This window comes from Anaerococcus ihuae, assembly GCF_928368155.1.
GTDB lineage: Bacteria > Bacillota > Clostridia > Tissierellales > Peptoniphilaceae > Anaerococcus > Anaerococcus ihuae.
In genome coordinates, this window is sequence record NZ_CAKMRU010000002.1 from 1 (window position 1) to 57,671 (window position 57,671).

General features: G+C 29.4%; 59 protein-coding genes and 1 pseudogene (1 of these 60 running past the window's edge). 18 read left to right on the top strand and 42 right to left on the bottom strand.

Annotated features, from left to right (window positions below; genetic code table 11):
- Positions 1–218: 218 nt before the first annotated feature.
- From L6653_RS08815 to L6653_RS05360, 14 genes and pseudogenes are all read right to left on the bottom strand, one after another.
- Positions 219–841 (bottom strand): annotated as a pseudogene (locus L6653_RS08815) (fumarylacetoacetate hydrolase family protein).
- 337 nt (positions 842–1,178) lie between these two features.
- Positions 1,179–2,558, bottom strand: a complete 1,380-nt coding sequence (locus L6653_RS05300) for a GntP family permease (RefSeq protein WP_236785838.1) — start codon at positions 2,556–2,558, stop codon at positions 1,179–1,181.
- A 10-nt stretch (positions 2,559–2,568) separates the two neighbouring features.
- On the bottom strand, positions 2,569–3,561 hold the full coding sequence (gene pdxA / locus L6653_RS05305) for a 4-hydroxythreonine-4-phosphate dehydrogenase PdxA (protein WP_236785839.1): 993 nt from the start codon (positions 3,559–3,561) through the stop codon (positions 2,569–2,571).
- 2 nt (positions 3,562–3,563) lie between these two features.
- Positions 3,564–4,844, bottom strand: coding sequence for a four-carbon acid sugar kinase family protein (locus L6653_RS05310; protein WP_049690019.1), 1,281 nt, complete (start codon positions 4,842–4,844; stop codon positions 3,564–3,566).
- 18 nt (positions 4,845–4,862) lie between these two features.
- Positions 4,863–5,591 (bottom strand): DeoR/GlpR family DNA-binding transcription regulator, encoded by a 729-nt coding sequence (locus L6653_RS05315; RefSeq protein WP_162489897.1) that lies wholly within the window; start codon positions 5,589–5,591, stop codon positions 4,863–4,865.
- A 95-nt stretch (positions 5,592–5,686) separates the two neighbouring features.
- Positions 5,687–6,544 carry a DegV family protein gene (locus L6653_RS05320; protein ID WP_236785840.1) on the bottom strand — a complete coding sequence of 286 codons (858 nt, stop codon included), beginning with the start codon at positions 6,542–6,544 and terminating at the stop codon, positions 5,687–5,689.
- A 73-nt stretch (positions 6,545–6,617) separates the two neighbouring features.
- Entirely contained in the window at positions 6,618–7,307 is a 690-nt protein-coding gene (gpmA, locus tag L6653_RS05325) for a 2,3-diphosphoglycerate-dependent phosphoglycerate mutase (RefSeq protein ID WP_236785841.1), read from the bottom strand.
- On the bottom strand, positions 7,307–8,356 hold the full coding sequence (locus L6653_RS05330; protein WP_236785842.1) for a rod shape-determining protein: 1,050 nt from the start codon (positions 8,354–8,356) through the stop codon (positions 7,307–7,309). The genes gpmA and L6653_RS05330 overlap by 1 nt, the downstream gene beginning before the upstream one ends.
- Positions 8,357–8,364: 8 nt before the next feature.
- Positions 8,365–9,534, bottom strand: coding sequence for a methionine adenosyltransferase (gene metK, locus L6653_RS05335; protein WP_060802732.1), 1,170 nt, complete (start codon positions 9,532–9,534; stop codon positions 8,365–8,367).
- Between the two features lie 40 nt (positions 9,535–9,574).
- Positions 9,575–10,051, bottom strand: a complete 477-nt coding sequence (ispF, locus tag L6653_RS05340; RefSeq protein WP_236785843.1) for a 2-C-methyl-D-erythritol 2,4-cyclodiphosphate synthase — start codon at positions 10,049–10,051, stop codon at positions 9,575–9,577.
- Position 10,052: 1 nt separating this feature from the next.
- Complete coding sequence (gene ispD / locus L6653_RS05345; protein WP_236785844.1) at positions 10,053–10,742, bottom strand: 2-C-methyl-D-erythritol 4-phosphate cytidylyltransferase; 690 nt, start codon at positions 10,740–10,742, stop codon at positions 10,053–10,055.
- 1 nt (position 10,743) lies between these two features.
- Positions 10,744–11,844 (bottom strand): PIN/TRAM domain-containing protein, encoded by a 1,101-nt coding sequence (locus L6653_RS05350; RefSeq protein WP_236785845.1) that lies wholly within the window; start codon positions 11,842–11,844, stop codon positions 10,744–10,746.
- Between the two features lie 15 nt (positions 11,845–11,859).
- Positions 11,860–12,339 (bottom strand): CarD family transcriptional regulator, encoded by a 480-nt coding sequence (locus L6653_RS05355; RefSeq protein WP_060802728.1) that lies wholly within the window; start codon positions 12,337–12,339, stop codon positions 11,860–11,862.
- A gap of 94 nt (positions 12,340–12,433) precedes the next feature.
- Positions 12,434–13,360, bottom strand: coding sequence for a diacylglycerol/lipid kinase family protein (locus L6653_RS05360; protein WP_236785846.1), 927 nt, complete (start codon positions 13,358–13,360; stop codon positions 12,434–12,436).
- Positions 13,361–13,527: 167 nt separating this feature from the next.
- On the opposite strand from L6653_RS05360, the gene L6653_RS05365 reads away from it, so the two are divergent.
- Positions 13,528–14,076, top strand: a complete 549-nt coding sequence (locus tag L6653_RS05365; RefSeq protein ID WP_236785847.1) for an energy-coupled thiamine transporter ThiT — start codon at positions 13,528–13,530, stop codon at positions 14,074–14,076.
- Positions 14,077–14,253: 177 nt separating this feature from the next.
- On the opposite strand, the gene L6653_RS05370 is transcribed toward L6653_RS05365, so the two are convergent.
- The 11 genes from L6653_RS05370 to L6653_RS05420 all read right to left on the bottom strand — a co-directional run bounded on the left by L6653_RS05370 (position 14,254) and on the right by L6653_RS05420 (position 24,162).
- Positions 14,254–15,180, bottom strand: a complete 927-nt coding sequence (locus L6653_RS05370; RefSeq protein WP_236785848.1) for a type I phosphomannose isomerase catalytic subunit — start codon at positions 15,178–15,180, stop codon at positions 14,254–14,256.
- Positions 15,181–15,529: 349 nt separating this feature from the next.
- Entirely contained in the window at positions 15,530–16,699 is a 1,170-nt protein-coding gene (locus tag L6653_RS05375; protein ID WP_236785121.1) for an IS110 family RNA-guided transposase, read from the bottom strand.
- 371 nt (positions 16,700–17,070) lie between these two features.
- Positions 17,071–17,883, bottom strand: a complete 813-nt coding sequence (locus tag L6653_RS05380) for a hypothetical protein (RefSeq protein ID WP_236785849.1) — start codon at positions 17,881–17,883, stop codon at positions 17,071–17,073.
- Complete coding sequence (locus L6653_RS05385; protein ID WP_236785850.1) at positions 17,876–18,565, bottom strand: ABC transporter ATP-binding protein; 690 nt, start codon at positions 18,563–18,565, stop codon at positions 17,876–17,878. The genes L6653_RS05380 and L6653_RS05385 overlap by 8 nt, the downstream gene beginning before the upstream one ends.
- Positions 18,565–18,924, bottom strand: coding sequence for a GntR family transcriptional regulator (locus L6653_RS05390; protein ID WP_236785851.1), 360 nt, complete (start codon positions 18,922–18,924; stop codon positions 18,565–18,567). The genes L6653_RS05385 and L6653_RS05390 overlap by 1 nt, the downstream gene beginning before the upstream one ends.
- Complete coding sequence (locus tag L6653_RS05395; protein ID WP_236785852.1) at positions 18,925–19,188, bottom strand: glycine zipper domain-containing protein; 264 nt, start codon at positions 19,186–19,188, stop codon at positions 18,925–18,927.
- Positions 19,189–19,698: 510 nt separating this feature from the next.
- A complete protein-coding gene (locus L6653_RS05400; protein ID WP_236785853.1) occupies positions 19,699–20,772 on the bottom strand; it encodes a DUF4097 family beta strand repeat-containing protein in 1,074 nt (357 codons plus the stop codon).
- Complete coding sequence (locus tag L6653_RS05405; protein ID WP_236785854.1) at positions 20,765–21,121, bottom strand: DUF2089 domain-containing protein; 357 nt, start codon at positions 21,119–21,121, stop codon at positions 20,765–20,767. The genes L6653_RS05400 and L6653_RS05405 overlap by 8 nt, the downstream gene beginning before the upstream one ends.
- Before the next feature lie 200 nt (positions 21,122–21,321).
- Positions 21,322–22,014 carry a hypothetical protein gene (locus tag L6653_RS05410; RefSeq protein ID WP_236785855.1) on the bottom strand — a complete coding sequence of 231 codons (693 nt, stop codon included), beginning with the start codon at positions 22,012–22,014 and terminating at the stop codon, positions 21,322–21,324.
- Complete coding sequence (locus tag L6653_RS05415; RefSeq protein WP_236785856.1) at positions 22,011–23,018, bottom strand: LTA glycolipid anchor biosynthesis glycosyltransferase, IagA/BgsA family; 1,008 nt, start codon at positions 23,016–23,018, stop codon at positions 22,011–22,013. Before L6653_RS05415 ends, L6653_RS05410 begins: the two co-directional genes overlap by 4 nt.
- Positions 22,999–24,162 (bottom strand): glycosyltransferase, encoded by a 1,164-nt coding sequence (locus L6653_RS05420; protein ID WP_236785857.1) that lies wholly within the window; start codon positions 24,160–24,162, stop codon positions 22,999–23,001. Before L6653_RS05420 ends, L6653_RS05415 begins: the two co-directional genes overlap by 20 nt.
- Positions 24,163–24,305: 143 nt before the next feature.
- Between L6653_RS05420 and L6653_RS05425 the strand changes: the two genes are divergently transcribed.
- Positions 24,306–24,677 carry an SdpI family protein gene (locus L6653_RS05425; RefSeq protein ID WP_236785858.1) on the top strand — a complete coding sequence of 124 codons (372 nt, stop codon included), beginning with the start codon at positions 24,306–24,308 and terminating at the stop codon, positions 24,675–24,677.
- 43 nt (positions 24,678–24,720) lie between these two features.
- Here L6653_RS05425 and sdaAA read toward each other — a convergent pair whose 3' ends face one another.
- Genes sdaAA through L6653_RS05440 form a run of 3 tightly spaced genes read right to left on the bottom strand, consistent with a single transcriptional unit; the run spans position 24,721 to position 26,909 of the window.
- Entirely contained in the window at positions 24,721–25,602 is an 882-nt protein-coding gene (gene sdaAA / locus L6653_RS05430; protein WP_236785859.1) for an L-serine ammonia-lyase, iron-sulfur-dependent, subunit alpha, read from the bottom strand.
- A gap of 3 nt (positions 25,603–25,605) precedes the next feature.
- A complete protein-coding gene (sdaAB, locus tag L6653_RS05435) occupies positions 25,606–26,262 on the bottom strand; it encodes an L-serine ammonia-lyase, iron-sulfur-dependent subunit beta (RefSeq protein WP_236785860.1) in 657 nt (218 codons plus the stop codon).
- A complete protein-coding gene (locus tag L6653_RS05440) occupies positions 26,262–26,909 on the bottom strand; it encodes an HAD family hydrolase (protein ID WP_236785861.1) in 648 nt (215 codons plus the stop codon). The genes sdaAB and L6653_RS05440 overlap by 1 nt, the downstream gene beginning before the upstream one ends.
- A gap of 108 nt (positions 26,910–27,017) precedes the next feature.
- Between L6653_RS05440 and L6653_RS05445 the strand changes: the two genes are divergently transcribed.
- Positions 27,018–28,460 (top strand): nicotinate phosphoribosyltransferase, encoded by a 1,443-nt coding sequence (locus tag L6653_RS05445; RefSeq protein ID WP_236785862.1) that lies wholly within the window; start codon positions 27,018–27,020, stop codon positions 28,458–28,460.
- The gene (locus tag L6653_RS05450; protein ID WP_236785863.1) at positions 28,460–29,203 is read left to right on the top strand and encodes an SDR family NAD(P)-dependent oxidoreductase; all 744 of its coding nucleotides are present in this window, start codon (positions 28,460–28,462) and stop codon (positions 29,201–29,203) included. The genes L6653_RS05445 and L6653_RS05450 overlap by 1 nt, the downstream gene beginning before the upstream one ends.
- Before the next feature lie 228 nt (positions 29,204–29,431).
- Here the strand turns inward: L6653_RS05450 and radA are convergent, their stop codons facing one another.
- Both radA and L6653_RS05460 read right to left on the bottom strand, forming a co-directional pair.
- On the bottom strand, positions 29,432–30,805 hold the full coding sequence (gene radA / locus L6653_RS05455; protein WP_236785864.1) for a DNA repair protein RadA: 1,374 nt from the start codon (positions 30,803–30,805) through the stop codon (positions 29,432–29,434).
- Positions 30,792–32,108 (bottom strand): glutamate-cysteine ligase family protein, encoded by a 1,317-nt coding sequence (locus L6653_RS05460; protein WP_236785865.1) that lies wholly within the window; start codon positions 32,106–32,108, stop codon positions 30,792–30,794. The genes radA and L6653_RS05460 overlap by 14 nt, the downstream gene beginning before the upstream one ends.
- A 146-nt stretch (positions 32,109–32,254) precedes the next feature.
- On the opposite strand from L6653_RS05460, the gene L6653_RS05465 reads away from it, so the two are divergent.
- From L6653_RS05465 to L6653_RS05480, 4 genes are all read left to right on the top strand, one after another.
- Positions 32,255–32,896 (top strand): hypothetical protein, encoded by a 642-nt coding sequence (locus tag L6653_RS05465; protein ID WP_236785866.1) that lies wholly within the window; start codon positions 32,255–32,257, stop codon positions 32,894–32,896.
- 8 nt (positions 32,897–32,904) lie between these two features.
- Positions 32,905–33,633: a hypothetical protein gene (locus tag L6653_RS05470; RefSeq protein WP_236785867.1), complete on the top strand. Its 729-nt coding sequence runs from the start codon at positions 32,905–32,907 to the stop codon at positions 33,631–33,633.
- A gap of 168 nt (positions 33,634–33,801) precedes the next feature.
- Complete coding sequence (locus L6653_RS05475) at positions 33,802–34,755, top strand: hypothetical protein (RefSeq protein ID WP_236785868.1); 954 nt, start codon at positions 33,802–33,804, stop codon at positions 34,753–34,755.
- On the top strand, positions 34,755–35,198 hold the full coding sequence (locus L6653_RS05480) for a methylated-DNA--[protein]-cysteine S-methyltransferase (RefSeq protein WP_236785869.1): 444 nt from the start codon (positions 34,755–34,757) through the stop codon (positions 35,196–35,198). Before L6653_RS05475 ends, L6653_RS05480 begins: the two co-directional genes overlap by 1 nt.
- Here L6653_RS05480 and L6653_RS05485 read toward each other — a convergent pair.
- Together L6653_RS05485 and L6653_RS05490 are read right to left on the bottom strand one after the other, a co-directional pair.
- On the bottom strand, positions 35,195–36,208 hold the full coding sequence (locus L6653_RS05485; protein WP_236785870.1) for a Gfo/Idh/MocA family protein: 1,014 nt from the start codon (positions 36,206–36,208) through the stop codon (positions 35,195–35,197). The two genes, L6653_RS05480 and L6653_RS05485, sit on opposite strands and share 4 nt — an antisense overlap.
- A complete protein-coding gene (locus L6653_RS05490) occupies positions 36,201–36,827 on the bottom strand; it encodes a hypothetical protein (RefSeq protein WP_236785871.1) in 627 nt (208 codons plus the stop codon). The genes L6653_RS05485 and L6653_RS05490 overlap by 8 nt, the downstream gene beginning before the upstream one ends.
- Before the next feature lie 57 nt (positions 36,828–36,884).
- On the opposite strand from L6653_RS05490, the gene L6653_RS05495 reads away from it, so the two are divergent.
- The 8 genes from L6653_RS05495 (at position 36,885) to L6653_RS05530 (ending at position 44,567) form a co-directional block, all read left to right on the top strand.
- Positions 36,885–37,331 (top strand): hypothetical protein, encoded by a 447-nt coding sequence (locus L6653_RS05495; RefSeq protein WP_236785872.1) that lies wholly within the window; start codon positions 36,885–36,887, stop codon positions 37,329–37,331.
- 909 nt (positions 37,332–38,240) lie between these two features.
- A complete protein-coding gene (locus L6653_RS05500; RefSeq protein WP_236785873.1) occupies positions 38,241–38,927 on the top strand; it encodes a ZinT/AdcA family metal-binding protein in 687 nt (228 codons plus the stop codon).
- A 45-nt stretch (positions 38,928–38,972) separates the two neighbouring features.
- Entirely contained in the window at positions 38,973–40,310 is a 1,338-nt protein-coding gene (locus tag L6653_RS05505) for a metal ABC transporter solute-binding protein, Zn/Mn family (RefSeq protein ID WP_236785874.1), read from the top strand.
- Entirely contained in the window at positions 40,291–40,962 is a 672-nt protein-coding gene (locus L6653_RS05510; RefSeq protein WP_236785875.1) for a metal ABC transporter ATP-binding protein, read from the top strand. Before L6653_RS05505 ends, L6653_RS05510 begins: the two co-directional genes overlap by 20 nt.
- Positions 40,956–41,747, top strand: coding sequence for a metal ABC transporter permease (locus tag L6653_RS05515; RefSeq protein WP_236785876.1), 792 nt, complete (start codon positions 40,956–40,958; stop codon positions 41,745–41,747). The genes L6653_RS05510 and L6653_RS05515 overlap by 7 nt, the downstream gene beginning before the upstream one ends.
- Positions 41,748–42,066: 319 nt before the next feature.
- Positions 42,067–43,032, top strand: coding sequence for a hypothetical protein (locus L6653_RS05520; RefSeq protein ID WP_236785877.1), 966 nt, complete (start codon positions 42,067–42,069; stop codon positions 43,030–43,032).
- Between the two features lie 23 nt (positions 43,033–43,055).
- Positions 43,056–43,841, top strand: a complete 786-nt coding sequence (locus tag L6653_RS05525; RefSeq protein ID WP_236785878.1) for a hypothetical protein — start codon at positions 43,056–43,058, stop codon at positions 43,839–43,841.
- Between the two features lie 9 nt (positions 43,842–43,850).
- Positions 43,851–44,567, top strand: coding sequence for a hypothetical protein (locus tag L6653_RS05530; RefSeq protein WP_236785879.1), 717 nt, complete (start codon positions 43,851–43,853; stop codon positions 44,565–44,567).
- Positions 44,568–44,932: 365 nt separating this feature from the next.
- Here the strand turns inward: L6653_RS05530 and arsA are convergent, their stop codons facing one another.
- The 10 genes from arsA to L6653_RS05580 all read right to left on the bottom strand — a co-directional run bounded on the left by arsA (position 44,933) and on the right by L6653_RS05580 (position 55,492).
- Positions 44,933–46,675, bottom strand: a complete 1,743-nt coding sequence (arsA, locus tag L6653_RS05535) for an arsenical pump-driving ATPase (protein ID WP_236785880.1) — start codon at positions 46,673–46,675, stop codon at positions 44,933–44,935.
- Positions 46,676–46,693: 18 nt separating this feature from the next.
- On the bottom strand, positions 46,694–47,062 hold the full coding sequence (gene arsD / locus L6653_RS05540; protein WP_236785881.1) for an arsenite efflux transporter metallochaperone ArsD: 369 nt from the start codon (positions 47,060–47,062) through the stop codon (positions 46,694–46,696).
- A gap of 86 nt (positions 47,063–47,148) precedes the next feature.
- Positions 47,149–47,451, bottom strand: coding sequence for an ArsR/SmtB family transcription factor (locus tag L6653_RS05545; protein WP_070641445.1), 303 nt, complete (start codon positions 47,449–47,451; stop codon positions 47,149–47,151).
- Between the two features lie 109 nt (positions 47,452–47,560).
- Complete coding sequence (locus L6653_RS05550; RefSeq protein ID WP_236785882.1) at positions 47,561–49,972, bottom strand: ATP-dependent Clp protease ATP-binding subunit; 2,412 nt, start codon at positions 49,970–49,972, stop codon at positions 47,561–47,563.
- On the bottom strand, positions 49,972–50,940 hold the full coding sequence (locus L6653_RS05555) for an ATP--guanido phosphotransferase (RefSeq protein WP_236785883.1): 969 nt from the start codon (positions 50,938–50,940) through the stop codon (positions 49,972–49,974). Before L6653_RS05555 ends, L6653_RS05550 begins: the two co-directional genes overlap by 1 nt.
- Positions 50,937–51,533, bottom strand: a complete 597-nt coding sequence (locus L6653_RS05560; RefSeq protein ID WP_236785884.1) for a UvrB/UvrC motif-containing protein — start codon at positions 51,531–51,533, stop codon at positions 50,937–50,939. The genes L6653_RS05555 and L6653_RS05560 overlap by 4 nt, the downstream gene beginning before the upstream one ends.
- 2 nt (positions 51,534–51,535) lie before the next feature.
- Positions 51,536–52,000 carry a CtsR family transcriptional regulator gene (locus L6653_RS05565; RefSeq protein WP_058989674.1) on the bottom strand — a complete coding sequence of 155 codons (465 nt, stop codon included), beginning with the start codon at positions 51,998–52,000 and terminating at the stop codon, positions 51,536–51,538.
- A gap of 176 nt (positions 52,001–52,176) precedes the next feature.
- Complete coding sequence (locus L6653_RS05570) at positions 52,177–52,863, bottom strand: zinc metallopeptidase (RefSeq protein ID WP_236785885.1); 687 nt, start codon at positions 52,861–52,863, stop codon at positions 52,177–52,179.
- Between the two features lie 586 nt (positions 52,864–53,449).
- Positions 53,450–54,115 carry a potassium channel family protein gene (locus L6653_RS05575; RefSeq protein ID WP_236785886.1) on the bottom strand — a complete coding sequence of 222 codons (666 nt, stop codon included), beginning with the start codon at positions 54,113–54,115 and terminating at the stop codon, positions 53,450–53,452.
- 9 nt (positions 54,116–54,124) lie between these two features.
- A complete protein-coding gene (locus tag L6653_RS05580; protein ID WP_236785887.1) occupies positions 54,125–55,492 on the bottom strand; it encodes a TrkH family potassium uptake protein in 1,368 nt (455 codons plus the stop codon).
- A gap of 169 nt (positions 55,493–55,661) precedes the next feature.
- Between L6653_RS05580 and L6653_RS05585 the strand changes: the two genes are divergently transcribed.
- Both L6653_RS05585 and L6653_RS05590 read left to right on the top strand, forming a co-directional pair.
- The gene (locus tag L6653_RS05585; protein WP_236785888.1) at positions 55,662–56,159 is read left to right on the top strand and encodes an LURP-one-related/scramblase family protein; all 498 of its coding nucleotides are present in this window, start codon (positions 55,662–55,664) and stop codon (positions 56,157–56,159) included.
- A gap of 183 nt (positions 56,160–56,342) precedes the next feature.
- Positions 56,343–57,671: the 5' end (the start) of a cation-translocating P-type ATPase gene (locus L6653_RS05590; RefSeq protein ID WP_236785889.1), read on the top strand. 1,347 nt of this gene lie beyond the right edge of the window; 1,329 of the gene's 2,676 nt are visible here — the first part of the coding sequence; its start codon is at positions 56,343–56,345; its stop codon lies off the right edge, out of view.

Here is a 57,671-nt window from a genome sequence, read left to right on the forward strand (position 1 = left end):
TGTAGTCTCCATGAAATAGTCAAAGCTATAGAGATATCAAACATTCCACAACACTATGTTTAGTGTATAATATTCTATTGTAAATTTCCATAGAATGACTACAACTATATGATACAAGAGATCTCACTAGATTTCTCCACTCACTACGTTCGGTCGAAATGGGCATATTTTTAGTTTGTCAACAACCTGAAGCAAGAAGTATCTTGCTTTTTTATATCTTATCCTACTTTATTTTTTAAAACACCAATTTTTTCAATTTCCATTTCAGTTTCATCATATTTTTTCAAAAATCTAGGAGGATCAAAGGCCATTCCAACTCCAGATGGAGTACCTGTTGCTATGATAGTGCCTTTTTTTAAGGTCATAGCTTCCGACAAATTTTCAATCATTTTATCCACAGATAAAATCATATTTTTTGTAGAATTTTCTTGCCTTATTTCTCCATTTATTTTTGTTCTAAGCCTTAAATTATTATAATCAAAACTTCCATCATTTAACAAAATACAAGGCCCATTACAGACGAACCATCAAAACTTTTTCCATAGTACCATTGTTTGTATTTAGTTTGAAGTTCTCTTGCTGAAAGGTCATTAAAAATTGTAAAACCAAATATATAATTTTTAGCCTCATTCGCCTTTACATTTTTACAATCTTTTCCAATAATCACTCCAAGTTCGATTTCATAATCAAGACAATCGGTTATTTTTTCATTTAAAAGAATCTTTTCTTCATTTCCAAGAATTTTATTTGCTCTCTTAGAAAAATAAATTGTATCAACATTTTTGGCAAAATCTTCTTTAGAAACAAGTTCAAGCTCATCTTTATGATCTAGATAATTCATCCCTATACAAATTATATCTTGTTTTGGATATTCTATTGGACTTAAAATTTTATAAGGTCCACTCACTTCCTCCAAACTTAAAAGATCAGGCTTTAAAGGGTTTATTTCTTTTTCTATTAGATCATTTATATCAGAAAGTTGATATTTTAGATTATTTAAAATATACCTTTTTTTATTTTTTCTATTAAAATCTTTTTCTTATTTTCTATTTCAACATATAAAATTTTCATACCTACTCCTTTTAATTTTCCGTTTATAATCTATAGCCAAGGAAATATTCATAAATTAAAAACTCCACAATAAATACCCATGGGATTTATCATGAAGTTTTATAATTTTAACCAAATAGTAGGTTTAAAATAACTATTGAAACAAATCCAACAGCCCAAGCAATTGTTGATATTATTGAATATCCCTTTATTTGCTCTTTGGCCTTTGTTAAACCTAACGATCTGTTTACAACCCAGAAAAAAGAATCATTAAAGTATGAGAAAAATATTGATCCAACACAGGCTGATAGGGTTGCAAACACTGGATCTACTCCCAACTCTAAAACTATAGGAGCTGAAATTGATGCTGATGTTAACATAGCAACCGTTCCTGACCCTTGTATAAATCTAATTAATGTTGATATTATAAATGGCAACAACAATGGATTTATTTTCATCTTTGAAATTGAAGTTGCTATATTAGATCCGACACCAGATTCTGTTAGAACTTTTCCTAAGGCTCCTCCACCACCTGTGACAAGAATTATTATTCCTGCAGACTGGATGCCTATTTCTAACTCTTTTATCACCTTATCTCTTGACATATTTTTAGTTAGGGTAATAATCGCTATTACTAAACCTATTCCAACAGCAACTATAGGTGTTCCCAAAAATACAAAAGCACTTAAAATTCCTTTTATTTCAAATCCTTTTACTTTTGAAAGAGCTCCTATTATTGTATTTATTAAGATGAGTATTATAGGAACTATTATTGGTAAAAATGCTATTGTTGCTGATGGCATTTTTTCATTTTCATCTAATCTATAATCAACTATTTTACTTTCTTCTTGAATTTCTGGTCTTATCCAATCTCCATTTTCATCTGGCAATTGGTAAACCTTTTTCCCATAGTATCTAGCGTATAATAAGGTTGCTACAACCATCGGTATTGCTATTACTATACCCCACAAAATAACAGCACCTACATTTGCTCCAAAAATTCCAGCAGCTCCTACAGGTCCTGGAGTTGGTGGAACCAAGGTATGGGTTATTACAAGTCCTGATGCTAGGGCAAGTCCTAATGTAATAACTGATTTTCTTGTATTTTTTGATAGGGCCTTTGCCACTGGAAATAAAATTATAAAGCCTGAGTCACAATAAATTGGAATTGAAACTAAAAATCCTGTAATGGCCATGGCCAAATCTTCCCTACCCTTACCAAATATTTTTATAAAGGTTAGGGCCATTCTCTTTGCAGCATTTGAAATTTCAAAAAGCTGTCCCATCATTACCCCAAATCCAATTATTATTCCTATACTTCCAAGTGTACCTCCAAATCCATCCGTTACACTTTTTATTACTTCTTCATAAGGCATTCCGCCGGCCACTCCTATAAAAAGAGCTGAAATAATAAGAGCTAAAAATGTATGTATTTTTGTTTTTACAATAAGCCCTATTAGTAGGACAAGTCCTACTATTAAGGCTATTAATATTCTATTATCTGACATATTTTACCTACTATCTTCTAAATTGTGGGCCATATTTTGCAGCAAGTTTCACAGCCTCTACCATGCTTACTTCTGATGCAATATTTTTTCCTGCAACATCAAAGGCTGTTCCATGGTCTACAGAAGTTCTTAAAAATGGCATTGAATTTGTAAGTGAAATTGTCTTCATAAAGTTATATGTTTTTGTAGCAATGTGTCCTTGATCGTGATAAAGTGACAAAACTGCTCCATATTTTCCTTGAAGTCCTTGGGCAAATACAGAATCAGCTCCAACAGGTCCTACGACATCAAATCCTTTTTTCTTAGCATCTTCTATTGCTGGACTAATCTCTTCTACCTCTTCGTATCCAAACAAGCCATGCTCGCCTGAGTGTGGATTTAATCCAGCAACTGCAAGAGTTCCTTCAACTCCTAATCTCTTCATAGCTTCTGTACATCTTTCAATGTATTCATAAACCTTATCATATTTAACTTGATCTATTGCATCTTTTAGTGAAAGGTGTCTTGATAAGAAAAACACTCTCAGTCCTTCTACTTCAAACATTGTAAGTGGATCTTTTACTCCAGATATTTTTTCAAACATTTCTGTATGCCCTATAAATGGTATATCAGCTGCCCTTAATGATTCTTTATTGATTGGTGATGTAGCAACAGATTCTACTTCTCCATTCATAGCAAGCTCACCTGCTTTAAAAATATATTCATAAGCTGCCTTACCACAAGCTGCACTTACTTCTCCAAATTCATAATCTTCTGGCATATTTTTTAAATCTATTAAATCTATTGTTCCAAATTCATATTTTCCTTCGTTTACATGTTCAATAATATTTATTTTTAAATCAAGGCCTGTAACTTTTAAGGCTTTTTCTAAAACATTTTTATCTCCTACCAAAACTATATCAGCTTGGTTATACAATTCTTTTACATTAAATGTTTTTACTACTATTTCTGGTCCTATTCCTGCTGGATCTCCTAATGTTACTGCTATTCTACTTCTTTTCATTTTTATTCTCCTTTGCTTAATAATCTGTCGATACATTTTACCATTATTTGGTCTGTTCCAACCATGCCACCCTTACTTACAATTTTTAAACCATCTACACATCCACCTATAAGTCTTCCATAGGCAACTAGAGGTTCTATTTCTTCTCTTATTTCAATTCCTTGGCTGCCAAGCTCTTCTGTTACTGCTATTGTTACATCTCCTCCAGAAGTAAAGGCCCCAGATATTGCCTTGTCCTTAACTATTATTTTTTTTGCAATTTTGGCAAGTCCTCTAGAAATCATAAGAGATAGGTCATCAATACTCATATTTTTTTCTTCAGAGATTGATTTTAAATCAAGTCTTTTTGCAATATCATCTGGTGTTGTAGTTATTATAACTAATTTCCTTTCCTTTAACTCTTTTTCTGCAAGATTTGTTGCTCTTTCGATCTCTTCTAAAGCTAGGTTTATGTCTATTAGTTTTATAGGATCTACTTCAAGTTTAAAAGAATTGAAATTTTTGTATAATTGTTTCATTTGATTAATTGTCACATTTGTAACTGAGCCGATTACTGCTAAAGCCTTTGTACTAATGTGACTTTGCTTATAAAGAATTTTTGTTACTTCTTTTGTAAATGGACCTGGATCTACGCTAATAAAGTTTACTTTGCTTTCTATACTTGCTTTAGCAATCATTCTTATTTGCTCATTTGTTATAGCATCAAATATAAGAAGGTCATAGTCTTTATTTTCAATTATTAATTTTTTTATATTTTCAAGACCCTTTTCAATATCATTTATAGATATATGTTTGATTTTTCCTTCATAATCTTTTTTAAAATTCTCGCTAACCAAGTTAGATACGGCTGATATTTTTGAATCCTTGCCTGCATCTGTATTCATCAAGGGAATTCCATCTACGTACATAAAATCGTTTACTACAATTCTTTTAGAATCTGGAAAAGATGGAACACAAATAGCCAAGCTTTTATTTCCTAAAGCATCTTGATAAGCCTTAAGTTCCGATCCTAGGTTTCCTCTTAGGGTAGAATCTATCCTTTTAGAATATAAAATTACTTCATCTTTTTTAACTTTATTAACTTTTTCAAAAACTCTTTTATAAGCTTGAGCTGAACTCATAGCCCTAGAGTCGGTTGTAAAAGCAAATACATCAATTTCTCCACGAAGATCACTAATATCGTTTCCAGTGATACTTGCAGTTGTTAAGCCTATCCCCTTCATCAAGGCACAATTTGCATTGGCACCCGTCAGATCATCGGCTATTATCATTACCTCTTTCATAATCCCTCCTTTGAATTTTTAAATGTTAGATTTAAAATCTTCAGTTATAAAATAATCAAATTCATCACACTTGTTGAAAGAATAGAAACCTGTTTTCCCAAATTTACTGCTATCTGTCATCATTATGGATAAATTAGAATTTTCAATCATTTTTCTTTTTATCCTTCCTTTTTTTTCTGATGTTGAGTAAACAAACTTTTCATCATAGGCATCTGTACCCATAAAACAAATGTCTGCATGCAGTCTTGATAAGTTCTCAAGTCCATCAATAGAAGATAAGGTTCTTGTTTTTGTATCTACATATCCACCTAATAAATATGTTTTTATATTTTCAAAATCCGATAAGATGTAGGCTATTCCTAAATCATATGTAATAACTTCTATATTTTTATATTTTTTAATATAATCAACAAGCATATAAGTTGTAGTTCCAGAATCTAAGAATATAACTATGTCATCTTCTAAAAACTTACTTGCCTTTAAGGCTATAGATTTTTTTAAATCTATATTTATGGTTTTCTTGTTATCAACCGCAAGTTCTTTTATATTTTTTTGAATCTTAATAGCTCCACCGTGGGTTCTTTTGGCAATATTTTTCTCTTCAAGCTCTTTCAAATCTTTTCTTATAGTTACTTCAGAAACATTAAGATCATCTGCCAAATCGGAAACATTAACCCTGTAATCTTTATTAAGTTTACTTTCGATAAATTTCAATCTTTCTTCTAAAAACATTTTATTTAATTTCATTTCCTTTCGTTTACTTTTATATAATACCACGCTTAAAAATTTTTTGCAAACATTTTTACAAAAAAAATACCAAGCTATACATGGCCTGGTATTTTTTAGCAATCAACAACACTTACAAGTAGAGATTTGGGTCCTAGGTGGACTCCAAATACTGGTGGGACTGACATTTCTTTGAATAGTTTTGCGTTTTTTATTTCGTCTTTTAATAATTCTTTTATTATTTTTATTTCTTCTAAACTATTCCCTTCACCAATTGCTAAAATGTATTCTTTTTTATCTTGAATTTTTTCCTTAAGAATTTTCGCCATTTCTTTGAAAGATTTCTTTTTTCCTATTACTCTTTTAGCGATTTTTATTTCTCCTTCTTTCATAGTGAAAATAGGTGTGAATTTCATTAGACTTGCTACTTTACCAATAGATTTTGGTAACCTACCTCCTTTTACAAGGTAGTCAAGAGTATCTACTCTTACAAATACATTTGCTTTTTTTACATCTTCTATAGCCTCCTTATAAATTTCTTGGTAACTTTTACCAGCTAGTGCAGATTTTGCGGCCTTAGTCGCTATAAAATATATGGGTAGGGATGCAATTTCTGTATCAATAATATCAATAGTTACATCTTTGTTTTCTATGTGATTTTTTGCCAAATTCATCATATTATTCATTCCAGAAAGCGATGATCCTATCGAAAAGCAAAGAATTTTATTATAACCTTCATTTATATACTCATTTAGCATTTCCGTAAATTCTCCGACTCCAGGAATTGAAGTAGTCACTTTTTCTTCACTTTTACCAAGTTTATCAAAAAATTCTTCACTTTTAATATCAATTTGATCTGTATAAGTTTCACCATCAATATGAATCTTAAAGTAAATAATTCCCATATTATATTTTTTTGCCACTTCAGGACTAATCGAACTTCCCGAATCAACTATTATTTTTATTTTTTCCATTTTTTCCTCTTTTAATTATTTTTTCTTAAAAAAATAGCCTCAAAACAAAAAGTTTTGAGGCCTTATGTCTTTTTTATAAATAATATTTTTTGATTACATTTAGATTATCATCTAATTCGTAAACTAATGGTTGACCTGTTGGAATTTCTAAATCCATTATGTCATCATCTGAAATTTTTTCTAAATGTTTTGCCATAGCTCTTAGTGAGTTTCCGTGTGCTGCAACTAAAACTGTTTTTCCATCGATTAAGTCTTTTGCAATATTATCTGTATAAAATGGAAGACATCTTTCGAGGGTTACTTTTAAGTTTTCTGCAACTGGAATTATATCTTGTGGATATTCTTTAAATCTATCCTCGCTTGCTTGTGCTTTTGCTTCTTCTTCTGATAGAGCTGGTGGAAGTGTATCGTATGATCTTCTCCAAATATGAACTTGTTCGTCTCCGTATTTTTCTGCTGTTTCTTTTTTGTTTAATCCTTGAAGCGCTCCATAGTGACGTTCGTTTAATCTCCAAGATTTCACAACTGGAACATACATTTGGTCAGAATATTCAAGAGCAAAGTTACAAGTTTTTATTGCTCTTTTTAAAATTGATGTATAGGCAATATCAAATTTAATTCCTGCTTCTTTGATTTTTCTTCCAGCTTCTTTTGCTTCTTCAACTCCCTTGTCTGATAAATTCACATCTACCCAACCTGTAAATTTATTGGCAAGATTCCATTCACTTTGTCCATGTCTTACGAAAACTAATTTTTTTGTCATTATCTTCTCCTCATTTTTTCCTTTTTCTCAAGCTGTTTTTGCTTGGCTTTCATTGACTCATTCTTTTCTTCATCGATATTGTCAATCCAAGTAAGGGCGTTTGCTGTTCCCTTGATTACACATTCTCTTGGATCTTCTGCAATTTTTACATCGATTTGAAGTCTTTCATTGATTCTTTTAGCAAGACCCAATGTTAAGGCTCCGCCTCCTGTTAAAAATATACCCCTTTCATACAAATCTGCAGCTAATTCTGGTGGAGTTTGCTCTAAAACATTTTTTACTCCATTTATAATTTTATCAATGGATGGGAGTAAGCATGAATAAATTTCTCCAACTGGAAGATATATTTTTGAAGGAAGCCCATCATCAATAAGTCTTCCTACAACTTCTATTGAATCTGTGTAGTCTGCTTCTTGGGATTTTATTTTTATCATTTCTGCACTAGCATCTCCAATTAGCATCCTATATCTTTTTCTTATGTGATCTTTTATATCATTGTCAAAAGTATCTCCAGAAATTTCTATAGAGTCACTTGTCACAATTTGTCCCATAGAAACCACAGCAATATCAGAAGTTCCTCCCCCAATATCTATAACCATATTTCCTTTTTCATCTGTAATATCTATGTCGGCTCCGATTGCTGCTGCAAGAGGCTCGTCTATCAAATAAACTCTGTGAGCTCCTGCATTTTCTGCTGCTTGAAGAACTGCTCTTTTTTCAATTTGGGTAGCCTTGCTTGGAACACAAATCAAAAGATCTGGTTTGAATAAGGACCTATCTAAAGATTTTTTCAAAAAATATTTTAGCATTTCTTCTGTTGCATTAAAATCTGCAATAACTCCATCTTTTAATGGCTTTAAGGCGATTACATTTCCTGGAGTTCTTCCCAAAATTTTCTTTGCATCTTTTCCAACTGAAAGGATTTTTCCAGTAAGAGTGTCTTTTGCTATAACTGAAGGTTCTTCTAGGCAAATTCCCTTATCTTCTACAAAAACTAGGACTGAGGCTGTTCCCAAATCTATTGCGACACTTTTTCTAAACCTTGACATGGCCTCTCCTATTTATTTTTTAATTTATCAACTTGGTCTAATTTTTCCCAAGTAAAGTCTTTATCATTTCTTCCAAAGTGTCCGTAAGCTGCAGTTTTTTTGAAAATTGGTCTTTGTAAATCTAATTTGTCAATTATGGCTTGAGGTCTAAAATCAAAAACTTCTTTTACAATTTCTGCAAGTTTTTCGTCTTCATATTTTCCTGTTCCAAAACTGTCTACATAAATTGATAGAGGTTTTGCAACTCCGATTGCATAAGCAACTCCAATTTCACATTTTTTGCAAAGGCCTGCTGCTACCATATTTTTGGCTGCATATCTTGCCATGTAAGCTGCTGATCTATCAACTTTTGTAGCATCTTTTCCAGAAAATGCTCCACCACCAGATTTTGAATATCCACCGTAGGCATCTACGATTATTTTTCTTCCTGTAAGGCCTGAGTCACCTTTTGGTCCACCAACTACAAATTTTCCTGTTGGATTTATATAAAATTTAGTATCATCGTCGATGTATTTTGGATCAATAACTTCTTTTATAACTTTTTCGATTACATCTTTTTTAATTTGTTCAAGACTTACATCTTCTGAGTGTTGGGTTGAAATAACTACGGAATCTACTCTTTTTAGTTCTCCATCATCATATTCAACTGTAACTTGACTTTTTCCATCTGGTCTTAAATAATCTAGAATTTTTTCTTTTCTTACATAAGTTAATCTTTGTGCAAGTTTTTGGGCATAAACTACTGATAAAGGAAGGTATTCTTCTGTTTCATCATCTGCATAACCAAAAACCATTCCTTGGTCTCCTGCTCCGATTTTGTCGTACTTATCATTTGTAGATTTAAAATCCATTGAGTCGTTTACACCTTGAGCAATGTCAGGAGATTGTTCAATCAAAGAAGTTAAAACTGCTACGTTTTGATAATCAAATCCTAATTTTGGATCATCATAACCAATTTCTTTTATTGTATCTCTTGCTATGCTTTCTATTGGTGCGTAGGCGTTTGTTGAAATTTCTCCAACAACTAGGACAAGACCAGTTGTTGTTACACATTCACAAGCTACTCTTGAATTTTTATCTTGTTTTAAACATTCGTCCAATATTGCATCGGAAATTTGGTCACAAATCTTATCAGGATGTCCTTCTGTTACTGATTCTGAAGTAAATAATTTTTTCATTTTTTAATCCTTTCTATAATTTAAATTATAAATTTAATTTTTAATCGATTTTTTCTAATAAAACCACAGCTCTTGCTTCTATTCCTTCTCCTCGTCCTGTAAATGAAAGTTTTTCTGAAGTTGAAGCCTTGATTGATACATTTTCTTGGTCTGTTTTTAAGTGTTTTGCCAATTTTTTTTGAATTTCTTCTCTTTTTGGTGAAATTTTTGGAAGCTCACAGATAATTACCGTATCCAAATTTTCAATTTTATAGGATTTTTCTTCCATTAATTTAACAACCCTATCAAGAAGTTCGATTGAGTAAATATCTTTAAACTCATCGTCAGTGTCTGGAAATAAATTTCCAATATCTGGAAGATTTAGGGCTCCCAAAATTGCATCCATTATGGCATGAACCAAAACATCTGCATCAGAATGTCCCAAAAGTCCTTTTTCATACTGAAATTCTACTCCACCCAAAATTAGTTTTCTATTATAAACTAATTTGTGAACATCATATCCTATTCCAATTCTCATTTTAATCCTCTAAAAAACCCCTAGCAAATATCAAATCTTCTGGTGTAGTCATTTTTATATTTGAATATTCGCCTTCGACTACCTTTATTTTTTCTTTACTAAATATTTCAAAAAGCTGGCTATCATCTGTTATTGTAAAACTACTTTGTGTATATTTTTGGTAAAAATCCAAAATCATATCCTTGTCAAAGGCTTGTGGAGTTTGAACATTATAAACCTCTTTTCTAAGTGGTGTTGTTTTTACCATTAAATTTTCATCTACAATTTTTACCGTATCTTTTGATTTAACTGCACTTATTACAGCCTTATACTCTTTCAAATTGTCTATTACTTTTTCAAATAATTCTTTGCTTGCAAAAGGTCTTACCCCATCGTGGGTTAAGACCAATTTTGAATTTTTATCTACAGCTTTTAGGCCCTCATAAGTTGAAAGCTCTCTCGTTTCTTTTCCAAAAACATAGGAAATTTTCTTTTCATATTTTTTTAAAATATCTTTCAAATAATTTTCGTCTTCTTTTCTTATCACTACAATTATTTGGTCAATTTTTTCAAGAGTTACTATGGTATCAAGGCTAATTTCTAGAATTTTTCTGCCCATAATTTCTATGTAGGGTTTTGCCTTGTCGGATTTCATCCTAAGTCCATTTCCAGCTGCCGTAATTACTGCCGATATTTTTTTGCCATCTATCATATTATTCCTTTGCTTTTACAAATATCATTTTCCCAGCCGATGTTTGCAAAACACTGGTTACTGTTGTATTAATTTTCTTTCCAATCAAATCTTTTCCATCTTCTACAACAACCATAGTTCCATCTTCAAGATATCCAACTCCTTGGTTTCTTGATTTTCCTTCTTTGATAACTTCAATTTCCATTATCTCCCCAGGTAAAACTTTTGTTTTCATTGCATTTGCCAAATCATTTATATTTAAAACTGTAATTCCTTGAACATCTGCAACCTTATTTAAGTTATAGTCATTTGTAAAAATCTTTGCTCCTTTTTCTTGGGCAAATTTTAAAAGTTTTGAATCAACTTCTTTTATTTCTGGAAAATCTTTTGAACTAATTTCAAGATTTATATCCTTATTTTTTTTAATCTCTTTTACAACATCAAGCCCACGTCTGCCCCTTTCTCTTTTCAAATCATCGGGACTGTCGGCTATGTGTTGGAGTTCTTCTAGGACAAATTCTGGTATTATAAGTTTTCCTTCAATAAAATTTATCTTTATAATATCCAAAATTCTCCCATCAATTAAAACTGATGTGTCTATTAATTTTAAGGATGTATCCTTTAAATTTTCTTTTTTATTCTCTCTTCTATTTGAAATTTTTACTTCTTTTACTTTTTGGAATATTTGAGGGTACTTGTCCGGATATTTTGATGCAATTCTCCAACCCAAAAGTCCAAAGCCCAAATAAATAATAATGGATAATAGCACAAAAATCGAATTACCAACTACTGGTAACGACAAAGAGCTTAATGGTTTGGTTGCAAGAAAGGCTAAAATTAAACCTACAATCACTCCGCTTATTCCAACTGCCACACTAAGAGGCGGTAAGTCCTCCAAATATTTTTCTAATTTCATAAATACATCTTCCATCACTTTATAAATAAAACCTGATAGAAAATAAAATATGCCTGCAAATACTAAAGCTATTAGGACATTAAGTGCAATGAAAAAAACAGAACTATCTATTGTAAAATCCACAACAGATAGTACCAATTTTAATACAGATATGCCTAGAATAGCTCCGATTACAGAAAACATAATTCGAAATATTCTATTTAACATTATCTTCTCCTATTTTTATAGTCCGATTGATTCATCAATCATTTTTTCGGCCTCATCTTTTTCAAGAGAGCCTGACATGACTAATTCACTAGCCATAATTCTTCTTGCCCTGTTCAAGAGCTTTTTTTCTGTTGTTGAAAGTCCCTTGTCATCGTCCAAGGCAACAAGGTCTCTAACCATAACTGCAATTTTGAAAATATCTCCAGTTTTTAAAATTTCTTGGTTTTTCCTATATCTTAGGTTCCAATTTGAATTTAAATCTTCTGGATCTTCTTCTAAAATTGCAAGTATTTCTTCCCCTTCTTTTTTTGATATAACATCCCTAATATTCATTTTATTGATATTTGCTTTTGGAATTGATATATCCATGTTACCTATAGGCATTTTGAGTATAAAATATTCTTTTTCCTCGCCTAAAAATTCTTTGGTTTGTACTGAATCTATTATCCCAGCCCCGTGCATAGGATAAACTATTTTATCACCGATTTTAAACATTTTGACCTCCTAGGTTCTCTCTATTATTATAACCTTTTTTGGCCAAATAGTAAAATCAAATAATTTTACAGTATACTACCTCTATATTCTTTTGTCAATTAATTTTTTTATTGGAAATTAACTCTTTGCTATCTTTTGAAAATCCAGTCCTAAGTTTAACTGCCCTGTTTAAAACTTTGACTTCACTTTTTTTGTAAGATCCGCCAAAATCTCCGTCCAAAGTCCAATCAATTTTTTCATCACTTTCAACTTTAAAAACAGATCCTGACCTAAAAATTATATTGTCATTTTCTTTTTTACTTCTAAGCCCATCAATAATCTGATTTAATTCTATTAGTCCATTTGGTTTTTTTACCAAAACAGCTTCAAAAACTCCATCATCTAGGCCGATATTTTTATTATAAAAATTATTAAAGCCTCCAACCGAAACAGAATTAGTCGCCATAAAATGGATAAATTCTCCTTCAAAAACCTCATCATCAATTTTTACTTTCGCCTTGTAAGATTTTAAATTTGAAACAGTTTTTACCCCTTCCAAAATATAGGCAAATCTTCCAAAAATATTTTTCATTGATTGGTCCGTTTCGTAGGAAACTTGGGCGAATGATCCGAAGGCTGCAACGTAGGTAAAAAATTTAGAATTAAATTGTCCAACATCAACATCCATGACCTCGCCATGTATGGCATATTTGCTAGATTTTTTTATATCAGAAGGAATTTTTAATGATCTTGCAAAATCATTGGTCGATCCTGTTGGAATGTATCCTATTATTGAATTTTCTTTTGCTTTTAATAAACCTGATACAACCTCATCCAAGGTTCCATCGCCTCCGCTTACCAAAATTTCATCATAATCCTTGGCAAATTCTTTGACCTTTTCTCTGGCATCATTTGCCTTTTGAGTTGCATAGACTGTTGGAAAATATGAATTTTTGCTGAAATATTCAACAATCGAGCTTAAATAATTTCCTATAGTCCTTTGCCCACTCATTGGATTATATATATATAATAATTTTTTCATTTTATCCCTCAATTTTTGTAAATAATATATCTACATTTTACTAATTTTTCTTCATTTTTAAAGTATTCTTTTCTCATATTATTTCATATTATTTTCATTTTATTTCTTAACGTGATATACTTAAAATTGTTATTATATAAAATATAACAGAAAAAAAGGAGTAAAATATGGAGAAAAATAATACAAGATTTATAGTTGAAGGAGGAGTGTCAATCGCCCTTTCCTTTATACTTTCTTTTGTAGTTTTATTTAAAATGCCACTTGGTGGATCAGTAACACTAGCATCTAGACTTCCAATTGTGATTTTTGCAATAAGATGGGGAGTTAAAAAAGGCTTGTGGGCAGCTTTGATTTTTGGAGTTTTGAATTTACTTACTGCAACAACAATACTACATCCAGCCCAAGCTTTATTGGATTATATCCTATCTTTTTCAGCAATTGCCATTTCTGGAATTTCTTTTGGAAAAAGCAAAAGCAAATTTTCTTATATACCATCAATTATTATTTCATATTTAGTAAGTGGAGCGTTCAATGTTATCAGTGCTTTTATCTTTTTTAATGATATGGCAACAGCAAAAGCTGCAGGATTTACTAATTTTACCTTGTACGCTTTCGCATATAACTATTCATTCTTGTCAGTAGACGCTTTGATTTTGATAGTGGTATTCTTATTAATTTTTGATAGGTTAAAAGCTTATTTAAATAAACAAAATTAAAAAACTATTTTTGCTTTCAGACTGTTTAAAAAATAAACCCATTTCGAAAAAAAGTAGTAATTTGAGAAATCTCATGAGATCTCTCGACTTTCGCTCGAGATGGGTTTTGTTTTATTACTAATAATTTATAAAGTAAAATTATAAATATTTTGGGATAATTAAAGATCTTTTTTCTTATTATTTTGAAGTTGATTCTACAATTTCTAAATTTCCCTTAAAAGAGTAAGATTTGGCATAATTTGTGATTATAAAAAAATCTCCTTTTTTTATTGGATATTTTTCTCCATCTATTATAATTTCTCCCTCACCATTTATTAGGCTTTCTAAAATATAAGGATCTTTTCTTTCAAATGAAGTTTCTTTTTCTACATTTATTTTTTTTACTGTAAAATATTCATTATCATACAAAATTTCTGTATTTTTTCCTAAATTTTCGTGAATTTTTTCAGTATCTAGACACTTTAAGGCTTTTTTTGATTTTTCTAAATGTAGATCTCTTTTATTTCCGTTTTTATCTTTCCTATCATAATCGTAAAGTCTGTAAGTTATATCTGATGCTTGTTGGATTTCTAAAATCAAGGAATCTTTTTTTATGGCATGGACCATGCCGGCTGGAACTTTAAAAAAATCTCCTTTTTTTGAATCTTCTTCTTTTAATAAATCTTCCCATTTTTCTTTATCTATTAAATCAAGAGCTTCTTTTTTATTCTTTGTTTTTAAGCCATAGATTATTTTTGCTGGATTTTCATTTAAAATATACCAACACTCACTTTTTCCGTAGGAATTTTCTTTTTTTGCCATTTCATCATCAGGATGAACTTGGATTGATAAATCATCATTTGCATCTATTAATTTTATTAAAAGGGGAAATTTTTCTTTTTTTTCATTACCAAAAAGGTCTTTGTGGTTTTGGTATAAAAAATCTAAATTTTCTCCCTTATATTTTCCCTTTAAAATTTTTGAAGGAAAATCTTTCATAGCAGATATAGCCCAATATTCTCCTATATTTTCTGATTCGAATTGGTAGGGAAATTCTTTTTTAAGCCTATCTCCTCCCCAAATCTTTTCTACAAATTTTCCTTTTAAAAATAATATTTTTTCCATAAGTCACCTCTTTTTTATTATACTAAGAAAAAAACAAAGCCCAAGGATAAACCCCAGGCTTAGTCTATATATAAAAAGTATTTTAGATAGTTATCTTAATATAATTAAAATAAAGCTACAAACCCATCTCGACTAAGTGAGTGAAACGAACGCATGGAGACTAACTATCGGATGTCAAGAAAAAAATAAAAAAATCAAACTAATAAAAATAGGTTTATATTTTATGAATATTCATTAAATATGAACCTATTTTTCTATTAAATATGAGATTTAAATATAAAATAACATAAAAATGAGCATAGTAAACAAACCATCAAGCTTGATGGTTTAAAATATTCTAATATTATTTTTAAACTTTACTCACATATACTTCATTTTCTTTCAATAAATAGAATATTACCCTAACCAATTTTCTTGCTACATGAGTAAGAGCCACATAATGATGTTTTCCCTCAGCCTTCTTTTTTAAATAATATTCTTTAAAAACAGGTTCAATTTGACTAATAATAAAAGCAGCCTTAAACAAACTATCACGCAAATAAGAACTACCTCTTTTACTCATAGTACTAAAAGAAGAATGAAAAGTCCCAGATTGACTTATAGAAGGATCCAAACCAACATAAGCCAACAACTTAGAAGAAGAATCAAATCTGTTAATATCCCCAATTTCAGAAATAATAGTAGGACCAAGTTCAATACCAATACCAGGAATACTCATAATAGGACTATTAATATCATCAAGTAAAGGCTTAATCATTACATTAATCTCATCAATTTTCCTATCCAAAAAATACAAATAATCAATAGACTGTTTCAATTGAAAAGAAACAGAATAAGAAAAATACCCAATAGAATTTCTAGCAGCATCCCTAATAATCAAAGCCTTATCCTTAGAATAAGCACCTCTAGATGCATTCTTAATTAAATTAGAAAGCCTAGTAATATTAGCCTTAGAAATTTCATAAGCAGAAGAAAACTCATAAAGGATAGCAAGAACATACTTAGAAAAAACATCATTACAAACATTACAAAGTTCAGGAAAAACAATATCCAAAAAAGAAACAATAGAGTTTTTTAATCTAGACCTATCCCTTTTCAAAATAGACTTATACCTACATAGTGACTTAAGATCATAATTATGATAAAATTCAAAAAGAGTAGGATTAGAATCACAGGTAGTTTTTAAAAGCTTAGCAATGAAGAAAGCATCAACCTTATCAGTTTTAGTATTTCTAAAACTATCAGCTCTTCTAAAAAGACAAGTTTGAAAAGGGTTAAAAAAGTGAATATTAAAATTCAAATCAAGAAGAAATCTAGATAAGTTGAGATGATAATTACCAGTATATTCTAATCCTATTCTAATATTATCCCTATCATAAGAAGAAAGTTTATCAATTAAAAAATCAAAACCCTCTCTAGAATTCTTAATTTCAAAATGTTCCCCCATATCAAAATTATCCCCATCAGAAAGAAAACAGTTATGTTTAAACTTAGAAACATCAATTCCCAAAAAAATCATAAAAACCTCCGAAAAAAATAGTTGTGCATCCACATAAGAAATGTCATGTAACCTTGTACAATAAAGCGTCAAGCGCTATCTAACTAATAAACAAAAAAACATAGCTATGTGGTTGTAGTCTCCATGAAATAGTCAAAGCTATAGAGATATCAAACATTCCACAACACTATGTTTAGTGTATAATATTCTATTGTAAATTTCCATAGAATGACTACAACTATATGATACAAGAGATCCCATGAGATTTCTCCGCTCGTTGCACACGATGAATCGGGATAAACAACCGAAATCAACGGTTGTTTATCTGGTCGAAATGAGAATTTTTTAGTTTGTCAACAGTCTGAGCCCAAGGATAATCCTTGGGCCTTTTTTTATGCTACTGTTAACTTATTTTTGTGGAAGAAATTTGTGAAAAATATTTGTATTGATGATACTACTATGTTTAAAATAGTACCTAGTCCCATTATCCTCGTCAATTCTTCTACAGTTTCTACATTGCTTAAATAGAAACCGTTTTGTATTTGACTTGAACTTTTTGATACATCTATTGAGAATGTTTCTAAAAATTTAACTCCAAAGGTTAGTCCTAAAATTGAAATTACTATTGTTATCAAAATAAAGACTAATATAGGTCCAAATTTTCCTAAATCTTTGAAAGTTTTACTTGAACCAATACTTATTGACGCCAAAATTCTTGTAAGTGTTGCAATAAGAGAAATTAAAGCTGTAATTATAAAGACAAGTATAGTTTTTGATGGTACTTGGTCTAAAATTGTTTTTATTTGCTTAAATATTTGGCTTATATCCTCTCCCCTTGCTCCTGTTGTAATGAAAAAGAATCCGACAAATTCTATCAAAAATATTAAGCCTGCAAGTAAGGCAATAATCATTATATTTAAAATTCTTGATGTAGTTATATCTTTTGATTTTACTGGAAGGACGTCATAAAAGGCAGCTTCTTCGCCATAAAACTTTTTATAATCATTTAAAATTACAATTATCATAGATATTGCAAAGGATGAATACATAACTAGCATTGAAATAACTGTTATAAAATCCAAAAACGCTGAATCTAGATATGAATTTATAAAATTTAATACTACTGCCAATATAATAGGAATAACTATCCAAGGAAAGATATCCCTAATATTTTCTTTTAATTGGTGTTTTAATAATTTAGCCATTGAAAACCTCCTCAAAGTATTCTTCAACTCCCATCTTGTGCTTTTCTCTCAAATCATCAATATTTTCTTCCAAAATAATTTTTCCATCAGAAATAAATACAACTTTATCCAAAAGTCTTTCTATTTGACTTATCAAATGAGTTGAAATAATCATAAGACCATCAGAATCAAAGTTATCAATTATTACATCCATAATTTTTCTCCTACTTGCAGGATCAATTCCACTCATAGGCTCATCCAAAAGATATAAATCGGACTTTCTTGAAAGAGAAAGGGCAATTTGAACCTTATCTTTCATTCCCTTTGACATATTTTTTATTTTCATCTTCATATCAAGTTTGAAATCTCTGATTATTTTTTCAAATTTTTCCTTTGAAAAATCATCAAAAAATTCCCCGTATAAATTTGAAATTTTTACCAAATTATATGATTTGTCCAAAGGAAGGTGGTCTGGTTGGTAGGATACAAAAGATTTTGTAAGATGATTTGGATCTTCTCCTCCAATTTTGACCTCCCCAGCATAATTTTTTTCAAGACCTGCAAGAATCCTAAGTAAGGTTGTTTTTCCCGATCCATTTGGTCCCAAAAGTCCAACAACTTTTCCCTTTTCAAAAGATAAGTTTAATTTATCCAAAACAAGTTTGTTTTTATATGACATAGTCAAATTTTTAATCTCTAACATTAGTCCACCTCCCAAAATTTATCAAGACCATCAAGAGCATCTTCTTTTGAAATTTTTAAATTTTTTGCATTATTTATAAAATCTTCGCAAATTATTTCAAAAGCATTTTTTGATAAAGATTTGATTAAATCTTTATCCTCAGTTACAAACCTTCCAGCCGTCCTTTGGCTTTTACAAAGACCATCTCGCTCAAGCTCTGCCAAAGCCCTTTGAACAGTATTTGGATTTACCTCATAAAATTTAGCCAAATTTCTTACAGATTCAATTTTTTCACCAGACTTCCAAATCTCACTTGAAATTTTCGACTTAAAATCTTCCAAAATTTGAAGATAAATAGGTCTATCATTATCAAATTCCATTTAAGCCTCCTTTTTTTCAATCGCTTGGCCAATAGTTAAACCTAAAAGCATTCCAATAGAAATCCAATAACCTAGATCATCAAAAAGACTTCCAAAAGCTGCTCCAAAAACTATGCCAAGGCCAATTCCTTCCGCCAAATAATTTCCATAGTTTTCTAAATTTTTTTCATTTTCATTTTTATAATTTTTGTCCAATTTTTTTATCAAAAAAATAAAAGAAATTCCTAATAAAATTATTGGAAAAATTATTTTTAAAATATCCATACATTTTCCTTTTTGTATCTCTGTATTATTGTACCACTTCATTAATACAGTAATATTATAACCCCTCTTTTTATTTTTGTAAAGACTTTTTTAAAAAATTTTTTAAATTTTAAAAATCCATGATTTTAAAAGCTTTTAGATGATTTTTTAAACGAAAAAAATTAAAAAAATTATAATTTTACCTAATTTTTACAAATAATTTCAAATTATTAAACAAAACTTTCTTATTATTTAATTGAAAGAAAAAACAAAAAAATATCGCCAAATATTTTGGCGCTCTTCCTTATTAATTGTATTTTTCTTTTGGAAATATTTGAACTAATCCCTCAATAACAAATATTTCATATTCAATCTTGCATTGAAACAGGATTGCAAGGTTGAATGAAGTTTAAATTTTTCTTAATACAAATAGTCTTTTGCAAAAAATATTTTCAAAAGCCTCTTTTTTGTAGAATCTCCACTTAAAAAAGGTCTTAGGAAAAATCCTAAGACCTTTTTGTTTTTATTATTTTATCTAAGACTTACTCTTCCAAATGCTGATTTTATATCCAAATCTAAATCTGATTCTTCTGGGTCGGTTGAAACTTGATAACCATCTTTTGTTTGTAATTTATTTTTAAATTTATCTGCTATTGAGTAAGATGATGACTTAATCAAAGCTTTGATATTTTTGTTGAATTCATTTGTATCAACAACAACTGATCCAAATTGAGTAGCTATATTCAATTGTTTTGCATCAATAATTTTGAAAATTCTAATTGATCCAGCCTTTGATGATAGATCAACATTTTCCATATTTAATCCATCAATTCTTATAGATCCATTTACAAGTTCTACATTTGCATTTTTTCCTGAAACATTTGCAAGATAAACTGATCCGTTTACATTTGAAACTTCAAGATCTCCATTAGTGTTTCTAATTTCAATTTTTCCATTTGTATTTTTTAGGTCAATGTTTCCTGCAGTATTTATAAGGGTAAATCTTGAATTTGTTGATTCAATATTATTCTCCTTAAAATCAACATCACAAAGTTCGACTTGACCATTTATAATATTTACATCAAGTTTATCGTAAATATTTTTGCCCAAATATAATTTTACATTTGCACTTGCATCCAAAGATCTGTAATTTTCATTCACACTAATAATAAGTTTATCTTCAACAACAGCAATATTTAAATAATCATTTTTTTGATCTTCTTTGTTTTTGAAATATACTTTTTCTTCAATCATGATGTGGTTTTCTTGAGCTCTTTGAATGTCTAAAGATCCATTTATTAAATTAATCTCTATTTCATTAATATCATCGTCAATTTTTGTTTGATTTTCAGATTTTTGAGAGTTTATATGATAAATATTTGGAATATTTACATTATCAAGATCAAAATCAAAATCAAAATTTGAAATAGTTTCACCAGTTTTTTTCATAACTTTTTCAAAAGAAGTTGATAATTTATCAATAAAACTTTCTTCGTTGTTTTTTGTCTTATCTCTTCCAACAGCTTCCAAAAGATCACTTGCTTGTTCAACAGTAATCTTTCCTTCTTTTAACATATCTAAAATCATTTTCTTTTCTTCATTCATCTTTTAGCTCCTTTAAAAGTTCACTCGCTTGGTCTGGAGTAATTTCTCCATTATTGACCATATTCAAAATATCTATTCTAGATTCTTGCTTATCTATTTTTCCACCAAGTTTTTTTACAATCTTGTCAATTCTATTTCTAACAGTCGGGTAAGATATTCCCAAACTTTCGCCAACGTCTTTTATACTTCCACGCTTTTGCAAAAAAAGCTCAATAAATTCCAAATCCTCAATATCAAGCCTTTGGAATTTCCCCATTTCAAATTCTCCAATAACTTCAGTTGAACATGAATTACATTTATAAGATGTGATAGATAAATCGCCACCACAATTAGGACATTTATTAATCAAAACCCGCCTCCTTTATAAAATAAGTATACCACCATTTTAATTTTTGTAAAGTTATTTTTTAATATTTTTAATATTTTAATTGCAAATCTTAATTAAATTGATTTTTTATTTAAATTAAGTGATTTTAAGAATTAATTTTGTGAATTTCCCAATAAAAAAAGACAAAAGATATTCTTTTGTCAAAATTTTTATAGTATTTTTTAAACCAAGTCTTTTGCCCAGTGGCTTTTTAGACTTCTTAGTATCCAAATAATCGTGTTTACAACTAAAGAAAGATTAAAGGTGAAATTTAATAAAAGTAAAATTTTGTAAATGCCCTCGTTTTTTATAAATTTAAATGGATTTAAAAATGAAATTAGGGCAAATATTAAAAATACTCCCATCCATTTTATAGCAGTTCTTACATTCTCCTTGTAATCTAGAAAAACAAAATGTCTATTTTTATATCTTTTTATAAAATTATCCCTTTTATTCTTATAAATTTCCCTATCTTCTCTTTCGTTTTTTATAAGGGCAGCATAATAAAAAATCATATCATCATAAGTTGATGAATATTTTCTTAAATTCATGCATTCTTCTTTGGAATAATCAAGGTCAATTATTTTTTTTGTAATATTTGCCTTTGATTTGTAGGAAATTCTTTCTTCTCTTATTTTTTTCAATTTTTCAATACTTTTTTCATTTTTGATTTTTGCAAGAGTTTCATCTTCATATTTAATTATTTTCTTTCTAATAATAAAATAAAATCCTAACAAAATTAAAAATACTAAAATTTGCCCTGCAAATACCAAAATAAAATTATTTGTGTTTAAATTTGTAATAAATAGCATTACGAAACTTGGCAGTAAAATTATTATAATGGCAAATATCAAAAATTTTATAATACTTCTCATTTTTCATCTCCTTTTAAAAGGTCTTCGTAATATTTTTTTAAGATTTTACCAACATTTTCTATAGATTTTTCTTGGGCTATTTTGTAAGCCTCATTTTTTAAAGAAGGCAATTTCCCTTCCAAAATCAACTTTATTTTTTGGTAAAATTCTTCTATGTCTTTAGCCTTGTAAATTTCTTTTCCATCTTCAAGGTTTTTATAAATTTCTATATCTCTGATTATAATATCAGTTTTTGAAGAAATAGCCTCAAGCAAAACTATACCCTCTGTTTCTTCAAAGGTTGGAAATATGTATAAATCTGATCCAGCATAAGCCTCTCTTAATGCTTCTTGATCGACATAACCTGGAAAATGTAAATTTTTTAAATCTGTTTGGACAGCTTTTTTTATTTTTTCCGGAACTAAGGATAAATTCAATTCTCCAAACCAAACAAATTCGTATTGGGGAAGTTTTTTTGCAAGGTCTACAAAATCCAAAATCCCCTTTCTTTCAATAAAAAGACCTACAGAAATAATAGATTTTTTATTTTTATCAAGTCCATATCTTTGGTAAAAATTTTCCCTATCTTCTTTTTTCCCCTTCCAAAAATCAAGGTCAATCCCGTTTGATACAACCTTGATTTCTCTTCCAATTTTATAAGTTTCTAAAATATTTTTGGAATAATCAGTTGGAGTTAGGATTAAATCTCCTTTTTTATAGCAATAAATAAGCCATTTTTTAAAAAGAGGTGCAAGTTGGTTTGATAGGATAAAAGAATTTTTGAAATCTTCTTTGGTTGAATGAGCGTGGTAGACTATTTTTTTCCCTTCTTTTTTAACCTTATTTGCAAAGCTAGCCGATTTTGGAAAAACTGTATTAATGTGGCAAATATCATAATCATCATTTGGATCTAAAGTATAGGAAACTCCAGCAAGGTCCAAGGCTTTTTTTTGGTGATCAATTGCCTTTCCAACGCCGGATTCCTTCACAGTTTCATAATCTTCATTATATATAAGAATTTTCATTCATCCTACCCTTTTTTATTTTTATTGCTTCTTGATAAAGATTTACACAATTTTCTCCAAAGGAATCAATAGAAAAATTCTTAAGAGCATAAGCTCTTGCGTTTGTTGAAAGCTCTTCTAATTTTTCCCTATCAGAAAAAATAATTTCTAAATCTTTTTTAAAATCATAAAAATCTTCATATTGATAGCCATTATAATCATTAATTATCACATCATCTAAGCAAAGGTCTTTCCTACAAATAGCTAAAGTTCCATTGCTCATCGCCTCATAATAAGTAAGACCTTGCGTTTCGGACTGGCTTGCAGAAACAAATGCATCAGCCATCCTATAATAATTATTTACTTCTTTAGGCTTAACCATGCCTGTAAAATGAATTTTTTTATCAGTATTTTTCACATAAGATTTTAAATTTTTCAAATAAGGACCGCCTCCAACAAGGATAAATTTAAGTTTTTCCATATCAAGCCTGTTATAAAAATCTATCAATTCCTCAATATTTTTCTCTTCAGCGAGCCTTCCCAAATATAAAATTATCTTATCGTTTTTATCAAAGCCATAATAATCTCTTAATTTATATTTATCGGAAAGTTTTTCTGGCATTTCAATTCCAGTTGGAATTATTTTTATTTTTTCATCTTCAATGTCATAAGATTTTAAAATCTCCATAGTTTTTTTGCTAGGCCCAATAACCATATCAACCCTATCAGCTATCGCCTTAGAAAAAACAGAAATTACTTTTTTGCCAACTTTTTTTGATGGGGAAAAATAATGAGTGTAATCTTCATAAATTGTATGATAGGTATGTATTAAGGGACAAGATGCTTTTTTAGCAATTTTTGTCGCCATCATAAAAGTAGAAAATTCACACTGAGAATGAACAATATCTGGCTTCCATTTTTTTATTTCCCTAATATATTTATTTCTCAAAGTAGCTGAAATTCTTGCTTCAGGATAAATTTTTCCAGCACCAAGACTTCCGATATAATAAACATTTCCTTTTTTATAACTTTCAGTAGAATTTGAAAGAGTCAAAACCCTAACATCAAATCCATTTTTTTCAAGGTATGATTTTAAATTTAAAATTGATCTTACTACACCATTGACGACGGGGTCGTACCAATCAGATGTAATTAAAATTTTCACACGATCACCTCTTTTTCTAACTTAACTTTCTTTAATTATAAACTTAAAAAGTCTATTAATATTGTATGCAAAAAGTAAATATTTTTCAATTTATGTCAATTGGGGTATATTTTATCTAAGCTATTAAAAGAAAGGGTGATAATTTGGGAAATTTAATAGTTGGTGATGTACTTTTATTATTCTTTTCAATTTATGTAGGAATATTTTTCAAAAAATTTCACACAGACTACCCAAAAATGAGAGTTGGCTTTCACATTTGGGAAGTTTGTTACAATAAAGAATGTTGGGAATACGGAAATAACTTTGCTGGAAATCTTTCAATAATTCTTGGAATAATTTTATTTGGTATAATTTATCCCATAATTTTATATTTCAAAGTAAAAAGAAATATATGCATAATCATTCTAATTCTTTTTACTATCCTTTATTTTATACTTTTACTTACAATTTTAAGATATCATATGAGAAAAAAATTTAATTTAAAAGATGAAAAAGATGATGAAGATAAAAAATAAAGCTATTTTACTTTTTGTAAAATAGCCTTTTTTTTAAAAAAATTTAGTCTTCTTCTTTGTCTATATATTTTCTTTTTAGTCTTATAGCTGATGGGCAAGCTGCAACTCCACCTTCGCCTGTTTCTCTTAGGCTTGCTGGAAGAGCATCTCCAACTTCTTTTAAAGCATCAACAGTTTCATCAAATGTTACCAAAACTTTTACTCCAGCAATTGCCATATCAGCTGCGGAAAGTGCATTTATAACTCCTGATGCATTTCTAATATTGCAAGGAAATTCTACCATTCCTCCGATTGGATCGCACACAAGACCCATGATTGATAAAAGTGCAATTGAAGCTGCATCTTCCATAACTTCAATATCGCAGCCTCTTAGATAACAAATTGCCGCTGCGCACATGGCTGCTGCAGAACCGCATTCAGCTTGGCATCCGCCCTCAGCTCCTGCAAAAGTTGCATTGTCAGCAATAATTTGTCCAAATTCTGTTGCAACGAGAATTGCTTTTATCAACTCTTCATCAGAATATCCATATTTTTCGCGCATTGCCATTAGACTTGCTGGAACAATTCCTGCAGATCCTGCTGTTGGGCTTGCTACGATTTTTCCCATTGAGGCATTTACTTCTGATGTAGAAAAAGCCATAGCCATAGCCTTTGTTGGCAAATCTCCCATTATTGTATCTTCTGATAGGAAATAATTGTTCATTGATTTTGCATTTCCACCAGTCATTTTTGTCATTGACATTAATTTTTTATCGAGAGCTTTTTGTGAAGAATCTTTCATAACATCAAGAGATTTTTGTAATAATTCAAAAACTTCTTCTCTAGATTTTCCTGTTAATTCCATTTCATCTTCAAGAGCAATCTCCCAAACTTCCTTATTTTCTTCTTTTATTCTATTTTTAATATATTCCATTGTTGTTTTCATAAATTACCCCAAATATTTTATAAATTCAAAACTCTTTCCAGCTTCAATTTCTTTGTACACTTCTTCATCCAAATCTTGGTCTAATTCTACAATTAGCATGATTGTATTTCCCTTGTTCAAAGTTTTCATATTTTTAATATTATAATTATGATCAAACAAAACATTTGAAATAAAGGCTATCATTCCTTTTTGTTCTGGATAGGTGCAAATAATTGTAGGATTTTTTCCATTATATTCTACTTCATTGTCCATTATTTGATTTATCATAATATTTCCACCGCCGATTGATGATCCTCTCAAATTAAAATCATGACCATCTGGATAATGGAGAACAATTTTTACTGTGTTTGGATGAACATCTCCCATATCTTGAGGAATAAAATTATAAGTTATTCCAGCTTTATCTGCCAATTCAAAAGAATTTCTTAATCTTTCATCTTCTGGACCAAAACCCAAAACTCCTCCAACCAAAGCCCTATCTGTTCCGTGACCTTGATAAGTTTTTTCAAATGATCCGTGTAAATAAAAATCTACTTTTGTAAATCCTTCTCCGCCCAAATCTCTTGCAATTTTTGCAATTCTGTTTGCCCCTGCAGTGTGGGATGATGATGGGCCGATCATTACAGGTCCAATGATATCAAATACTGATAAATTTGCCATTATACTCTCCTTATTTTTGAAATTTCTCTTGGACTATCTATTATAAGATTTGGCTTTAAATTTTCAAGAATTTTTCTTTCTCTAAAACCCCAAGCACATCCTATAGTAAATACTCCAGCATTTTTACCACATTTCATGTCGACTTCGCTGTCTCCAAAATAAAAAATATCCGAGTAGTCGACTCCAAATCTTTCTTTTATTATATACATACCCTCAGGTGAAGGCTTTCTTTCTACATCTTCTCTAAATCCTAAAATAAAATCAAAATATCCTTCTCCAAAAATCTCCCCTATAACTTTTTTGCAAGTAGAATCCGGCTTGTTTGAATAGGCAACCAAAATTTCGCCTCTTTTTTTAATTTTTTCAAGCTCTTCTACTATTCCATCGTAGGGTCTTGTAAGATAGGTTGGATTGTCGTCGTATCTTTTATTATAGGAATTTAAAATTTCTTCTCTTTTTTGAGATTTTTCAAATCCAATATAATCAAGAGTTTTTTCCATCAAAACTTTTGGGCCGTTTCCTACAAATTCCCTGATTTTTTCTGTGGGAACTTGACTAAGACCAAATTTTTTTAAAGTTTGGTTTATATTATATGATATGGAATCAATTGTATATAAAAGCGTCCCGTCTATATCAAAAATATACATTTATATTCTCCTTTTCCTATTAGCTTTTCTTAAAGCATTATTACTATACCTCTTATAAGTGGTATAATAAAAACAATATGTGAAACAAAAAACAAAAGGAAGGAAAATATGCAAACAAGAAGAAATTTATCTATGCTCAGTGATTTTTATGAATTTACTATGGCCTATGGATATTTTGAAAGTGGAATGAAAGATACGATTGCAGTTTTTGATGCATTTTATAGAAAAAATCCTGATGGGGGAGGATTTTCAATTTTTTCTGGCTTGGATGATATTATTGATTATGTAGAAAATATTCATTTTGACGAGGAAGACATTGAATACTTTAGAAAAAACACAAGATTTTCAGAAGAATTTTTAACTTATTTGAAAAATTTTAAATTTAGCGGAGATATTTGGGCATTTCCAGAAGGATCAGCAATGTTTCCATCTGAACCGATTGTAACTGTAAGAGCTCCAATAATTGAAGCACAAATTTTAGAAACTTATTTGCTTTTATCATTAAATTATGGGTCTTTGGTTGCTACAAAAACAAACAGGATTGTAAGGGCTGCAAAGGGAAGAACTGTGATGGAATTTGGGGCAAGACGTGCCCAAGGGCCTGACGCTTCTGTAAAAGGAGCAAGGTCTGCCTTTATAGCTGGAGCTCCAATCACATCAAACACTCTTTCAAGTCAAATGTATGCTTATCCTGCTGGAGGAACTATGGCCCACTCTTGGGTTCAATCATTTGATAGCGAATATGAGTCATTTTTGGCTTATGCAAAATTATATCCAGATAACTGCATTTTATTAATTGACACTTACGATGTTTTAAAACAAGGTTTGCCAAATGCTATGAAAGTTTTCAAGGAAGTTTTAGATCCTTTGGGAATTTCTGGAGGAGTTAGGATTGATTCAGGAGATATTGCCTACCTATCAAAAGAATGTAGAAAAATTTTAGATGAAAACGGCTACAAGGATGCAAAAATTGTTGCAAGCAATTCTCTTGATGAATACAAAATCGAATCCCTTCTCCAACAAGGAGCAGAAATAGATTCATTTGGAATAGGCGAAAGATTAATTACTGCAAAATCCGACCCAGTTTTTGGTGGTGTTTATAAACTCGTTGAAATCGAAGATGAAAAAGGAAAAACTGCAAAAATAAAAGTATCAGAAAATGTAGAAAAAATCACAACACCAGGTCTTAAAGAAGTTTACAGATTATACGACAAAAAAACTGGCAAGGCCGAGGCTGATTATATAACTTTAAAAGAAGAAGTTGTTGATGAAAATAAACCACTTGTAATTTTTGATCCACACTTTACATGGAAGATGAAAAGAATGGAAAATTATGAAATTCGAAAAATGCAAATTCCAATTTTTAAAAATGGAAAAAAAGTTTATGAATCTCCAAAAATTGAAGAAATAAACGAATATTGCAAGTCTGAAGTAAAATCCTTGTGGGATGAAGTAAAAAGATTTGACCAACCTCACAATTATTACGTCGACCTTTCTCACGATTTGTGGAATTTAAAACAAAACCTAATAATGAAGGCTATGAGCAAATAATGATAGCCATAATTACTGGAGCAAGTTCGGGCATAGGATATGAATTCGCAAGGCAAATTGACAAAAAAAATTATGAAGAAATTTGGCTAATCGGAAGAAGAGCCGAAAGACTTAATGATTTATCAGAAAAACTACAAACAAGGGCAAGGATATTTGCCCTTGATTTGTGTGAAGAAAAATCTTTTGAAATTTTAAAAAAAGAATTAGAAATTTCAAATAAAAAAATAGGACTTTTGATAAATTCTGCCGGTATGGGAGAAAATGATTATTTTAAAAACACAAAGTTAGAAAATGATATGAAAACTTTGGACTTAAACATAAAAGCCCTAACAGCAATGACAAAAATTTCCTTAAATTTTTTCCAAAAAGACGGAATTATTTTAAATATAGCCTCATCAGCAGCCTTTATTCCACAAGGAAAATTTGCCCTTTATGCTGCAAGTAAGTCTTATGTCCTATCATTTTCAAGAGCTGTAAGATGCGAATTTAAAGATATAAAAATTTCGGTTTTATGCCCAAACAGAGTTGAAACAGAATTTTTAAAAAAATCAAATAATAATTCGGGCGGAATAAAAAATTTGGGAAATGAAAATCTAGAAAAAATGGTATCAAAAGCAATTAAAAAAATGGGCAAAAAAGATTTGATAACAACTCACCCAAGTGCAAAAATTTTATTAATAATTTCAAAAATCTTCCCCCATTCTTTTATAATGGGACTTGAAAAAGTTTTAGGAATGTACTAATTTAAATAATTCAAAACAAAAGAGCCATCAAGGCTCTCAGACTATTGACAAAATAGCAACATTTCCCATTTCGAGCGAACGTAGTGAGTCGAGAAATCTCATGAGATCTCTCCGTGCGTTCGTTTCACTCACTTAGTCGAGATGGTACGTAGCTTAATTTTTATTTTAAAATAAAATATTAGATAAAACTATACTTTGTCTACGCTCTGAGAGCTGGTCAAGGCTCCTTTATTTTCCAAAAACATCAAAAATTACTTCTTTTATATTTTTCATCTCTTTTATTTCTAGATTTTTGTATTCTTTTTTATCAATTTGTGATCTTCCTATATAGGCTTTTTTGTAGCCTAGTCTTTCTAGCTCTTTTAGTCTCGATTTTATTTGTGGGACCTTTTTAAGCTCTCCTGTTAGGCCTACCTCTGCTATGAAAACTGTTTTATTGTCAACTGGTTTTTTCAAATATGATGAGGCGATTGAAATCATTATGGCAAGATTTACTGATTGCTCTTTCATTTTAAGTCCGCCTGTTGCTTTTATTATTACATTTTCATCAAATAAATTTATTCCTGCTCTTTCTTGTAAAATTGAAATTAAAGTATTTAAATCATCTTTTCTTAAACTATCTCCAATTCTTTGGGGATAGGGCATAAATGATTTTGAGACCAAAGATTCTATTTCAATTTCTAAAAGCCTGCTTCCTTCTTTCATCACAGAAATTGCCGATCCCTCTATGCCTGAATCTCTTTCTGTAATAAAATATTCTGATGGATTTGTAATTTCGATTAGGCCTTCTTCTTGCATGGAAAATAATCCAACTTCTCCTGTTGGACCAAACCTATTTTTTGTACTTGTCAAAATCCTTAAATCATCTTCGCTTTCTCCATCCAAAACTAAAACTGTATCAACCAAATGCTCCAAGGTCCTAAGTCCTGCCATCTCTCCAGATTTATTCATATGTCCAACCATAATAAAGGCTCTTTTTTTCTCGGGATTTTTGGCAAGTTCGACGCACTTATTTGCACATTCAATGGTTTGAGTTGGAGATCCTTGCTTATTGTCAAATTCGTTTAGGGCAAAAGTTTGAATTGAATCTAAAATTATTATATCTGCATCTTTTTTCTTTATTTCAATTTCAGCAAGATCCATTGAATTTGTTGACAAAATCCAAATATTTTGTGAAATCTCTCCAATAATCCTATCAGCTCTCGCCTTAATTTGGGATTCACTTTCTTCGCCCGAAACATACATTACCTTAAATCCATCCTTGGCATAAGATGAAGATAATTGCAAAAGTAGGGTTGATTTTCCAGCTCCAGGTCTTGCCGTTAAAATTGAAACTGAATCTTTTACAAGTCCTCCCCCAATCGCCCTATCAAATTCATCAAAAGAAGATTTTATTCTCTCAGACTCGTCAAGTTTTATTTCTTTTAATAATCTTGCTTGGTTTTCAAAATCAAACGATATGGAATTTTTTGATGAGCTTTCTTTTTTTATGGCTTTTTCAATCAAAGTTCCCCATTTCCCACATTCTGGACATTGGCCCGCCCAAACATTTTGAACGTGGCCACAATTTTTACATTCAAAAGCTCTTTTAAGCTTTGCCATTAATCTCACCTAGGGCATGATTTACAGAAAATTTCTCGCAAGCTTTTTTTGGATCTTCCTTGTAAATTTTTTCAAATTTATCTCTCAAAGTCTCTTTTTCATCCATCAATTTTTCTATTGGGAAAAGATAAGTTTTTTCATCTTCATCAAGTCCATCTTTTGCAAGAGAAATAAAATATTTTATCCATTCACAAATAGTTTTTCCCTCATATTTTGCATAAAGTCCAAGTTCTTTTGCTTGTGATTTTAAATTTTGACAATTTTCATAGGTCATATTTTTAAAATCTTCTCTTAATTTATTTAGATTTTCTTCATTATAAAATAATCCCTTGATTAAGGCTGGGAAGGAAAGGTTGTATGGGTAAGGCACTGCATCAGGCATCCTTATTTCTATATATTTTTTAACCCTAACATCTGGAAAAACAATTGAAAGAGCATGGAAAATCATCTCATCGGAAAAATCTTTGTCCATTATTTTTTCAAATTTTGTATCTCCCTTATACACATCTTTTCCGTCTTCATGGATAAAAATTATATCTGTGTTTAAAATTTTTTCTGCATATTTTTCGTAAGACATATCCTCATCAAAGGCAAAATCATAAAGACCTGTCCTATTTTTGTCACAATATTCCCAAATTTCTTGGCGAAGATTTTTCTTTTCATATGGCTTTCCTTGGAAAATATAGGCATTGTCATAAAATGTATACATAAAAGGAGCAAGGGCATTTGCTACAAAAAATTTCATTTTAAAATCTTCTTCGTCTGAAAAATCTATGGCTGATTGAACGCTTGCAGTTCCTCTCATCATATTCAAAGCGTATTTTCCACCAAAATCGGTGAAATATTTTTGCATATATTTGTACCTATCTTTTGGAATAATTTTTAAATCCATAATTTTTGATTTTGGGTGATAGCCCAAAGTTTCAAGATATTGGTTTTTTTCTTCAAAAATTGGAATAATTTCTCCCATAATTTTTTTAAAAGACTCATCCAAATCTTTTATATTTTTCTTGGCATCAATTGCAAGCTCAAATTGACCAGCAGGCTCAAGATTTACAGCTATATCATTTTCTCTAAGGCCAAGAATATATCCATCATGTTCATTAGTTACAGAAAATCCCATATCCTTTAAATCTTTCAAGCTAGATCCCACGCCTTTTTCTCCAAAATAATCATAAGAAAAAAGCTCATCTTTATCTATTACAAAATGTTCCATTTCTAGACCAATTTTAAAATTTTCTTTTTGACTTTCGCCAGATTTTATATAATCGACAATTTTGTCTATTTTTTCTTGATAGTTCACAATATCCTCCACTTTCTAGATATCTTTCTCTAACTATTACTATACCCATTTTTTTTATAATAAATTTGATTTTATCTTGAATTATTAATATTTATAATTTTTTGAAACTTGTATATAATAAGTATAAGAAGTGTAAAGGAGTTATTATGTTTAAAAAATTTTTATTTGCAATTTCCCTCTCTTTAATTTTAACAGGGTGCGGAAATAAAATGGTTCAAAATTCTAATTTAGAAAAAAATTCTTTTTCTAGCAATTCAAATGAAAAATCAAAAAATCAATCTAATAAAAAAGAAAATTCTCCTTACCAAGATATTTATGATTTACTTGATGGAAAAAAATTATATTTTCAAGGATCATCTTGGTTTGAAGCTATTTATTTTTATGAAGATGGATACTTTGACGGGGCTATGAAAATGGGAAATGGTTATGAGGTTGACCAAAGTCTTTATAATGGAAAATTTGAAATCACAGAAAAAATTGATGATCAGACCTATAGGCTAAAAATAATTAGATTTACCTATGATATAAAACCTGGTGAGGTTTCCAAAAAAAATATTGATGGAACTGACTTCACTTTCAAGAATGCAAAAACTCATATTTTCCAAGGCGATTCATCGACTTCCTACATTCTTTATTTGCCTGATAAAAAAACAGACGATTTAAATTCTGATTTGCTAAAAAATGTTAAATTAAGCGGAAAAGAAGCTGGAAGTGACAAGCTTGGTTTTATAGCTTTAAGAAAAGATGACAAGAAAGCTGACACTTTGGTTGAATTTACAAAAAAATAGGAGGGAGTATGAAATTTAAGAAAAATTTAATGTTAGTCTTGGCTTTTATAATTTTTATTCCACTTGCATCAAAGGCAAGCAATATGGTTGATATTAAAAAAATAAGGGGAGAGAAAAATTATTTTGCTGACCTTGTTTTATACAACAATGAAATGGCCTACGACGAGACTTTACTTTATAAAAATATAGAAAAAAATTCCCAAAAAAATAAAAAAACTTCTTCTGATGATGACAGATGGGAAGGAGATATTTTGAAAGAATTATCTGGCAAAAGTTTTTCTTTTTATTCTGGCGTTGGAGCTTGGATGACTAATTTAAATTTTACTAATGACAAGGGATCTTTTGAAGCTGATTTTCATGATTCTGATGCAAATCAAGTTCAATTAGCTTCATGTAAGGGAAAATTTGAAGTTGTTGAAAGAATTGATGACACAGCTTTTAAATTAAAACTTAAAGATGTAAAAACAACTTCTAAAGTTGGCGAATTTTATGTTAATGGAAAATTAACTATAGGTTTAAAAGTTCCTTATGGTTTTGATATTTCAGGAAATCCAGACGAATACAATACATCCTATACCCTATATCTTCCAAAAAGATTAAAATCTCAAACAAACGAAACTGTTTATGCTCAAGCTTATGCAATTACAGACAAGGCTTACATCAATGATTATGAGTCAAGAATTTTTATTCTTGGAAATGACAGCACACTTGCGGGTTTTGCTGAAAATATTAATTAATAATCTAGAATAAATGAGTAAAAATCTGCTTTATAATAAGAATTTAAGGCAGATTTTTTATTAAATTATTCTATATTTTCAAAAAATTTTAAATATTTTCCTTTACTTGTTTATTATCTATTTAATGTATAAAATAAAAGATAAGAAAATTACTATAAGGAGGCCAATATGAAAAAGAAAATTTCTCTTGTTTTCGCCCTTGCATTTTTACTTTCATCTTGTGGTGGCAGCATGGTTAAGGTTAACCAGTCTGAAATTGCACAAAACGAGGCAAAATTGGAGGAGAAAAACAAGAAAAAAGAAATAAAAGATCTAGAAGAGTCAAATGATAAGAAGGATGAAGATAAAAAAGAAAAATCTAAGAAAAAAACTAAAAAGAAAATAAAATTATCAGATGATGATAGTGAAAAAAAATCAAAAAATAAATCTTCTGAAGAAAAAAAATCTGAAAAGAAAGAAAATGAAATAAAGAGGGTTTATCCTGATGATAAAGATGATAAAAAAGAAGAAAGCAAAAATCTTAGCCCAGCTCAAAATAGCGAGAATTCTTCTTCCAAAAACCAATCTTACCTAAGCTTTAGAAATTCTGACACTTCTGATAAATCTAGTAATTATCCTGAACTTTTGAAAGACTTAAGTGGAAAAAAATTTGTATTTTCATCAGGAGCTGGTGGTTGGCAAACTGTTTTAACTTTTTCTGATAATGGATATTTTACTGCAAAATACGAAGATTATGATTTTGATTCTGTAGCTATTTGTGAATTTAACGGAAAATTTTCAGTTGATTCCAAGGTAAATGACACAGCCTACATTTTTAGGCTTGATAAGGCAGATATAACAAGTCCTGTAAATACTGAAGAGGTTAAAAATATAGGCGGAAAAAATATGACCGTAAGATATGTCGACCTTCCTTATGGATTTGCTGTAAATAATGACAGCGACCATTCTTTCCAAGGAAAATTCTCCCTATATCTTCCTCTAAGAAAAAGATCTGAAATGAGTGCTGAGGTAAATGAGTGGCTAGATATTTCTGGTGAAAAAAATGTAGAAAAAGATATAACAAGAATTTACTTGCTTATAAATAACAAAACAATCGACACTTTCAGAGAAAAAGTAAATTAATGAAAGCCTACTACAAAAAAGAAAATTTTATTTTTGAAATAGAATACGACAAAAAAATCCAGGCTATAAGAATAGTTGAAAAGGAAAAATTAGGAGAAAAATCAGACCTATCAAATCTCGCCTTTAAAGAAATTTCAGATTTTCTTGATGGAAAATTGAAAAAATTTTCCTTTGAAATTGATCTTAAGGGAACAGATTTTCAAAAAAGAGTCCGGAAAGAAATAGAAAAAATCCCTTACGGAAAAACTTTAACCTACAAAGAAATTGGTGGAAAATTAAATTCAAAAGCCTACCAAGCAATAGGATCAGCTTGTGGCAAAAACCCAATTATGTTTAGGATTCCCTGTCATAGGGTCCTTGGAAAAAATAATCTGGGAGGATTTTTCTACGGCCTTGATTTGAAGAAAAAATTATTAAAAATGGAAAAATCTTGCAAATTTTAATTTTTGCAAGATTTTTTATTTGGATCAACCATATTATATGAATCTTTTATTTTTCCAGATTTTTTTAACTTTTCAAACATTTCAAGGACATTTCTAGAATCCATCAATTTTTTCTTTGAAGATTCAAAATCTTTGTTTTCAAAAATTTCTCTAAAATATTCAAATTCATAAAAATACAAATCTCTTTCTTTTTTTATGTCGATAAATTCACTCTTACCATCTTTATAAAATTCTATTTTTTCTGCTTCTTGGATATTTCCATAAACTTTTATATAGCCTTCTTCTCCTTGAACTATAATATAATTTTCACTTTTACTGTCCTTGGCGTTAGTAAAAGAAACTGTGAAATCTTTATAGGAAATCAAACCAGAACCAGAAATATCAACGCCATAAGCATTTATATTGCCAAAATATGAAAATTCTTCTCCATTTCCAAAAAGCTCATAAATCAAATGTAGATTATAAATTCCAAGATCTGCCAAGGCTCCTGCTGAAAATTCACTTTTAAAAATATTTTCAACAATTCCCACCTTGTACTTATCAAATCTTGATGAATATTGGGAATAATTAATCATACAAGTAGAAATTTTCCCAATTTGTCTCAAAAGATTTTTCAATATGCCAAGACTCGGTAAATATTTTATGGAAATCGCCTCAAACAAAAATAAATTTTTATCATCAGAAATTTTTATTAAATCATCAAGCTCTTTAGTATTTGTGAAAAATGGTTTTTCACAAATTACATTTTTATTTGCCAAAAGACACATTTTCGTCTGCTTATAATGCAAAGAATTTGGACTTGCTATATAAACAAAATCGATTTTTGGATCTTCAAGCATTCTTTTAAGCTTATCAAAAGATTTTTCCGCCCCAAATTTTTCTTTCAAATAATCTGCCTTCTCAATAGACCTAGAATATGCCCCATAATAATTGTATCCGTCCATTTTTACTACAGTTTTTAAAATATTTTCAACTATAAAATTTGATCCTATTGTTGCAAAATTAATCATATAACCCCCTATTTTTTACCCTAATATAAAAAATAATTATAGAAATAAAATAACAAAAAATAAATAAATATATCGAAGAAAGTCTTTCAAAGACTAAACTTATTAATAAATCAATAAAAAAAGATGGAAGAAATGATTTAATATAGGTTTTTCCTATATATTTATCTCCAATCATTGATTTTGGATATTCAGTAAATATAGGCTTATTATGAAATAACAAAACTATATTCTCACTTGCTAGTGTTGCAAGAATTAAAAATAGAATACCAAAAAATTCTTTGATATCTACTAGTTTATATTTTAACAAAAAAATAAGTAGGAAAACCAAACTTACCAGCATACTCACAAGAAAAATTGCAAATAAATTTTTACTTAAAATATATGATAGGACATTATTTTTATTAAGTTTTTTCTTATCCTCAAAATAAATTTCATCCGAAAGACAAGATTCTCTAAAAATAAGAGAGGTCAAAATTGAAATTGAAAAATAAAATAAAAATATTAATCCATCTGCCTCTATCAGTAATTTCAACAATAGATATGCCAATGCAGAAATTGTAAGAATAATAAATATTAATTTTTCATCAAAATATTTTTTGAATGTGTCTTTAAAAAACATAAATCCTCCCAACAAATTTCTACCCAAAATTTGGGTAAACTAATATTAGGAGGAAGTATGAAATATTTTTTATTAATATGTTTAATAGTATGGATTATCTTTATAAAATCCATACAAAAAAGGATAATTATTAAGACCATGTTTTTACCAATATATTATTTTATTTGCCTTGGACTTTTTTTGATTTTATTTTTGATAATTTACAAATACTCTTTTACTTTTCTAGATTTTTCCATAATTTTCTTGATAAGCTTCGGATTTTTCTTATCTTTAAAAAGTCAAGGAGTTACAAAAAATTCTATTATTATTTTTGAAGAAATTTTTCCTTTTTTTAAATCTATAAAATTTGGCGAAATAAAAAATATAGAAATAATAAGAAATTCAAAATACCCAAAGTGTAGAATTTGGGCTTATGGAAATTTTTATGATTTTTACTTTAAAGATTACAAATATATAGTGATTTTTAAAAACATTTTTGAAAATTACATAGATCATAAAATTTAACCTAGTATATGATTAAAAATCTTAAATTTAAAGCCTAGGTAAAATAAGTTAGCATTATACAAAATATAATTCAGAGCGTAGACAAAGTAAGTTTAGTAATTTATTAATAATTCAAAATAAAGTTAGGAAAAAATCCATCTCGACTAGATAAATGGGCATTGATTTTGCACATTTATTCCTAAAACTAGTTTGATAACACAGAAAAGTTTGCAAAGCAAAGGTGTTTTAGCGTGAGTGAAACGAAGGCATGGAGAAATCCCATGAGATTTCTTCGTTCGTTACACTAGATCAAAATAGGCAATTTTTTTACTTTGTCAACAATCTGCATTATACAAAATATAATTTTATTTTACATAAGATATAAATATCTAACAAAATTTATAAATTTCAACTATGTAAAATAAAAAGATTAGTTCACATTTTAAAATTTTTATTATTGCCTCGACATTATCAATTCAAATAAAACAAATTTATGTGGTCAGAATTCTTATATTTAAATAAATAATTTTTTACAACAGACATTTATTTTTACATTTTACACTAATCAGTTAATAAAAAACTTTTATAATTTTTAGTTTTAAATATAAGCTCAACATTTATTTTCATAATGATTTTACAAGTTTCATTTTTCCAAATATCAAATTTAAAATATAAGTTTTAAAAATTTAATAATAGAAAAAATTCTTATAGCTTAGATTTTAAAGTTTATCCCTATTCTTATTGATTTCATTGGTTTTTTTATATTTTCGTAGAGAAGTTTCTTCATCCATTTATTTTAAATTTTTAGAAAATTTTAATTGATAATGCAAATCATTCTTGACATTTGTTATTTTTATTGCTAATATTTAGTTGTCGATAGTTAATTAACTAAAAATACAAATTTATAAATTAAATAATAAGGAGAATAAAATGAAAAATAAAAAATCACTTAGTTTAATTGCCCTTTTATCTTTGGGCCTTGTTATGACAGCTTGTGGGAAAGATCAAAAAAATGATGAGACTTCAAGTTCAAATATTTCTCAGGAAATGAAAAAAGATGATGCTTCAAATGTAAGCGATTCTTCTTCAAATACTGAAGAGAAAAAAGAAGACTCAGCAGAGGTAAGTCTTTCTGACTGGGAAGGCGAATGGAATGATATGGGCGGATATCTTGAAAAAGATGAAGTCCAAAATGCTTTTAAAACTTTAGCTGAAAAAGAAAAAGTTGATGAAAAAGAAGCTAAGGAAAATTATTTAAAGAAAAGAAAATGTGATTTTGGTGGTCTTGAAATAAAAGATAATAAAATCAAATTCTTAAAAGATTTCCCTGATAAAAAAGGTGAAGTTATCGGTGAGAGCGAATATAAATATGTTGAAAAACAAGAAGTTGAACACGGTGGCCATAAATTAGAATGGGATATTTTTGAAGCTGTAAATGATGATGCGCCTTATAAATTTATTCTTATGATGCCAATTCACGGAGAAGAAAGCCTAACACATTTCCACATGAGATATGGTGATGATAAGGAAAGTTTATTAAAAGATGAGGGTTGGTTCCCTACTTTTGTAAAACCAAACACAACTGATGCACAAATAATTGATGAAATTACTGAATAGATTATGTGGGTTGAAATTTTTCAACCCTCTTTCTAAGGAGGAAGGATGAAAAAAAGATATATAAGTTTTTTTATTTTCTTGCTTTTTATTTTTAGCTCTTGTTCAAACAAGAGTAAACAACCTTCTGATAAACCTTTGGTTTATACATCTTTTTATCCTGTTTACGAAATGACAAAAATGATTGGTGATGACACAATAGACGTGGAATCTTTTATGCCCCTTGATAAGCAACCTCACCTTTGGGAACCAAGTCCTAAAGATATGAAAAAACTTGCAAAATGTGATCTTTTGGTTGTAAATGGTGCCAATATGGAACCTTGGCTTGATAAGGTTAAGGAAAATTTACCAAATCTTGATATTTTAAAATTATCTGATTCTGTTGACCTTATTACTTATAAGGGAGCAGCAGCTATCGGTGATTTTCAATACATGTCCAAAGTAAATTTAAAAAAGGGGAAAAATAAATTTGATTTTGGCCATACTCATGAAGATATGATGAGGGTTGCTTTTATAAAAGATGATGGCACTCGCGGAGAAAATTTGGTAAAAAAATGTAAAGATATAATGAGCCAAAAGGGAGAGTTGATTCATCAAAAAGAAACTTTCGACCTTGAAGAAGGAAAGGTTTATGGACTTGAAATGGGACATGAATCTGGAGAAATTTTCTTTAATATTCCAAAAGATGGAGATTATATTTTTATAAGTGATAGGATAAGCGAAGACCTCCTACCATATAATTTGGTTGGAAGTGATGGTAAATTTTTAAAAGATGAAAAAAAGGAAGAGCCTTTGATGGAGGGCTCATCTTCTGGATTTGATAAAATAACTTATGATCCCCATTCATGGTTATCTATTACCAATGCAAAAAAATATTTGAATGCTATCAATGAAAAATTAACCGAAAAATATCCGAAAAATGAAAGAGTTTATAGGAAAAATAAATTAAAGTATGTTGATAAACTTACTGATATTGATGCAAAATATAAAGAAAAATTCTCAAAAATTGATAAAAATAACAGAAATTTCTTGGTAATTCATTATGCCTATGCTTACATTGCAAGAGATTTTGATTTGTTTCAATATCCACTACAAGGATTAACTAGCTTAGAAAATCCTAGCCTTAAAACTATAAAAAAAGCCATAGACTTTTCTGAAAGTAAAAATATTTCAACAGTTTTCTATGAATTTGGACAAAATCCAAAGCAAGCAAAAGCTTTAGCCGAAGAAATCGGTGGAAAAGTATCCCCTCTTGCCTCTATGGAATATGTGAATAAAGAGCAGGAAAAAAACAAACTTAATTATATTGATCTTATGGAGATGAATCTTGAAAATCTCTACAAATCAATGACCGAGGAGGAAAATAATGAAAGCAGTGTCAATTAAAAATTTGAATTTTTCTTATTCACAAACTCCAGTTTTAAAAGATTGTAATTTAAATGTTGATCTTGGTGAGTTTACAGTTATTCTTGGCGGAAATGGGTCAGGTAAATCGACTTTAATAAAGCTTATGCTTGGAGAATTAAAAAAGAATAGTGGAGAAATTAAAATTCTTGGAAAAAATATTGAAGATTATGTTTCTTTCAAAGAAATTGGCTATGTCCCACAAATAAATATAGTAAATAAAATTGCCTTTCCTATAACTTGCCTTGAGCTAGTTTCATTAAATCTTTATGAAGAATTTGGTTTTATTAAAATTCCCAAGAAAAATCATTACCAAAAAGCAAAAGATATATTAAAAAAAATGGGCATGGAAAATTATATCAACACTCCTGTAAATGAGTTGTCGGGAGGTCTTGCTCAAAGGGCAATGATTTCAAAAGCTATGATAAATAATCCAAAAATTTTGATTCTTGACGAACCAACAGCAGGAGTTGACAAGTATTCTAAGGAGCATTTTTTTGAAACAATAGATTTTCTTTCAAAGAAATTTAATGTAACTATAATTATGGTTACTCATGAATTAAAAGAAATGGAATCTTTAAATATTGAAATGACAAAATATGAAATGATAGAAGGGAGTTTAAGAAAATGCTAGAATTTGCTTTTATGAGAAAAGCACTTATTTTGGGATTTTTACTTTCTATTATGATTCCTATAATAGGAATTGTAATGGTAAATAGAAAAACTTCCATGATAGGTGATGCCCTATCTCACACAGCTCTTGCTGGGGTTGGGATGGGCCTAATATTAGGTTTTGATCCACTTTTAGGATCTTCAATCGTATGTGTTGTCGCTGCTTTTTTGATAGAATTTATCAGAAAAAAACTTCCCCAATATGGTGATATGGCAACAGCCGTTATAATGAGCACAGGGTTAGGGATTGCGGCCATTCTTTCAGATTTTGCTCCTGGTGGAAATTCTTTTGAATCTTATCTTTTCGGTTCAATTTCATCAGTTACAGACAGAGATATAATAAATACAAGTATTGCTTTTATTTTGGTTTTATTATTAGCTACTTCAAGATACTCATCCCTCTTAGCTATAGCAATAGACCCAAATACAGCTAGACTTTCAGGAGTAAAAGTGAAAAGTCTAGATGCATCTTTTACCCTCCTTGCTGCAATAACTATAGCCTTATCTGTAAAGATAATAGGAGCTCTAATGGTAACTAGCTTAATAGTTTTACCAGTAGCAACTGCTTTAATTATTGCCAAAAGTTATAAACAAACATTTTTTATTACAATTACTCTTGGAATTATTTATATGATGCTTGGTATTATTCTAAGTTATCAATTCGATATAAAACCAGGAGGATCAATTGTTATAAATTCAATAATAGGCATGCTCTCATTCTTTGCTTATAAAAAACTAAAAAAATAAAATATATAAATTTTTCTAATACAATTTTTAAAATTGAACATTAATAATTTCACCCAAGTGTCATCACAAATATCAATGATTCTTGGGTGAAATTTATTTATCCCTCTTTAAAATTTTTTAATTACTTTTATAATTCCAATATTAATATTTTTTATTTGTAAATAATTTTTAATTTTATACTTTAGTCACTTATTTGATTGTAAAAAATATATATGATTCAGAGTTTATTACAATTAAATTTATTGCATTGAATTTTATTTATCTAGATGATAAAATTAAAATATATTATGTGAAAATTTTGTTGATTGGAGTGAAACTCATGAAAAAAATTATTAAGAAAATATTAATTTTAATGTTAGGCCTTGCTATTGGTGGGGCAATCGCTTTTTATCAATTTAAGGGAAATGATGGAAATAGTATTTTAAATAAAAAAGACGGAAGTGTTGATACATCAAAAGCTGACATAAAAGTTGAAATCAGTGGATTTGATGGATATGCCAAGGCAAAACTTTCTAAAAATGAAATAGAAAATTTGGATGTTGAATCTTTTAATGATGAGTATTCTACTGATGATATTCTTGATAGCCTTGATGTGAGTGTCAAAGCTGATAAAAAAGAAAATCTTTCTAATGGTGACACCATAACAATTACTATGAATTTTAAAAATAATTCTGACCTTAATATTGATATTAACAAGAAAAAACTTGTTAAAAAAATAAAGGTTAAGGGTCTTAAAAAAATTGTAAATTCTTTGGATGATTTTCATGAGGATACTCTTGATAGGATGAATGCTGATGCCAATAAAATTTTGGCAGAAGATTATAATGACCCAAAAGAAGGAACCGACCACACTTATTATGAAGATGATAAGCTTAATTATGAATTTACTAGAATAAATATTTTTGAAAAGAAACTTTCTGAAGAAGAAATTTTGGAAAAAAATAAATTTGACAACCAAAAATCTTATTCAATAGCCATGGTATATAAGGTTAAATTTGATGAAGTTAAGGATACAGAATACGATTCGGATTCTGAAAAAAGAATAATTACCAAAAAGGAAGAAAAATCAAAATATGTTGTTTTTGTTTTTGATAAAATTCAATCTAATAATGGCGGAATAATTTATTCAACAAACAAGTCAAATGTTTTTGATAGTGAAGAAAAAGCAATAAACCAAGTAAAATATGACGGCTTTGAATTAGTAGAGATAAAAGAAGATGAAAAAGCAGAAAGTAATGATAATCAAAATTCTAATGAAAAAGAAGATGATTCTTCAAATAAATAATTGATTGTCTTTTAAGGAGATTTATGAAAATAAAATCGAAATTAATCTTCCTCTTTTGTCTGGTTTTTATTTTTACTGGCTGCAATTTTTTAAAAACAAAGAAAAACTTCAGTGATGAAGAAATAAAAAATGATGCTTTTGTGATGTATAATCCCAAGGGAAAAAAGGAAGAAAGTGTAGAAACCTATAAAAAATCTATGGCAGAAGATCTTTTTGAAAGCACCTACGCTTATAAAATTTATGAAAAAAAGAACGAAAATCTGGAGAAAACCAGAAATTATATTATGGAAGAATGTGTAAGTTATGCTTATGATTTGTATTTCATTTATAGTCAAGATCTTGAAAAAATGAAAAAAAATGAAAGCATAAAGGCAAATCTTCCCAAAGAAAATGGAAAAGATTTTAGGAAAAAAAGTCTTTATAAAATCCAATTATTGGCAATTTGTGATACATCTTCAAGGCTTTATTATGCAATAAATGATTTAAAGCTTGTAAATGATTTGATGGGAAATTCTTATGATGATTTGAAAATTTATGCCAAGGATTTTGTAGAAAAAAACGGGGAAAATTTATTAGATGAAAATATGAAAAATTATGGTTTAAAATACGATGACAAGTCCAAAGAAACCATAGAAAAGCTAATAATTTCCTACTTAGATGAATTCAAAGATGACCTTCCCCACAAAGACGGAAGTAAGGAAAATATAAAAATCGAAAAAGAAGTAAAACTTACAATGAAAACTCTTGGTATTTCAAATTATTTCAAAGATTTGAAAAAAGCAGTAAGAGAAGTTTATAAGGAAGATTAGGATATTTTTATGAAGAAAAAAATAATTATAATTGGCTTAATTTTACCCCTACTTGTTTCATGCAAGGAAAATAAAAGGGTAATAGAAACAGAAAGCACGTCATTTGAAAACGTAGAAAAAATTTCAAGTAATAATAATCTTTCAAATAATGAAAAAAATAATTCAAATATCAAAGATAATGAAAAAGTAAAAGAAGAAGAAAACAATGAAGAAATTGATCCGATTTTTAAAGAATTAGAGGGAAAAACTTTTGTTTACAAGCATGTACACAACAGATATTATCAAAGTCTTACCTTTGAAAAAAATGGATTTTTCAATTCAAAATATACTTTTACTCAAACAAACACCGAAGGTGGCCCTGATTATCAAAGCATTTGCCAGATGAAAGGAAAATTTATTGTAGAAAATCACCTTGATGAAACTTGTTACATATTAAGATTAACAAATCCAGCCATAATTTCAAATACAGGAGAAAGCGAGCTTAATTCAGATTATCAAATTGAATATAAAGATCTTAAGGGAGCTCTTAGTTTAGATGATTTAAAAGGAGAAAATGATTTTCAAGATCTTTATACCCTATACCTTCCTGGAAGAAATAAAGATAGTATGACCGATAAATTAAAACAAAATTTAGAAAATCTTTATATAAGTTTTGAGGGACAAAGCCCTTACTATCTTCTAGTAAATAATAACAGCACAGCATTTTTTATTGAAGGATTAGAATAATTTTTAAAAAAATAGGCTTAAATAAATTTTTAAGCCCAGAGTGTTGACAAACTAAAAATTTGCCCATTTCGACCGAGTGCAACGAGCGGAGAAATCTCATGGGATCTCTCCATGCGTTCGTTTCACTCACACTAAAACACGTTTGCTTTGCAAACTTCTCCGTGCTTGTGCACTTTAGTTTTAGGGATAAATATGCCAAATCAAGGCATATTTATCTATTCGAGATGGGTTATAGCGTAATTTTATTTTTGAATTATTAATGAATTTTTAAACTGACTTTGTCTACGAGCTGAGCTTAAATAAATTTTTAAGCCTATTTTTATACTAAAATTTAGCTAATTTAAATCATTTTCCAAATCTTTTAACTACTTTATTAAATCTTCTAAGACATCTCCACTTAATTTTTTAGGATTCCAACCAATTATAGCTAAATTTTCCTTTGTATGGTCATTTAAATAATTAATCCATTTTACTTCTTCATTTGCTTTTGATTTTAGGATTTTATTTGTTGTGTTTGAAGCATATAATGAGGAATTTATAAGCCACCATTTGCTAAAAATCCCTGCTCTTTTTAAATCTTCTTCAAGTCTTAAAGCTTCATAAACTGGAGTTGGTTCTGCAAGTGTTACTATTATAACTTCTGTTTCTTTTTCATTTTTAAGTCTTGGCAAAAGTTTTTTAGTTGATTCTGGAATATCTCCATTTGAACGCATTATTTCTTGGTTATAACTTTGGGTTGATTCTAATAATAAAAGAGTGTGGCCGGTTGGAGCTGTATCAATTACAACTATTTCCTCCTCACTTTTTTCTACAATATCTGCAAAAGCTCTAAAAACTGCTATTTCTTGTGTGCATGGTGACCTTAAATCTTCTTCTATATAAGATAGATCATCATTTGACATAGTTTCTTTTGCCTTTTGTAAAACTTCCTTCCTATATTTTTCAAGCTCTAACTTTTCATCAATATGACTTACTGATAAATTTTCATTTTCTTTTATTGTATATTTTAAATGATCTGCTGGATCAGTTGTTGTAAGATGAACTTTCTTTCCTTTTTTTGAAAGTCCAAGAGCTATAGCCGCTGCCACAGTTGTCTTTCCTACTCCACCCTTTCCCATTGTGAATATAACTTTCTTATTATTTTTATACAAATCATCTATTATATCTTTTAATTTTTTATCAATTTTTATTTCTTTGTCAGAAGTTTTTCCTGTATAAGTATCTTCATCAAACAAGGCCCTAAGATTTGAAATTCCTGTTATATTATATCCTCTTAAAGGTATAAGATAATTTTGTAATTTTTTTAAATTTTCTGGCATTTTTTCTAGTGATTCTTTTTGTTTTTCATAATAAGCCTTGGATATTTGATCATCATATATAGTTAATAGGCCGTTTACCAATAATATTTGATTTTTAATACCTATATCTTTTAATTCCTTTGAAGCCCTATCAGCTTCTTTTAAAGGTCCATCTTCTGGTCTTGTTACAAGGATTAAACTTGTTTTATCTTTATCAGATAAAGTTTCTACAGCTTTTTTATACATATCTTTTTGACTTTCAAGACCTGATAGTTGTCCCAAACAAGATACACCTTGGGTATTATCTTCAATAAAATTATCCCAAGCTTGTGGAAGTTGTAACATTCTTAAAGTGTGGCCGGTTGGAGCTGTATCAAAAATAATAAAATCGTATTTATCTTCTGTTTCTTTATCAGTTATATATTTTGCAAATTCATTAAAAGCTGCAATTTCTACAGTACATGATCCTGATAATTCTTCTTCCATTTTATTTATTACACTATCTGGAAGTTTACCAATATAGGGAGATACTATACTTTTCTTATATTCATCTGCTGCCTTAATTGGGTCTAAATTTGCAACAAACAAACCTTCTACTTCTTCAATTTTTGTAATTTCATTATCTAATTTTTCCACAAAAATATCTTGGAGGTTTGAGGCCGGATCTGTGCTTACCAATAAAACCTTAGATCCCTTGTCACATAAATTAACAGCCGTAGCACAAGCGGTAGATGTTTTTCCAACTCCTCCCTTTCCTGTAAAAAATATATATTTTCCAAATTTTATTTTCTCGGGACTAAATTTTTCCATAAAATACCTTTCTAAAAGTTAGCAACAACATCCACTATCAGAAGAACATCCACAAGAACTTTCTTCTTCATTTTTTTCATCAAGTTTTATAGATAAAATTTCTTCAAATTCTTCATTTGAAGGATATGCTCCACTTTTTATTATTTCATCATCAACCATTGTAAGAGGAAGAATATCTTCTCCCTTTTCGTTTAAAATTTCATTTACTTTTTTATTTTCAACAAATTCTTGAGGGGCACTATTAAGATTAAATCTTTTTATATCTATTCCTTTTTTATCTAATTTTTCTACTAGGCTTGACATTCTTAAAAGCTCAGGGTCAACACTTACCCCACAAACTCCTGTTGAGCAACACATTGCTGGTTCATATATTCTTATTTTTTTCATGATTTTCTCCTTAAATTTTTTTTGAGGAAAGTTTAATGTAAATATATATAGATATATTTGAATGTTTCTATGTATTAGGCAAAAAATTATTTTTTGCAGATACAATCTAGGCTGGATTCAAATATTTTTCCCAATAAATTATAAAGTTCATCTAGGCTTTCTTTGTTTACAATATAAAATACATTTTTACCTTCCTTGCGACTTTTTATTATATTCGCATCTTCAAGTTTTTTCATATCACTTGATAAGGTGGGTTGGCTTATATCAAATTTTTCTAGTATTTCACAAGCACAAAGCTCCTCACATGATAGCATATCTACAATCTCAAGTCTTTTGGGATCACTTAGAACTTTTAATTTTTTAGAAATATTTATATACTTATTATCCATTTCTCTCCTCCTAAAATTTATTCTACCACACATATAGAAATTTTTCTATATGTTTTTTTGTTCCATTAAAAAAACTGCTGTAAATTTTTACAGCAGCTTATTTATATTTTTAAGAAACAGGTATTTCTTCTTTTATTTTTTCTTTTTTGTTGGCAAAATTTATTTTTCCTTCTTTTACTGTAAGGTTAATTTTCATATCTTTTGATAATTTTCCTTCCAATATTTCTTCTGCCAATTGGTTGTCGATTTTATTTGTGATATGACGTTCAAGTGGTCTTGCTCCGTATTCTTTTGAAAATCCGCCTTCTGAAAGTAAATCTACAACTCTCTTGTTGTAATTTATTTCTATTCCAAGATTTTTTAATCTTTCTTTTGTTTCTTCAAGTAAAATTTTTGTAATTTCTTTGATGGCGTTCTTATCAAGTGAGTTGAACATTATTATATCGTCAAGCCTATTTAAAAATTCTGGAGCAAAGGCGTTTTTTATTGCCTTATTTATTATTTCCTTATTTGAATCATCAATTTCTTTTTCCACATCTCCAGTTCCAAATCCAATTTTTGGGTTTTGATTTAAAGATGATACTCCAACATTACTGGTCATAATGATTATTGTATTTTTAAAATCTACAGTTCTTCCTTGACCGTCTGTCAAACGTCCATCATCAAGAATTTGTAAAAGTAAATTAAAAATATCTGGGTGGGCTTTTTCAATTTCGTCAAATAAAATTACAGAATATGGGTGTTTTCTTACAGCTTCTGTAAGTTGGCCCCCTTCTTCGTAACCAACATATCCTGGAGGAGATCCAACAAGTCTTGACACGGCGAATTTTTCCATATATTCACTCATATCCATTCTGATTAGATTATCCATATCTCCAAATAAATTTTTTGCCAAAGATTTTGCAAGATATGTTTTTCCAACTCCTGTTGGCCCTACAAAAATAAATGAACCTATTGGTTTTTTTGGATCTTTTAAGCCGACTCTTGCTCTTTTTATGGCATGAGAAACTTTATCAATCGCCTTATCTTGACCTATAACTTCTTTTTTAAGGTCAATATCAAGGTCCATATATCTTTGTTTTTCATCTTCTGTTAATTTTGTTATTGGAACTTTTGACCAAGATGAAACAATTTTTGCAACTTCATCAAATGAAATTTTTAAATCTAATTTCGTTTGGTCTTTTTCTTTTTCAAGTTTTTCACGTGCTTCGTTTATTTGATCTCTTAGACTTGCTGCTTTTTCAAAATTTTGCTCATTTATAGCTATATTTTTTTCTTCAATTAGCCCATCTAAAATTTCTTTATTTGAAACTTGGTCCTTGTTTTCCTTGTAATTTTTGATTCTTTCTTTTGAACAAGCCTCATCAATTACATCAATCGCCTTGTCCGGCAAAAACCTGTCTTGGATATATCTTTGTGATAAATCTACTGCAGCTTTTATTGCATCACCTGTAATTTCCACCTTGTGGTGGTCTTCGTATTTGTCCTTTAATCCTTCAATGATTTTTATAGTGTCATATTTATTTGGCTCTTCAACATGGACTGGTTGCATTCTTCTGGTTAAAGCTTGATCTTTTTCTACGTGTTTTCTATATTCATCGATTGTTGTAGCACCAATAATTTGGATATCACCCTTGGCAAGAATTGGTTTTAAAATATTTGCCGCATCCATAGATCCTTCGCTTGCTCCAGCTCCCAAAACCATGTGAAATTCGTCGATAAATAAAACTACATCGTCTCTGTCTTCAAGCTCTTCAAATAATTTCTTTAATCTTTCCTCAAAATCTCCACGGTATTTTGTTCCTGCAATCATACTTGCAAGGTCAAGAGATACAATAGTTTTTTCCTTCATAACAAAAGGAACTTTTCCATCAACAATTCTTTGGGCAAGTCCTTCGATTATTGCAGTTTTCCCAACTCCTGGATCTCCAATCAAAATCGGATTGTTTTTTGTTCTTCTTAAAAGAATTTGAATAACTCTTTCAACTTCATCTTCCCTTCCAATAACTGGGTCAATTTTTCCCTTTTCTGCCAATTCATTTAGATTTTTGGCAAATTTTTTAAGATTTTCACCCAAACTATTAGAAGAATTTGAAGATTTTTCTTCATTTTGCAAACGAATCAAATTATCTCTGATAATTTTTTTATCAAGACCTGACAACATAAACATTAAATTTGTAAACGAATCATCATCATTTAAAATTGCAAGAAGAACATCTTCCTCGCTTGCAGAAACTTTTTTTCTTTTTTGGGCAAAAAGTCTTGCCCTATCAAAAATTTGTCTTACTTTATTAGAATATTCTTTTGCTGGCCTTACTGCAGATCCCTTGCCAATATTATTTATTACAATTGATCTTAAAAGTTCGTAATTTGCACCGGCTTCTTCCAAAGCCTTTGTCGCAAGAGAACCAGTTTTCATAAGGGCCAAAAGCAAATGTTCTACACCTATATAATCATGGCTAAGAGAATATGATTCTCTTCTGGCAAGGCCAGTTAGCCTATTTAATTTATTGTTTTCCATTATCTAGCCTCCATATATGAATTTAAAAATTCATATCTTTCACTGTCACGGTTTCCCTTGTACTTATATTTTGAAATATTAAAAATTAAATAATCAATTTCTTGATTTGATAATTTTGTTTTAAAACCCAAAACATTATATTTTTTTAAATCATAAAGACAATTTACCATGCTAGTTAGGGTCTTTAAATTCTTACTTTCCAAATTATCTTCCAAAATTTTTATAGAATCTTTTATATCTTCATCAGTTAATCCATTTAAAGATTGGAAATCTCTCCTAAACCTTCTCTCATTTCTAATAATTATATCGAGATTATTTTCAAAATCTTCCAAATACTCATCCATTTTCTCCCTATAATTTCCGAAATTTTTCAAAATATAAATATCGTAATCATAGGATTTAAAATATTCTGGAACAAATCTTGCAAGAAAAATTCCCTCGTGGGCAAGACTTGATTTTAAAGTTAAAAAGGCTTGGGTGTTATCCAAAAGCCCAAATAAAAATAATTTCAGCCTTATCTCAACCCCATTTCCAGAATTTCTTCCAAAACTTGTCAAATATCCATATTGGGGAGAAAAGGAAAAATCAAATTTTTCATCCAATTCTTTTTCAATTTCCATAGCCTTTTCATAGGCAAGTTTTAAATCCTCACCAAAATTTGAAACATTTATAGAAATATGGTCGCTGTCATTTATAACCAAAATATAATCATCCTTAAAAACAATGCCAATCACAGCTTCCTTGTTTTTAGAATCAGGAGAAATTATCCCAGCATTTATGAGTTTATTTAGGGTATTTTCATCTATCTCATCAAGAAGTATAAGCTCATTTCCATAGATTCCCCTAAATTTTTCAATAATTTCTAGAGAATCTTTTTCCGAAAGAGTAACAGGAAAATTGTAATCTTCAATATTTCTTTTCAAAGATAAGTTATTTTCAAGTATTATGTCCTTGTAATAATCTATCAATTTCTCACCTTCATATTTAATTCATCTATTTTTTCTTTAAGATCTTGAGCCTTCTCAAAATCTTCAACTTCAACTGATTTTTGTAATTCTTCTTGCAAGTTTTTAATTTTTATTGCCACTTCCCTGAAATCTCTGTGTTTTCTTGGGAATTTTCCATCATATTTTTTCAAATTATTTACGGCCTTTAAAATTTCACCCGTAAGTTTTTTGTCAATTTCATAGCAATTAGGACAACCAAAAACTCCACTTTTTATATTTGTAAAAGAATTTCCACACTTTGGACAAGCTTCTTCTTTTAATGATGAAAAATAATCATAGGAAAAATTGTTTTTTGAAATTTTATAATCATAATAAGAATCAATGATTTGATCAAGACTTGGGACAAATTTATCAACCAAGCTCTTCCAATCAAAATCATTTATATCAAGATTTTTAAAATTTCCATCTTTAAAATCTTCATCCAAAAGAAGATTTGGATCTCCTTTTGATAGTTTTTCCATACATTCATTACACAAGTGGAAATCATGTTCTGTGCCATTTATAATTGCTTTTACGGTTACATTTGCCTCGTTATCGCATCTATCGCACTTCATATTTAACTCCTTATTAGAAAGCTTAGTAAAATATTTTTTACTATATCATGCCTTACTAAATTTCTCTTATTTTTTTCTACATTCATAAGGGACTTGTCAAGGATAGCATAAACTGCAATTCCCAATTCGTTTTCGTCCATATAACCCTTGTTAAAAAGTTCTGTAAAAAAACTTTTTGCCCTTTCTTCTGTCAATTCTTTATCTAAATTTTTAATAATATATTTTATATAATCATCTTCATCTTCAACTATAGTAATAATTCTTATAAAACCGTTGCCGCCTCTCTTGCTTTCTATAAGATATCCATTGTAAGGGGTAAATCTTGTTGAAAGCACATAATTAATTTGGCTAGGTGAACACTCAAATCTTGTTGCCAAATCATTTCTTCCGATTTCAACAAAACCATCTTGAGTATCTTCCAAAAGAGTTTTTAAGAATTTTTCTATATCAGACGTTAGTCCCGCCATAGATTTACCTCAATTTCTTTGACTTTCTCTGACCTTTCAAATAATAAATAAAGATTCCTATGAATCTTATTTTTATTGTACACTAAAATAGTAGAGATTCAAGAAGTATAAAAATTTGTGAAAAAAAGAAAAAGGCCTTTTATTTTAAATTCAAAATAAAAAGCCTAAATAATTTTTTAATCATCTCTTCTATTTCCAAACAAAATCCAAAGTCTTAAAAATTGAAGGGCAGTTGATAGGGTTGCTGCAACATAAGTTAAAGCTGCAGATTTTAGCATATCTTTTGCATAATCATTTTCAACTCCAACAAGCATGCCCGATTCATCCAAAACTTTCAAAGCCCTTCTTGATGCGTCAAATTCTACAGGAAGAGTTATGATTTGAAAAATTAAGACAAAAGAAAATAAAAATATTCCAATGCTAACTAATTTTCCTATAGAAAGAAAAATTCCCAACAAAATCATAGGAAAAGATAATTTTGATCCAAGATTTACAGCTGGAACTATATAAGATTTTATTTTTAAAGGAATATAGCCTTCCTTAAATTGGATAACGTGACCGCACTCGTGAGCTGCAACCGCAAGAGATGCAATAGAAGTATCAGTCATAGAAGTTTCTGATAAGGCAATTTCCTTGTTGACTGGATTAAAATAATCAGACAAAGACCCCCTAACCTTTTTAATGGAAATATCATTATAAGAATTTGTAGACAAAATATATCTAGCAGCATCAAAACCTGTTATAGATTTTTGAGTTTTAATTTTTTTATACTTATCAAATTTTCTTTGAATATTAGCTTGAGCCAGACTACTGATAAGAAGCCCAATCAAAACTAAAATGTAAGTTCTGTCGTAATAAAACATAATTTTCTCCTTTTATTTTTTTCAATATACTACAGGGATTTTTTATTTCAATTTGCAAAAATAAAATACAAGGAAATTAGAAAATTAAAATATAAAAATAATAAAAGAGATCTCTCGACAAAGCTCGAGATGGATAATTATTGTACTTATGTATTGGCTAAAGTATAGATTAAATTTTGAGAAATTTTAAAACTATTATTATATATAAACTCAAACGAAGAAGTTCCCATCTCGACCGAAGTGGAGAGATCTCATTGGTTTGGTTTATTTATGTATTTTGTAAATTAATGGATAAAGTTAATAAAAGAGATCTCTTGATTTTTTTGCAAAAACTCAAATAAAATCCTTGAAAAATTTTTGGCAAAATAAAAAGACCCTTTTGGGTCTTTTTATAATATAGAAAAGAATAAGTTAGTCCTAGTTTTCTATAGGGAAAACTATAAGGAATTAATAATGAAAAACCTAGCTATTTACTAGCTAATATTATTATAACACGATTTTATAAAAATGCAAACTTTTTTTCGTGAACTTTATATCCTTATAATTTCAATGTTATAGAATAAATTTTCGTTTTCCTAAAATTATTTTATTTGTATTTGTCTACTTCTTTTTGAAGTTTTTCTGCATGCTCGCTGTCACCCAATAAAACTAGGGTATCATCTTTTTTTATTTTCCAACTTGCATCTGGATTTATTACCATTTCTCCTTCTCTTTTGTAAGCTATAACCATCATTCTATATTTTTTTCTAAAATCTATTTCTGCCAAAGTTTTTCCAACAATGTCATCAAAAGCTTTTAGTTCTAGCATAGAATAATCGTCTGAAAAATGGAAAAATTGAAGGAGATTTGATCCTGCTATGCTTCTTGCAAGTTTTTCTCCCATATCAATTTCTGGGAAAATTATTTGGTCTGCTCCAATTTTTTTCAAAATTCTTGCGTGATTTTTTGATGTAGCCTTGGCAATAATTTTTTCTACATTGTGGTCTTTTGCAAAAAGTGTTGCTGCCATTGAAGCCTCAAGACTTTCTCCTGTTGCAATTACTGCTACATCAAAATTTCCCATTCCCAACTCTTCAAGGGCCTTGTCATTTGAAATGTCACATTGAACAGCACTTGTGACCTTGTCAGAAATATTTTGAACTAGATCATAATCCTTGTCTACTGCCATAACTTCCAAGCCGTCTTCAAAAAGTTTTGTTGCAACTCTTTCTCCAAATCTTCCTAGTCCTAAAACTATTACATTTTTATCCATTTTTTTCTCCTAACCTATACTAATATTTGCTTCTGGATATCTAATATATTTTGTTGATGACTTAAGTCCAATCGAATAAGCCATAGTCATTGGGCCAATTCTTCCCAAATACATACTTAAAGTTATCATAATTTTTCCAAGATTTGAAAAATCTCCGGTAATTCCCCTGCTTGCTCCAACTGTACCAAAGGCTGATGCCACCTCATAAGCAATGTCCAATACTTTGAAATTTTCGCTCAATGATAAAATAAAAATAACTAAAAATATTAGTGTTAAATAAACCATTATAATTGCAAGAGCTTTTCTGATTGTCTTTGAGTCAATATGTTTATTAAAAATTGTAACTTCATCTTCTTCTTTAAAAATTGAAATTGTTGATAAAACCAAAACTCCAAATGTTGTTGTTTTTAATCCTCCGGCTGTTGAACCAGGAGAGCCTCCTATAACCATCAAAACTATCAAAAGCAAAACGCTGGTATCATGCATTTGATTTAATTTTACAGAATAAAATCCTGCAGTTCTAGCAGAAACTGATTGGAAAGCTGATTGCATTATAGAATTTTTAATTCCTTCTTGGTACAAAACTCCACCGACTTGCCTTTCAATTAAATAAAAAGCAAGAGTTCCAATTACAATTAAAAAAGCACTAATTATCAAAACTAATTTGGCGTGAGTAGATAATTTTTTGAAAGATCTTTTCCTAAAAAGTTCTGCTGTAACCATAAAACCAAGTCCACCAATTACCACAAGACTCATCAAAGTTATATTTATCAAATTATCATTTCTGTATGGATAAATTGAATCTCCCAAAAGATCAAATCCAGCATTACAAAATGCAGAAATCGAATGGAAAATTGAATACCACCAGCCCTTTGCCATGCCAAAAATTGGAACAAAACGAAGGGATAATAAAAATGCTCCCAAAAATTCCACCAAAAATGTAAAAACCAAGACATATTTGAATAATTTCATGATTCCTTGGAGGGTGTCAATATTTAATTGTTCTTTTAAAATTTGCCTTGATTTTAAACCGATTTTTTTTCTCAAAAGTAAAGGAAAAAGTGTAGCCAGGGTCATTACACCCAGTCCCCCGATTTGAATTAAAAATAAAATCAAAAGATGACCGTAAGAATTCCAATGCTCTGCTGTGTTAACGGTTGTAAGTCCTGTTACGCAAGATGCTGATGCCGCTACAAAAATTGAATCAATTAAATTTGTAGGCTCTCCACTTCTTGTAAAAATTGGCAAAGATAAAATACATCCACCTGTTAGTATTAAAATCGCAAAACCCAAGGTCAAATACAAGGGTGGATTTGATGTAATCTTGTCCGATAAATTTTCCCAAAAATTTTCTTTATGTTTTCTAATATTTCTCATTTTCTTTCCTTATATAAAACCAATAAATTTAAAGCCTATTTTAAAGGCATATCTCATCTAATTTTATACCCTAAATTATAAATGTCAACACAAAGACAAAAGACTTTACAAATAATTTATTTTTAAATATTTTTTTGGGTATAAATTTATCAAAGAAACGGAGTTTTTTATGAAAAAATATTATTTTAAAGAAAAATTTTTTAAACTTACAGATAAGTATCCGATTTTGGATGAAAATGGAAATGAAGTTTATTTTTTTGACCAAGATTTTAAATTTGTAGGCTACAAGGCAAAATTAAAAGATATGGAAGGAAATGTTTTGTTTGATATTTCCAAAAAAGTACTTTCTTTTCTCCAAACTTATTATGTGGATTTTTATGATGGAAGTCATATGGAAATAAATCAGAAATTATCTTTTTTGAAAAGAAAAGTCAATGCTTTTTACGAAGGAAAAGAATTAAATTTAAGGGGCAATTATATCGATCATGATTTTGAAGTTTATTTTAAAAATAATTTGATTGCCGAAATGAACAAGAAATTTTTTGCTTTTACAGACCAATATGAGCTTACAGTTTATGATGAAGATTTCACTTTGCTTTTGATTGCTCTTTGCCTTTGTATAAATGAAATGAAAAATAGGGATGATGCTGCTGCATCTAGCAATTAAGATTGATTTTTCTTCTATTTGATATATAATTATATCAACAAGAGGGAGTAGCTTAATTATTCAATCGTCATTACGGTTTAACCCGGTTGAATAAACCATCTGGTAGCAAGACTTTTGGCGATTTGCCAGAAGTCTTTTCTTTTTGTAAAGAAAAAATTAAAATAAAAATTTAAGGAGGTAGGAATGGACTATTTAGGTCAAAAAAATGAAATTGTAAAAAAACTTGACTCTGATAGTGCGAGAGGCTTGTCAAAAGATCTTGCAGCTAAACGTCTTGAAGAAAACGGCCCAAATAAAATCGAATCCAAGAAGAAAAAATCTCTTGGCAAAAAAATCGCTGAACAAATTATTGACCCAATGGTAATTTTGTTGATAGTCGCATCAATCGTATCAGCTTTTACGGGTGATAAAATCGAGTGTGCTATTATTATTGCTATTGTTATTATCAATGCAATTATGTCAATTATTCAAGAAGGAAGGGCTGAGGATTCTGTTGAGGCCTTGCAAAAAATGTCATCACCAGAGGCAAGTGTCATTCGTGATGGTAAAAAAATAAAAGTTAAGGCAGAAGAATTAGTTGTTGGAGATATTGTTGTAATCGAAACTGGAGATATCGTTCCAGCTGATATGCGTTTATTAGAATCATCAAATTTAAAAATCGATGAATCTTCTCTTACAGGAGAATCTGTAGCTGCAGAAAAAAATTCTGAAGCAGTTTATGACAGCGAAGTTGGAATTGGTGATAGGGAAAATTTCGCTTTCTCATCAACAATTGTAACTTATGGTCATGGAAAAGGAATTGTAACTCAAACTGGATCTGATTCAGAAATGGGAAAAATCGCATCAAGTCTTCACCAAGTTGAAGATAAGGATACGCCTTTACAAAAACAATTAAACAAATTATCAAAACTTTTGGCAATTCTTGTAGTTGTTGTTTGTATAATTGTATTTATTGTTGGATATTTTAGAACTGGGGATTCCTTATTAGATAATTTAATGGTTGCAGTTTCTCTTGCAGTTGCAGCAATTCCTGAAGGACTTACTGCGGTTGTAACAATTGTTTTATCAATTGGAATGAACAGAATGGCTGATAGAAAAGCCATTGTAAAATCCCTAGTTTCTGTAGAAACTCTTGGAGCTACAACAGCAATTTGTTCAGATAAAACTGGAACCTTAACTCAAAATGAGATGACCATTACAAAAATTTGGACAAATGAAAAAGAATACGAAGTTGAAGGAAGCGGATACGAACCAAAAGGTCAAATAAAATTTGACGATAAAAAGATAGAAGAAGAAGAAAATATTAATCTTCTAATGAAAATTTCAACTTTGTGTAATGACGCCGACCTAACTCGTGAAGGTGACCAATATAAAATCATAGGCGACCCAACAGAAGGAGCCATGCTTACATTTTCTGAAAAATGGGGAATTGTTCAAGAAGATTTGAAAGAAAAACACCCAAGAATCGAAGAAATTCCATTTGATTCTGACAGAAAAATGATGACAACCTTC

Bases quoted from the DNA above. Each gene is read 5' to 3' on its own strand.
- L6653_RS05300 (WP_236785838.1), bottom strand. From the start codon at position 2,558: ATGTCAGATAATAGAATATTAATAGCCTTAATAGTAGGACTTGTCCTA.
- pdxA (WP_236785839.1), bottom strand. From the start codon at position 3,561: ATGAAAAGAAGTAGAATAGCAGTAACATTAGGAGATCCAGCAGGAATA.
- L6653_RS05310 (WP_049690019.1), bottom strand. From the start codon at position 4,844: ATGAAAGAGGTAATGATAATAGCCGATGATCTGACGGGTGCCAATGCA.
- L6653_RS05315 (WP_162489897.1), bottom strand. From the start codon at position 5,591: ATGAAATTAAATAAAATGTTTTTAGAAGAAAGATTGAAATTTATCGAA.
- L6653_RS05320 (WP_236785840.1), bottom strand. From the start codon at position 6,544: ATGGAAAAAATAAAAATAATAGTTGATTCGGGAAGTTCGATTAGTCCT.
- gpmA (WP_236785841.1), bottom strand. From the start codon at position 7,307: ATGACAAAAAAATTAGTTTTCGTAAGACATGGACAAAGTGAATGGAAT.
- L6653_RS05330 (WP_236785842.1), bottom strand. From the start codon at position 8,356: ATGTCAAGGTTTAGAAAAAGTGTCGCAATAGATTTGGGAACAGCCTCA.
- metK (WP_060802732.1), bottom strand. From the start codon at position 9,534: ATGAAAAAATTATTTACTTCAGAATCAGTAACAGAAGGACATCCTGAT.
- ispF (WP_236785843.1), bottom strand. From the start codon at position 10,051: ATGAGAATTGGAATAGGATATGATGTTCACAAATTAGTTTATAATAGA.
- ispD (WP_236785844.1), bottom strand. From the start codon at position 10,742: ATGATAGATGGCAAAAAAATATCGGCAGTAATTACGGCAGCTGGAAAT.
- L6653_RS05350 (WP_236785845.1), bottom strand. From the start codon at position 11,844: ATGTTAAATAGAATATTTCGAATTATGTTTTCTGTAATCGGAGCTATT.
- L6653_RS05355 (WP_060802728.1), bottom strand. From the start codon at position 12,339: ATGTTTAAAATCGGTGATAAAATAGTTTATCCTATGCACGGGGCTGGG.
- L6653_RS05360 (WP_236785846.1), bottom strand. From the start codon at position 13,360: ATGAAAAAATTATTATATATATATAATCCAATGAGTGGGCAAAGGACT.
- L6653_RS05365 (WP_236785847.1), top strand. From the start codon at position 13,528: ATGGAGAAAAATAATACAAGATTTATAGTTGAAGGAGGAGTGTCAATC.
- L6653_RS05370 (WP_236785848.1), bottom strand. From the start codon at position 15,180: ATGGAAAAAATATTATTTTTAAAAGGAAAATTTGTAGAAAAGATTTGG.
- L6653_RS05375 (WP_236785121.1), bottom strand. From the start codon at position 16,699: ATGATTTTTTTGGGAATTGATGTTTCTAAGTTTAAACATAACTGTTTT.
- L6653_RS05380 (WP_236785849.1), bottom strand. From the start codon at position 17,883: ATGGCTAAATTATTAAAACACCAATTAAAAGAAAATATTAGGGATATC.
- L6653_RS05385 (WP_236785850.1), bottom strand. From the start codon at position 18,565: ATGTTAGAGATTAAAAATTTGACTATGTCATATAAAAACAAACTTGTT.
- L6653_RS05390 (WP_236785851.1), bottom strand. From the start codon at position 18,924: ATGGAATTTGATAATGATAGACCTATTTATCTTCAAATTTTGGAAGAT.
- L6653_RS05395 (WP_236785852.1), bottom strand. From the start codon at position 19,188: ATGGATATTTTAAAAATAATTTTTCCAATAATTTTATTAGGAATTTCT.
- L6653_RS05400 (WP_236785853.1), bottom strand. From the start codon at position 20,772: ATGAATGAAGAAAAGAAAATGATTTTAGATATGTTAAAAGAAGGAAAG.
- L6653_RS05410 (WP_236785855.1), bottom strand. From the start codon at position 22,014: ATGAGAAGTATTATAAAATTTTTGATATTTGCCATTATAATAATTTTA.
- L6653_RS05415 (WP_236785856.1), bottom strand. From the start codon at position 23,018: ATGAAAATTCTTATATATAATGAAGATTATGAAACTGTGAAGGAATCC.
- sdaAA (WP_236785859.1), bottom strand. From the start codon at position 25,602: ATGAAAACAACAATGGAATATATTAAAAATAGAATAAAAGAAGAAAAT.
- sdaAB (WP_236785860.1), bottom strand. From the start codon at position 26,262: ATGGCAAATTTATCAGTATTTGATATCATTGGACCTGTAATGATCGGC.
- L6653_RS05440 (WP_236785861.1), bottom strand. From the start codon at position 26,909: ATGTATATTTTTGATATAGACGGGACGCTTTTATATACAATTGATTCC.
- L6653_RS05445 (WP_236785862.1), top strand. From the start codon at position 27,018: ATGCAAACAAGAAGAAATTTATCTATGCTCAGTGATTTTTATGAATTT.
- L6653_RS05450 (WP_236785863.1), top strand. From the start codon at position 28,460: ATGATAGCCATAATTACTGGAGCAAGTTCGGGCATAGGATATGAATTC.
- radA (WP_236785864.1), bottom strand. From the start codon at position 30,805: ATGGCAAAGCTTAAAAGAGCTTTTGAATGTAAAAATTGTGGCCACGTT.
- L6653_RS05465 (WP_236785866.1), top strand. From the start codon at position 32,255: ATGTTTAAAAAATTTTTATTTGCAATTTCCCTCTCTTTAATTTTAACA.
- L6653_RS05470 (WP_236785867.1), top strand. From the start codon at position 32,905: ATGAAATTTAAGAAAAATTTAATGTTAGTCTTGGCTTTTATAATTTTT.
- L6653_RS05475 (WP_236785868.1), top strand. From the start codon at position 33,802: ATGAAAAAGAAAATTTCTCTTGTTTTCGCCCTTGCATTTTTACTTTCA.
- L6653_RS05480 (WP_236785869.1), top strand. From the start codon at position 34,755: ATGAAAGCCTACTACAAAAAAGAAAATTTTATTTTTGAAATAGAATAC.
- L6653_RS05485 (WP_236785870.1), bottom strand. From the start codon at position 36,208: ATGATTAATTTTGCAACAATAGGATCAAATTTTATAGTTGAAAATATT.
- L6653_RS05490 (WP_236785871.1), bottom strand. From the start codon at position 36,827: ATGTTTTTTAAAGACACATTCAAAAAATATTTTGATGAAAAATTAATA.
- L6653_RS05495 (WP_236785872.1), top strand. From the start codon at position 36,885: ATGAAATATTTTTTATTAATATGTTTAATAGTATGGATTATCTTTATA.
- L6653_RS05500 (WP_236785873.1), top strand. From the start codon at position 38,241: ATGAAAAATAAAAAATCACTTAGTTTAATTGCCCTTTTATCTTTGGGC.
- L6653_RS05505 (WP_236785874.1), top strand. From the start codon at position 38,973: ATGAAAAAAAGATATATAAGTTTTTTTATTTTCTTGCTTTTTATTTTT.
- L6653_RS05510 (WP_236785875.1), top strand. From the start codon at position 40,291: ATGAAAGCAGTGTCAATTAAAAATTTGAATTTTTCTTATTCACAAACT.
- L6653_RS05515 (WP_236785876.1), top strand. From the start codon at position 40,956: ATGCTAGAATTTGCTTTTATGAGAAAAGCACTTATTTTGGGATTTTTA.
- L6653_RS05520 (WP_236785877.1), top strand. From the start codon at position 42,067: ATGAAAAAAATTATTAAGAAAATATTAATTTTAATGTTAGGCCTTGCT.
- L6653_RS05525 (WP_236785878.1), top strand. From the start codon at position 43,056: ATGAAAATAAAATCGAAATTAATCTTCCTCTTTTGTCTGGTTTTTATT.
- L6653_RS05530 (WP_236785879.1), top strand. From the start codon at position 43,851: ATGAAGAAAAAAATAATTATAATTGGCTTAATTTTACCCCTACTTGTT.
- arsA (WP_236785880.1), bottom strand. From the start codon at position 46,675: ATGGAAAAATTTAGTCCCGAGAAAATAAAATTTGGAAAATATATATTT.
- arsD (WP_236785881.1), bottom strand. From the start codon at position 47,062: ATGAAAAAAATAAGAATATATGAACCAGCAATGTGTTGCTCAACAGGA.
- L6653_RS05545 (WP_070641445.1), bottom strand. From the start codon at position 47,451: ATGGATAATAAGTATATAAATATTTCTAAAAAATTAAAAGTTCTAAGT.
- L6653_RS05550 (WP_236785882.1), bottom strand. From the start codon at position 49,972: ATGGAAAACAATAAATTAAATAGGCTAACTGGCCTTGCCAGAAGAGAA.
- L6653_RS05560 (WP_236785884.1), bottom strand. From the start codon at position 51,533: ATGAAGTGCGATAGATGCGATAACGAGGCAAATGTAACCGTAAAAGCA.
- L6653_RS05565 (WP_058989674.1), bottom strand. From the start codon at position 52,000: ATGGCGGGACTAACGTCTGATATAGAAAAATTCTTAAAAACTCTTTTG.
- L6653_RS05570 (WP_236785885.1), bottom strand. From the start codon at position 52,863: ATGTTTTATTACGACAGAACTTACATTTTAGTTTTGATTGGGCTTCTT.
- L6653_RS05575 (WP_236785886.1), bottom strand. From the start codon at position 54,115: ATGGATAAAAATGTAATAGTTTTAGGACTAGGAAGATTTGGAGAAAGA.
- L6653_RS05580 (WP_236785887.1), bottom strand. From the start codon at position 55,492: ATGAGAAATATTAGAAAACATAAAGAAAATTTTTGGGAAAATTTATCG.
- L6653_RS05585 (WP_236785888.1), top strand. From the start codon at position 55,662: ATGAAAAAATATTATTTTAAAGAAAAATTTTTTAAACTTACAGATAAG.